54 protein-coding genes and 1 tRNA gene (1 of these 55 running past the window's edge) are annotated in these 57,671 nt (G+C 54.7%); 32 read left to right on the top strand and 23 right to left on the bottom strand.

The annotated features are described in order from the left end of the window. The 5 genes from gyrA to WHS88_08870 all read left to right on the top strand — a co-directional run. Positions 1–503: the end of a DNA gyrase subunit A gene (gyrA, locus tag WHS88_08890; GenBank protein ID MEJ5260290.1), read on the top strand. 2,089 nt of this gene lie to the left of the window's left edge; the window shows 503 of its 2,592 coding nt (coding positions 2,090–2,592); its start codon lies beyond the left edge, outside the window; its stop codon occupies positions 501–503. Then, positions 500–1,492 (top strand): DNA polymerase III subunit delta, encoded by a 993-nt coding sequence (holA, locus tag WHS88_08885; protein ID MEJ5260289.1) that lies wholly within the window; start codon positions 500–502, stop codon positions 1,490–1,492. The genes gyrA and holA overlap by 4 nt, the downstream gene beginning before the upstream one ends. Positions 1,493–1,614: 122 nt before the next feature. Continuing rightward, positions 1,615–2,472 carry a sulfide/dihydroorotate dehydrogenase-like FAD/NAD-binding protein gene (locus WHS88_08880; protein ID MEJ5260288.1) on the top strand — a complete coding sequence of 286 codons (858 nt, stop codon included), beginning with the start codon at positions 1,615–1,617 and terminating at the stop codon, positions 2,470–2,472. A gap of 311 nt (positions 2,473–2,783) precedes the next feature. After that, positions 2,784–4,259, top strand: a complete 1,476-nt coding sequence (gene gltA / locus WHS88_08875; GenBank protein ID MEJ5260287.1) for an NADPH-dependent glutamate synthase — start codon at positions 2,784–2,786, stop codon at positions 4,257–4,259. 95 nt (positions 4,260–4,354) lie between these two features. Continuing rightward, positions 4,355–4,428: transfer RNA gene (locus WHS88_08870), tRNA-Arg, on the top strand. A 253-nt stretch (positions 4,429–4,681) separates the two neighbouring features. Here the strand turns inward: WHS88_08870 and WHS88_08865 are convergent. The 4 genes from WHS88_08865 to WHS88_08850 form a co-directional block, all read right to left on the bottom strand. Next, entirely contained in the window at positions 4,682–5,284 is a 603-nt protein-coding gene (locus tag WHS88_08865; protein ID MEJ5260286.1) for a hypothetical protein, read from the bottom strand. A 239-nt stretch (positions 5,285–5,523) separates the two neighbouring features. After that, the gene (locus tag WHS88_08860; protein MEJ5260285.1) at positions 5,524–6,522 is read right to left on the bottom strand and encodes a DUF6569 family protein; all 999 of its coding nucleotides are present in this window, start codon (positions 6,520–6,522) and stop codon (positions 5,524–5,526) included. 219 nt (positions 6,523–6,741) lie between these two features. Beyond that, the gene (locus WHS88_08855; protein MEJ5260284.1) at positions 6,742–7,743 is read right to left on the bottom strand and encodes a transcriptional regulator; all 1,002 of its coding nucleotides are present in this window, start codon (positions 7,741–7,743) and stop codon (positions 6,742–6,744) included. A 466-nt stretch (positions 7,744–8,209) separates the two neighbouring features. Then, on the bottom strand, positions 8,210–9,067 hold the full coding sequence (locus tag WHS88_08850; GenBank protein ID MEJ5260283.1) for an aminotransferase class IV: 858 nt from the start codon (positions 9,065–9,067) through the stop codon (positions 8,210–8,212). Positions 9,068–9,309: 242 nt separating this feature from the next. Here WHS88_08850 and rplU point away from each other — a divergent pair, with 242 nt between their 5' ends. Next, positions 9,310–9,651, top strand: coding sequence for a 50S ribosomal protein L21 (gene rplU, locus WHS88_08845; protein MEJ5260282.1), 342 nt, complete (start codon positions 9,310–9,312; stop codon positions 9,649–9,651). A 161-nt stretch (positions 9,652–9,812) separates the two neighbouring features. Further along, positions 9,813–10,403: a MarC family protein gene (locus WHS88_08840; GenBank protein ID MEJ5260281.1), complete on the top strand. Its 591-nt coding sequence runs from the start codon at positions 9,813–9,815 to the stop codon at positions 10,401–10,403. On the opposite strand, the gene WHS88_08835 is transcribed toward WHS88_08840, so the two are convergent. The 12 genes from WHS88_08835 to WHS88_08780 form a co-directional block, all read right to left on the bottom strand. Continuing rightward, entirely contained in the window at positions 10,400–11,527 is a 1,128-nt protein-coding gene (locus WHS88_08835; GenBank protein ID MEJ5260280.1) for a dihydrolipoamide acetyltransferase family protein, read from the bottom strand. The genes WHS88_08840 and WHS88_08835 overlap by 4 nt on opposite strands. A 92-nt stretch (positions 11,528–11,619) precedes the next feature. Then, positions 11,620–12,669, bottom strand: a complete 1,050-nt coding sequence (locus WHS88_08830; protein ID MEJ5260279.1) for a chemotaxis response regulator protein-glutamate methylesterase — start codon at positions 12,667–12,669, stop codon at positions 11,620–11,622. Between the two features lie 13 nt (positions 12,670–12,682). Further along, entirely contained in the window at positions 12,683–13,183 is a 501-nt protein-coding gene (locus WHS88_08825) for a chemotaxis protein CheD (GenBank protein ID MEJ5260278.1), read from the bottom strand. Continuing rightward, on the bottom strand, positions 13,180–14,037 hold the full coding sequence (locus tag WHS88_08820; GenBank protein MEJ5260277.1) for a protein-glutamate O-methyltransferase CheR: 858 nt from the start codon (positions 14,035–14,037) through the stop codon (positions 13,180–13,182). The genes WHS88_08825 and WHS88_08820 overlap by 4 nt, the downstream gene beginning before the upstream one ends. A 9-nt stretch (positions 14,038–14,046) precedes the next feature. Continuing rightward, positions 14,047–16,128 carry a chemotaxis protein CheA gene (locus WHS88_08815; GenBank protein MEJ5260276.1) on the bottom strand — a complete coding sequence of 694 codons (2,082 nt, stop codon included), beginning with the start codon at positions 16,126–16,128 and terminating at the stop codon, positions 14,047–14,049. Between the two features lie 7 nt (positions 16,129–16,135). After that, the gene (locus WHS88_08810; GenBank protein MEJ5260275.1) at positions 16,136–17,464 is read right to left on the bottom strand and encodes a CBS domain-containing protein; all 1,329 of its coding nucleotides are present in this window, start codon (positions 17,462–17,464) and stop codon (positions 16,136–16,138) included. 31 nt (positions 17,465–17,495) lie between these two features. Continuing rightward, positions 17,496–17,969 (bottom strand): chemotaxis protein CheX, encoded by a 474-nt coding sequence (locus WHS88_08805; protein ID MEJ5260274.1) that lies wholly within the window; start codon positions 17,967–17,969, stop codon positions 17,496–17,498. A gap of 31 nt (positions 17,970–18,000) precedes the next feature. Continuing rightward, positions 18,001–18,375, bottom strand: coding sequence for a response regulator (locus tag WHS88_08800; protein ID MEJ5260273.1), 375 nt, complete (start codon positions 18,373–18,375; stop codon positions 18,001–18,003). An 11-nt stretch (positions 18,376–18,386) separates the two neighbouring features. Continuing rightward, positions 18,387–20,477, bottom strand: a complete 2,091-nt coding sequence (locus WHS88_08795) for a methyl-accepting chemotaxis protein (GenBank protein MEJ5260272.1) — start codon at positions 20,475–20,477, stop codon at positions 18,387–18,389. A 78-nt stretch (positions 20,478–20,555) separates the two neighbouring features. Continuing rightward, a complete protein-coding gene (locus WHS88_08790) occupies positions 20,556–21,068 on the bottom strand; it encodes a chemotaxis protein CheW (GenBank protein ID MEJ5260271.1) in 513 nt (170 codons plus the stop codon). 306 nt (positions 21,069–21,374) lie between these two features. Then, a complete protein-coding gene (locus WHS88_08785) occupies positions 21,375–21,719 on the bottom strand; it encodes a hypothetical protein (GenBank protein ID MEJ5260270.1) in 345 nt (114 codons plus the stop codon). Positions 21,720–21,828: 109 nt separating this feature from the next. Beyond that, positions 21,829–23,037: an ROK family transcriptional regulator gene (locus WHS88_08780; protein MEJ5260269.1), complete on the bottom strand. Its 1,209-nt coding sequence runs from the start codon at positions 23,035–23,037 to the stop codon at positions 21,829–21,831. 379 nt (positions 23,038–23,416) lie between these two features. Between WHS88_08780 and WHS88_08775 the strand changes: the two genes are divergently transcribed. The 7 genes from WHS88_08775 to WHS88_08745 all read left to right on the top strand — a co-directional run bounded on the left by WHS88_08775 (position 23,417) and on the right by WHS88_08745 (position 31,484). Then, a complete protein-coding gene (locus WHS88_08775; protein ID MEJ5260268.1) occupies positions 23,417–24,235 on the top strand; it encodes an SDR family oxidoreductase in 819 nt (272 codons plus the stop codon). 14 nt (positions 24,236–24,249) lie between these two features. After that, positions 24,250–25,515 (top strand): lactate racemase domain-containing protein, encoded by a 1,266-nt coding sequence (locus WHS88_08770; protein ID MEJ5260267.1) that lies wholly within the window; start codon positions 24,250–24,252, stop codon positions 25,513–25,515. Positions 25,516–25,547: 32 nt separating this feature from the next. After that, positions 25,548–26,999, top strand: a complete 1,452-nt coding sequence (gene gnd, locus WHS88_08765) for a decarboxylating NADP(+)-dependent phosphogluconate dehydrogenase (GenBank protein ID MEJ5260266.1) — start codon at positions 25,548–25,550, stop codon at positions 26,997–26,999. A gap of 242 nt (positions 27,000–27,241) precedes the next feature. Further along, positions 27,242–28,663, top strand: coding sequence for a glucuronate isomerase (uxaC, locus tag WHS88_08760; protein MEJ5260265.1), 1,422 nt, complete (start codon positions 27,242–27,244; stop codon positions 28,661–28,663). Positions 28,664–28,669: 6 nt separating this feature from the next. Beyond that, the gene (locus WHS88_08755) at positions 28,670–29,659 is read left to right on the top strand and encodes a TRAP transporter substrate-binding protein (protein MEJ5260264.1); all 990 of its coding nucleotides are present in this window, start codon (positions 28,670–28,672) and stop codon (positions 29,657–29,659) included. Next, positions 29,659–30,183 (top strand): TRAP transporter small permease, encoded by a 525-nt coding sequence (locus WHS88_08750; GenBank protein MEJ5260263.1) that lies wholly within the window; start codon positions 29,659–29,661, stop codon positions 30,181–30,183. The genes WHS88_08755 and WHS88_08750 overlap by 1 nt, the downstream gene beginning before the upstream one ends. Then, positions 30,183–31,484 carry a TRAP transporter large permease gene (locus tag WHS88_08745; GenBank protein MEJ5260262.1) on the top strand — a complete coding sequence of 434 codons (1,302 nt, stop codon included), beginning with the start codon at positions 30,183–30,185 and terminating at the stop codon, positions 31,482–31,484. Before WHS88_08750 ends, WHS88_08745 begins: the two co-directional genes overlap by 1 nt. 27 nt (positions 31,485–31,511) lie before the next feature. On the opposite strand, the gene hypD is transcribed toward WHS88_08745, so the two are convergent. Together hypD and WHS88_08735 are read right to left on the bottom strand one after the other, a co-directional pair. After that, positions 31,512–33,872: a trans-4-hydroxy-L-proline dehydratase gene (hypD, locus tag WHS88_08740; GenBank protein ID MEJ5260261.1), complete on the bottom strand. Its 2,361-nt coding sequence runs from the start codon at positions 33,870–33,872 to the stop codon at positions 31,512–31,514. A gap of 5 nt (positions 33,873–33,877) precedes the next feature. Continuing rightward, the gene (locus WHS88_08735) at positions 33,878–34,726 is read right to left on the bottom strand and encodes a glycyl-radical enzyme activating protein (GenBank protein MEJ5260260.1); all 849 of its coding nucleotides are present in this window, start codon (positions 34,724–34,726) and stop codon (positions 33,878–33,880) included. Here WHS88_08735 and WHS88_08730 point away from each other — a divergent pair. Together WHS88_08730 and WHS88_08725 are read left to right on the top strand one after the other, a co-directional pair. Next, positions 34,634–34,876, top strand: coding sequence for a hypothetical protein (locus WHS88_08730; protein MEJ5260259.1), 243 nt, complete (start codon positions 34,634–34,636; stop codon positions 34,874–34,876). The two genes, WHS88_08735 and WHS88_08730, sit on opposite strands and share 93 nt — an antisense overlap. Positions 34,877–34,975: 99 nt before the next feature. Next, a complete protein-coding gene (locus WHS88_08725; GenBank protein MEJ5260258.1) occupies positions 34,976–36,112 on the top strand; it encodes an acetoin utilization protein AcuC in 1,137 nt (378 codons plus the stop codon). A gap of 51 nt (positions 36,113–36,163) precedes the next feature. On the opposite strand, the gene WHS88_08720 is transcribed toward WHS88_08725, so the two are convergent. The 3 genes from WHS88_08720 to WHS88_08710 form a co-directional block, all read right to left on the bottom strand. Continuing rightward, positions 36,164–37,543, bottom strand: coding sequence for an OFA family MFS transporter (locus tag WHS88_08720; protein ID MEJ5260257.1), 1,380 nt, complete (start codon positions 37,541–37,543; stop codon positions 36,164–36,166). 78 nt (positions 37,544–37,621) lie between these two features. Beyond that, positions 37,622–39,604, bottom strand: a complete 1,983-nt coding sequence (gene acs / locus WHS88_08715; protein MEJ5260256.1) for an acetate--CoA ligase — start codon at positions 39,602–39,604, stop codon at positions 37,622–37,624. A 196-nt stretch (positions 39,605–39,800) separates the two neighbouring features. Then, positions 39,801–40,610: a hypothetical protein gene (locus tag WHS88_08710; protein MEJ5260255.1), complete on the bottom strand. Its 810-nt coding sequence runs from the start codon at positions 40,608–40,610 to the stop codon at positions 39,801–39,803. Between the two features lie 176 nt (positions 40,611–40,786). Between WHS88_08710 and trpS the strand changes: the two genes are divergently transcribed. From trpS to WHS88_08635, 15 genes are all read left to right on the top strand, one after another. Beyond that, entirely contained in the window at positions 40,787–41,758 is a 972-nt protein-coding gene (gene trpS, locus WHS88_08705) for a tryptophan--tRNA ligase (GenBank protein ID MEJ5260254.1), read from the top strand. Then, on the top strand, positions 41,755–42,030 hold the full coding sequence (locus WHS88_08700; protein ID MEJ5260253.1) for a DUF2007 domain-containing protein: 276 nt from the start codon (positions 41,755–41,757) through the stop codon (positions 42,028–42,030). The genes trpS and WHS88_08700 overlap by 4 nt, the downstream gene beginning before the upstream one ends. After that, complete coding sequence (locus WHS88_08695) at positions 42,027–43,073, top strand: segregation/condensation protein A (GenBank protein MEJ5260252.1); 1,047 nt, start codon at positions 42,027–42,029, stop codon at positions 43,071–43,073. The genes WHS88_08700 and WHS88_08695 overlap by 4 nt, the downstream gene beginning before the upstream one ends. A gap of 88 nt (positions 43,074–43,161) precedes the next feature. Beyond that, positions 43,162–43,488, top strand: coding sequence for a thioredoxin (gene trxA / locus WHS88_08690; protein MEJ5260251.1), 327 nt, complete (start codon positions 43,162–43,164; stop codon positions 43,486–43,488). A 121-nt stretch (positions 43,489–43,609) separates the two neighbouring features. Then, complete coding sequence (gene rfbA, locus WHS88_08685) at positions 43,610–44,491, top strand: glucose-1-phosphate thymidylyltransferase RfbA (protein MEJ5260250.1); 882 nt, start codon at positions 43,610–43,612, stop codon at positions 44,489–44,491. Then, on the top strand, positions 44,491–45,048 hold the full coding sequence (rfbC, locus tag WHS88_08680) for a dTDP-4-dehydrorhamnose 3,5-epimerase (GenBank protein MEJ5260249.1): 558 nt from the start codon (positions 44,491–44,493) through the stop codon (positions 45,046–45,048). Before rfbA ends, rfbC begins: the two co-directional genes overlap by 1 nt. Positions 45,049–45,051: 3 nt before the next feature. After that, positions 45,052–45,903: a dTDP-4-dehydrorhamnose reductase gene (gene rfbD, locus WHS88_08675; protein MEJ5260248.1), complete on the top strand. Its 852-nt coding sequence runs from the start codon at positions 45,052–45,054 to the stop codon at positions 45,901–45,903. Then, positions 45,900–46,913, top strand: a complete 1,014-nt coding sequence (rfbB, locus tag WHS88_08670; protein MEJ5260247.1) for a dTDP-glucose 4,6-dehydratase — start codon at positions 45,900–45,902, stop codon at positions 46,911–46,913. The genes rfbD and rfbB overlap by 4 nt, the downstream gene beginning before the upstream one ends. 73 nt (positions 46,914–46,986) lie before the next feature. After that, on the top strand, positions 46,987–49,161 hold the full coding sequence (locus WHS88_08665) for an ABC transporter ATP-binding protein (GenBank protein ID MEJ5260246.1): 2,175 nt from the start codon (positions 46,987–46,989) through the stop codon (positions 49,159–49,161). Further along, complete coding sequence (locus tag WHS88_08660; GenBank protein MEJ5260245.1) at positions 49,158–49,973, top strand: glycosyltransferase; 816 nt, start codon at positions 49,158–49,160, stop codon at positions 49,971–49,973. Before WHS88_08665 ends, WHS88_08660 begins: the two co-directional genes overlap by 4 nt. Positions 49,974–50,141: 168 nt before the next feature. Further along, complete coding sequence (locus tag WHS88_08655) at positions 50,142–50,804, top strand: FkbM family methyltransferase (protein ID MEJ5260244.1); 663 nt, start codon at positions 50,142–50,144, stop codon at positions 50,802–50,804. A gap of 312 nt (positions 50,805–51,116) precedes the next feature. After that, on the top strand, positions 51,117–51,857 hold the full coding sequence (locus WHS88_08650; protein ID MEJ5260243.1) for a glycosyltransferase: 741 nt from the start codon (positions 51,117–51,119) through the stop codon (positions 51,855–51,857). Between the two features lie 621 nt (positions 51,858–52,478). Further along, on the top strand, positions 52,479–52,919 hold the full coding sequence (locus WHS88_08645) for a glycosyltransferase (GenBank protein MEJ5260242.1): 441 nt from the start codon (positions 52,479–52,481) through the stop codon (positions 52,917–52,919). Positions 52,920–52,991: 72 nt separating this feature from the next. Continuing rightward, the gene (locus WHS88_08640; protein ID MEJ5260241.1) at positions 52,992–53,891 is read left to right on the top strand and encodes a hypothetical protein; all 900 of its coding nucleotides are present in this window, start codon (positions 52,992–52,994) and stop codon (positions 53,889–53,891) included. Between the two features lie 31 nt (positions 53,892–53,922). After that, a complete protein-coding gene (locus tag WHS88_08635) occupies positions 53,923–54,909 on the top strand; it encodes a glycosyltransferase (GenBank protein MEJ5260240.1) in 987 nt (328 codons plus the stop codon). On the opposite strand, the gene WHS88_08630 is transcribed toward WHS88_08635, so the two are convergent. Next, the gene (locus WHS88_08630) at positions 54,890–56,266 is read right to left on the bottom strand and encodes a lipopolysaccharide kinase InaA family protein (GenBank protein MEJ5260239.1); all 1,377 of its coding nucleotides are present in this window, start codon (positions 56,264–56,266) and stop codon (positions 54,890–54,892) included. The two genes, WHS88_08635 and WHS88_08630, sit on opposite strands and share 20 nt — an antisense overlap. Before the next feature lie 73 nt (positions 56,267–56,339). Between WHS88_08630 and WHS88_08625 the strand changes: the two genes are divergently transcribed. Next, a complete protein-coding gene (locus WHS88_08625; GenBank protein ID MEJ5260238.1) occupies positions 56,340–57,236 on the top strand; it encodes a glycosyltransferase family A protein in 897 nt (298 codons plus the stop codon). Here WHS88_08625 and WHS88_08620 read toward each other — a convergent pair. Beyond that, a partial coding sequence (locus WHS88_08620; protein MEJ5260237.1) for a hypothetical protein occupies positions 57,233–57,671 on the bottom strand: 439 nt, incomplete at its 5' end. The two genes, WHS88_08625 and WHS88_08620, sit on opposite strands and share 4 nt — an antisense overlap.

The raw sequence follows: 57,671 nt of genomic DNA, 5'->3' as shown, positions 1-57,671 counted from the left end.
GGATGGCGATTCGATTCTCGGAAACGCAGGTCCGCTCGATGGGGCGGGTCAGCCGCGGGGTGCAGGGGATTCGGCTCCGTCCGGGGGATGAGGTGGTGGATTTGGTGATTGCCGAGCCGAACAGTTCGCTGCTGACGGTCTGTGAGAACGGTTACGGCAAGCGGACGCCGATTGAGGAATATCGGCCGCAGAATCGCGGCGGGCTGGGTCTGATTAACATCAAGACCACGGAGCGCAACGGGAAGGTTGTGGCCCTCAAGACCGTGCATGATGAGGATGAGCTGATGCTGATTACCGCCAACGGAATGATGATTCGCACGGGGCTGGAGCAGATTCGTGAAATCGGCAGAAATACGGCCGGCGTCCGAATGATTACGCTCAAAGAGGGCGATAAGCTGGTGGCGGCGGCGCGGATTGTGCCGGAGGACAAAGAACCGCCGACATCGTCGGAACCGAAGAGCCAGACGAAGGAATCCGGGGAGGCGTCTGAGGAGAATTCATGAACGCCAAGCGAGCTGCATCTGTGCCTGCCGTCAGTCCGCTGTATCTGATTGCCGGACCTGATTCCTTCTTAAATGCCCGCCAGGCCCGCCGGTTGACGGAGCAGTTCCTGACGGAGGAGGAAAGGCAGCTGGCACTTTGGCAACCGACGGGGGAAGAACCTCCTGAAATTGCAGAAGTTCTGGATGAGCTGCGGACGGTGCCTTTTCTGGCGAGCCGTCGGGTGGTACTGATTCAGAATGCGGACGAGTTTTTTTCCCGGAATCGGGCGCGGCTCGAAGAGTATCTGGAACATCCGAGCCCGACTGGGATTCTGATTTTAACGGTCAGCAAGGCGGATACGCGGACCCGGCTGGTGAAACGTTTGGCTCAGCTGGGCGGGCTGATTGAGACGGAAGTCAAAGCGTGGGAACTGCCGCGATTTGCGTGTGAGTATTGCCGGAGTCATTTTGGAAAGACGCTGACGCTGCCGGCGGCTCAGCTGCTCGTGGAGCTGGCGGGAGATGAGCCGGGGGCGATTTGCGGTGAAGTGGAGAAACTGGCGGTTTTTGTCGGTGAGCAGAAGACCATAACGCCGGAGCAGGTTCAGCGACTGGTCGGGCAGAACCGCACGTTTGGCGCCTTTGATGTGATTGATGTGCTGATGAAAAGGAATACGGCCGAAGCACTGCGGCGGCTTCGGGTGATGTTTGAGTCGGACAAGTCGGCGGAGTTCACTGTGGTGGGGGCGTTTGCCTACCATTTTCGGCGGCTTTTTACGGCCAAATGTCTGCTGGAAAAGGGGGTGTCGGAAGCGGCGGCTGCCAAAGAGGTCGGAGTTTGGGAAAAAATCCAGAAATCTTTTTTTGAGCAGCTCAGGCCGTTTTCTGTGCGGCAGTTGGCCTGGATTCTTGCTCAGCTCGGAGAAGCGGATTATCAGATTAAGACAGGCAAAACCTCGGCCCCGGCTGTTATGGAACGCCTCCTGATGGAGATAGGAGGCCGTGTGTAGGTTTTTTTCTTTTTCAAGCCAAAAATGTCTTGAAAAGAACGGGGTTGTCTATTATAAGGATAACCCTGTTTTATTATAAGTGATTGTTATTTATGGTGCCGGGGATAAGAAAAGGTTAGAGTGTGTATAACATCCTGTCTAAAAAGCAGTTGTCAGAACATGTCTTTCAAATGGAGGTGGAAGCGCCGTATGTAGCCCGAGCCCGGAAACCGGGGCAGTTTGTGATTGTCTCGGTGGATGAGGAGGGCGGGGAGCGGATTCCGCTGACGATTGCCGGAGCGGATGAGACGAAGGGGACGATTCGGCTGATTTTTCAGCGGGTGGGCAAGGCGACGGCTCAGATGGCGGATTTGAAGGAGGGAGACAGTCTGGGGTATGTAGCGGGACCGCTGGGCAAGCCGACGCATATTGACCAGTTCGGGGTCTGTGTCTGTGTGGGCGGGGGGATTGGGATTGCGCCGCTTCTGCCGATAGCTGAGGCGCTCAAAAAAGCGGGAAACCGGGTTGTGAGCATTCTGGGGGCGCGAACGAAAGGGCTGCTGATTCTGGAGGAAGAATTCAGGCAGTTCAGCGATGAGTTGATTGTGGTGACCGATGACGGTTCGTACGGGCGCAAGGCGCTGGTGACAGAGCCGCTGGGAGAGGTCTGCCGGCGGGAGCCCAAGCCCGATTTTGTGATTGCCATCGGTCCGACGATTATGATGAAGTTCTGCTGCGAGACGACGCGCCCCTTCGGGATTCCCACGCAGGTTTCGCTGAATACGATTATGGTGGATGGGACGGGGATGTGCGGCGGATGCCGGGTGGAAGTGGGCGGCAAGACGCAGTTTGTCTGTGTGGACGGACCGGAGTTTGACGGCCATCAGGTCAATTTTGATTTGATGATGAAGCGCATGGCCGCCTACAAGGACCTGGAACAGCGGGCGTATGAAGAGTACCGGCAGCATCGGTGCAAAATCGGGCTGGAGCCGCGGGGATAGAGCCGACGCAAGCGGAGAATGCCTTTTACCTTCTTCCTTGACCTGGAGCCACGGAGGACAAGATGCGGGAAAGACCGGATTCCCGCCATCCTCCTTCGCGGAAGCTTTGAAGGACAAGTCGCAAGAAGGATATGGCTGGATTCCCGCCTACGCGGGAATGACAAAATTTTACGCGGGAATGACAAATTTTTACGCGGAAATGACAAAAACTTTCTCGGGAGAGAAAAAGGCCTTTGTGTGAGAGAAAAAGGCCGAGGGAATGAGATTGTTTTTGACAGAAAGAATAATCAAAATTAGTTGAAGAGATTGCGGTGAGCGAACTGTCTAAAAAACTTCAGGAACTGCTGGAAAAGCAGCGAAGCGGGCAATTGAAGACAAAAGAGCGATTTGAGATTCCTCCGCAGGAGATGCCGCAGCAGGACCCTGTGGTTCGGCGGTCGAATATGAATGAAGTGGCGCTGGGCTATACGGAGGAGCAGGCGCGGCTGGAGGCACTGCGGTGTCTTCAGTGTCCGACGGCTCCGTGTGTGGAGGGCTGTCCGGTTCGGATTCCGATTCCTGCTTTTATTGCACAGATTGCGGCGGGCAACTATGCCAAGGCGCTGGAGATAATCAAGGAGTATTCGCTTTTGCCGGCGGTCTGCGGTCGGGTGTGTCCGCAGGAGGTGCAGTGCCAGGAAAAATGCACCGTAGGGCTGAAATTCAAGGACGTGATGAAGAGTGTATCGATCGGCCGGCTGGAGCGGTTTGCAGCGGATTGGGGGGCGGACAGGGCCGAGACACCTCGGGTGGCCGCACCGACAGGGCAGAAGGTGGCGATTATCGGGTCCGGTCCCGGCGGGATTGTGGCGGCGTCGGATACGCGGCGGGCGGGGCATTCGGTGACGATTTTTGAGGCGTTTCACAAGCCGGGGGGGGTGATGGTGTACGGAATTCCGGAGTTTCGTCTGCCGAAGGCGATTGTGCACAAGGAGATTGAGACGCTGCGGAAGATGGGGGTGGAGATTGTCTGCAATTTTATCGTGGGGCGGACGCGGACAATCGAGCAGCTGATGAAAGAGGACGGCTTTGATGCGGTGTATATCGGAGTGGGGGCGGGGCTGCCGAAGTTTATGGGCATTGAGGGAGAACAGCTGGTCGGGGTGTACAGCGCCAACGAATACCTGACGCGGGCGAATCTGATGAAGGCCTATCAGTTCGGCCGGGGGGCGGACACGCCGATTGCCCGCAGCCGTCGGGTGGCGGTTTTCGGCGGCGGCAATGTGGCGATGGACGCGGCGCGAATGGCCGTGCGGCTGGGGGCGGAAAAGGTGTATCTGGTGTATCGGCGGAGCGAAAAAGAAATGCCCGCGCGGGTGGAAGAGGTGCATCACGCCAAAGAGGAAGGGGTGGAATTCTGTCTGCTGCAGAATCCCAAGCGGATATTGGGCAATGAGCAGGGTCAGGTGGTCGGTGTGGAGTGCCTGCGGTATGAGCTGGGCGAGCCGGATGAGTCGGGGCGTCGGCGTCCGGTGCCGATTGCGGGCAGCGAGTTTGTGCTGGATGTCGATACGGTGATTGTGGCGATCGGCAACGGGGCCAATCCGCTTCTGCAGCAGACGACGCCGGGGCTGAAATTCAACAAATGGGGCAATATTGAGGTGGATGAGAACTGCCGCACGTCCCTGGAGGGGGTGTATGCGGGCGGGGATATTGTGCTGGGGGCGGCGACGGTGATTTTGGCGATGGGGCAGGGGCGGATTGCGGCGGCGGCCATCAATGAGTATCTGGCGGGCAAACGGCGCTGAGGGTTGACCGGCTGTGCCGGCGGGGTTTATAATGGGTTTAGTCGGCGAGTTTTCCCCTGCGGGGTTTGAGGCGGGGAAAGTGCCGTTTCAATCCGGCGCCTGTAGCTCAGCTGGATAGAGCAGCGGATTTCTAATCCGCAGGTCGGGGGTTCGAATCCCTCCGGGCGCGATGGGAGACGGGGGCGGGGAGATAAGAATTCAAGAATACAGGAATACAGGGATGCAGGTGGACGGGGGAGGGGTGGGGGGATTTTCGAGTTTCCATTTCCAATTTTCTATTTCCGATTTCCAATTTTCGACTTTCCAGCGGGGATTGTCTGAAGGCAGGGCGGCAAAGAAGGCATAGAAGGTTAGAGTCCGGTTTGCGGCGGCCGGCGGCAAGCGGAAACGAGCTATTTTCCGCCTGCCGCCCGAAGGTGCTGTTAGGTTTTGTCTTTTTCTGCGGATTGAGGTTTTAGTGCATTCAGGGCGTTGTCTGCCTCAACAACCGAATACGCCGGCTTTTCGGATTTGGACGGAGGAAGGGGATTTGGAAACCCCAGCTGTTTCCGCAGCCGTTCGATGCTCCGCCGATGCGAGTTTTCCAGACAAAGCTTCCAGACTTCCTGGAAGGATTTCCACGGATAGAGCCGGTCATTGAAGTCTTTGTGCCATTTTTCAGGGTCTCGCTTGAATGCCTCATACATTTCATCCATGCCCAATCGGCGCATCCATTCCTGCTCTTCCATCTGGCGTTCGAGCTGCCGCTGCAGTTCCTCCTGTTCCTCCGGGTCCAGGTCATCCTCAAACTCCTGCCGAGTTGCCAGCCAGGCCTCCAGCGACAGAAACCGGTCGGCTTCCGCCTCGTTGGCGACGGTGTCGGTGTATTCTTTGAGCCACTTGAGCCAATGGAAGATTTTGTACAGTTCGCTGTTAATGTGACGGACTTCCTGAGGTCCTTCCTGAAGCCATTCCAGTTCCCTGGGGCTCAGCAGCCATTTCAGCAGCCGCTGTTTCCATCGGGGACGCGTTTGTTTTGCCGTCATAATTCCGCTCCTTTGCTGAAGTTCTATTGCTGTTTCAATCCGTAAGAAAATCCATTTGTTGCATTGTACCTGATTCAAACGGTCAACGGCGGCAAGGCGGAGGACGCCTCGGCTTTCCGCCGAGTGTCCTCCGCTGTGCAGAGAGCCGGGGCTTTCCTACCAAGCCCTTCTGCCGCTATTCTCCCCTCGCCGCGAGCATTCTCTGCACCCCGCCTATCTCCAAGGAGAACGCTGACGCCTTAGTACATGTACCGGGACCGCCGGAAGGCTGGCGGCATCATTCGGCTTTGCCCGTGTTCGCGTCCGTCATTGGGAAATAAGGCCAGATGGATGACGGACTGTTCAAACCATAAGGCCTGTCCGAAGAGCTCATCGGACTGGAAGCGAAGTTCCTCTCCGAGCCCGACGGCCCTGAACAGATGGGTTTGGCATCGTTTCAGGCCGTCGAGAAAGAATCGGGCGTTTTTTTCATCGAACGGTTTTTCGGGTTCCTTTCTTTGCTGGAGCGCCTCGAGGGCATAGGCGGCGGTGAGGCGCGGCCAGATTTTTTTCAGGGTGTCGGGCTTATCGAAAACATCCAGTATCAGCACACGTCCGCAGATGGCTGCGGCCACTCCGCAGGCTCCTTCCGGGTAAGGGAGGGCTTTTGTAAAATCCTCCCAGCTGTCTTTTTGACGGTCGTACACATCTTTCATCGCTTTGGTTGGAGAATGGAGCTCAAATGCCTGGAGCGCATGGTCCACTTCGTCCCAGATTTCGCCCTGATCGGCCAAGGGTTGTCCGATGGAGCAGAGCGACTCGGTAACCCGGCGGGTTTTTGAGGCCCGCAATTTGGGGAACGAGAGGCCGCCGGAGGCAAAATCGGGCCGACAGTGATGCCAGCGACCCTGCTCCACACAGGAGACGGGAATATCCTGAACGGTTTGGGCCTCCAAAAGGATTGTGGTGTTCAGAATACGGTTTTGTTTGGCTCCGACGAGTTCTTCGCCGTCGAGCAGAAGGATGCGATGCGGACTTTTGTTTTCGACACGCAGGGAATTAACTTGTCCTGCTGTGCTGACTTCCCGGACTGTCAGCAGCCCCTGCTCGATGGCTTCGGAGGCCAGCAGATAAGAGACCGAGCCGTTCAGTCCGGCCAGCGGAACCAGCGTCAAATTCCGATAGGTTAACGGCGGTCTGGTTTGAAGTTTTTCGGATAAATCGGCAAGAATTTGGACTCCCCTGACTTCTTCGTTCATTTAGGTTTCTCCTGTTTCATTCGATTCTGCATTCGAAATACTGAGAGACAGCACGGCCTTCCTTTAAGATAATATGGGGATGGTCTGACAGGGCTGGTCAGGGGATTTTGTTTTGGGGGAGGCGGAGGGGGATGACAGGGCTGGTCAGACCTACGATTTTTGGGGCTTTGGATTCGGAAAACAATCTATGAATAGGGGTTTGACGGGGAGAAAAAATTTTTAATTTTTTTGGGTCGCTGTGTATTGCTCCAGCATCCGCTGCAGTTCATTTTCGAGCTGCCGGATGAGGGAACGCGGTGTCAGGACTTGTGCGTGGGAGCCGAAGCTTAAAATCCAGCGAATCAGCTCGGCACTGGGGGCGATTTCAAACTGGGCCAGCAGCCGGTCTCCTTGGTCTTCGAGGATGGTTTGGGAGGGGTGTCGGCGTGTTTCGCGGACGTTGGCGGCGGCCCAGCCGTTAAAACGGATGCGGATTTTGCACGGTGCAGCGGGTTCGGAGAAGATGCCGAAGCTGTCCTGAACGTGTCGGACGAGGGAGAAGTCGGCCGGTCGGCGGAAGGATTGGCCGGTGGATTCGGCGCTCTGAATGCGGCTGACTTTGAGGGTGCGAATTTCTTCGTATCGCTGCATCCAGCCGATGCAGTACAGGTCACCGTCGAAGAAAATCAGACCGTAGGGCTGATAGAGGGTTTCGTAGGGCTCGGGATGCCGGGTGGATTGATAGCGGAGGCGGACGGTCTGGGAGTCCTGGACGGCGCGGGTGAGGATGCGGATGACTTTGTCGTGGGCGGCGTAGGTGTTCAGGGCGGAGGTTTTGACCAGAAGGTGTTCTTCGAGTCTGGAGAAGTATTCGAGGGTGCGGGGGGAGAGCATGGCCTTGATTTTCTCCAGAAGCGAGGCCAGTCCTTCGCCGAATTGGGTGCCGGACAGCGGAGAGAGGAGTTTTTGGCTTAGGTAGATGCTGATGAGTTCTGTGGGGGTAAAGACAAGCCGGTCGCTTTCGATGAAATGGCGGCTCAATTTCCAGAAACGCTTTCCGAAATCCCGCTCTTCGTAGGTGATGGGAAAGCCCAGTTCGCGGAGGATATTCAGGTCCCGCAGGACCTGCCGCTGGCTGCATTCGAGGCGCTGGGCCAGTTCCTGGCTGTCAATGCCGAAATAGACGGATTGGAGGGCTTTCAAGAGGTTCCACTGGCGCATCAGCGACTGGCCGCGAGACATGAGGGCTCCTTTCCATCTGCATCCTTCTTTATTTCCTTCAAAAGAAACACTTTAAAGAAAAGTCGGGTCTTCAGCAAGGTTTTTTTGCCCTTTCCTGATTGGATGTTTCCCTGGGTTTGGAAGGGCGGGGAGGAACGAGCGTTAAAAAGGCTCGAAAAGGGTGGATTCCCGCCTTCCTCCTTCGCTGAAGCTTCGGAGGACAGGTCGCGGGAAAGGTCTGGATTCCCGCCTTCCTCCTTCGCTGAAGCTTCGAAGGACAGGTCGCGGGAATGAGAGGGGGGAAGCGGGAAGGACAAGGAAGACGTCAGTCGTCGTCATCAGTTATCAGTCATCAGTCATCAGTTATCAGTTATCAGTCATCAGTTATCAGTTATCAGTTGTCAGTGGTCAGTCATCCGTTGTCAGGGAGCAGGGATTGGCCGAATCGGGTCTGTGAGCCTGAGCAGATAGAACAGCGACCCTGTTCTTAAGGACGCTGGGCGTAGGCGGCGACGTATTCCTGGAACTTTTTGACAAGGGCGGCGGTGCAGGGGCCGGGTCGGCCTGTTCCGACGGGGTTTCCGTCAAACTGCGTAATCGGCAGGATGTCTTTGGTGGTTACGGCCAGGAACAGCTCGTCCATGTGGGCGGCCTGCTGCGGCGTGACGGCCTGCTCGACAGGTGTCAGCCCGGCATCGCGGGCGATTCGAAGGACCACGGCTCGGGTGATAGAAGGCAGGATTTGAGGGCCGAGGGGATGGGTATAAAGAGTTTTTTCTTTGCCGTTGACGGCAAAGAAGGCCGAACCCGCCCCCTCCGTAATCACCCCCTGGTCATTGACCAGAACGGCTTCGGTGCATCCTTTTCGGTCGGCCTCCATGCGGGCCAGGACATTCGGGAGCAGATTAAGAGACTTGATGTCGCATCGCTTCCATCGCAGGTCCGGATGGGTGCAGACGCGGATGCCGTGCTCCTTTTTTTTCGGGTCGTCGTGGAGCTCCTGAACGGTCAGAAAGAAGGAGGGTTTGAGATTCGGGCCGGGCAGGTGTTCGCGGAGTTCGCAGCCGCGGGTGAGGTGAAAATAGATTTTGGCGGTCCGGAAGCTGGCTTTTTCGAAGGCCTCGAGGATACGCGAGCGGATTTGGGCGATGTCGAAACCGCCCAGCTGGATTTCGACAGCGCTTCGTTCAAAGCGGGCCAGATGCTCTTCGAGGGCAAAGATGCGTCCGTGGTAGCTGCGGAGCACTTCATAGACGCCGTCTCCGAAGAACAGCCCGCGGTCCATTTTGTCCAGCGGGACTTCGGTGAGCGGCAGCAGGTTTTCATTCAGAACAGCCAGTTCCATATCCGATTCTCCGGTCGATTTTTGTAAAAGGGGTATCATAGAATATCGGCGGTTCTTTGGCAATGGATAAGATTTCCAATCAGCCGGCAGACGAAGCGGAAGAGGCGTTGTGCGGCAACGTCTTTTTGGACAAGGGGTTACGTTTTTTAAAATTGCCGGCAAAAAAGACTTTACAAGAAGATTAAAAAAATCTACAATACCTGACTCTTATAGGTTTGGGATTGGACAAAGTTTTTTAAGAGATGAGGAAGACAATGTACGCGATTATCGAACAAGGCGGCAAGCAATATAAGGTCGTTCAGGGAGATATGCTTCGGATTGAGCTGACGGATGCACCGGCGGACGCTCAGACGATTCAGCTGGACAAGGTGCTGCTGGTGCGGGATGGGGATTCGATTCGAATCGGCGAACCGTATGTGAAGGGGGCTAAAGTGACGGCCCGTTTCCAGGGGACAGCCGAAGAGTCGGTGGTCAAAGGGCCCAAGCTGTATCCGATGTATTTCCGCCGCCGCAAGAACTCCAAGAAGAAAATCGGACATCGGCAGAAATATCAGCAGGTTGTGATTGAGCGGATTGAGGCGTAAACGGGCCTGGTGAAACGGGGTTGAGGATTCCAACCTGCCTGCGGAAAAGCGGGCAGGTTTTTTTATACTCAAACGGCCCGAAGCCGGTTTGGAAGGCGAAAACCAAAGGGCCGCGGAAACTGGGATAAGCTCAGGGAGCAGGGAATCGCGAAAGGGAGTGTATGCGTGATTTCTGGATGGTCTTTGTTCCGCTGTTTGTCGCGGTCGATGCGATGGGGATATTGCCGATTTATATGGGGCTTGTTGAAGGGGTTTCGCCTGCGGAACGCCGTCGGGTTGTTAAACATTCCTTTTTTACAGCGCTGTCGGTGGCGGTGGGATTCATCTTTTTGGGCAAAGGTATTTTTCGTTTTTTGGGCATCAGCGTTTCTGATTTTATGGTGGCCGGCGGGGCGCTGCTGTTTATTATAGCGACCCTGGATTTGACTTCGGGGACCAAGTTTGCCCGTCGGGTGGATACGCTGGGGGCTGTTCCGCTGGGGGTGCCGCTGATTGTGGGGCCGGCGGTACTGACGACCAGTCTGATGCTGGTGGATGTGCACGGGCTGGCGGCAACGCTGGCGGCGGTGCTGCTGAATCTGGTGCTGGCGGTCGGGATTTTGCTGACGGCGGAGTTCTGGAATCGGCTGCTGGGGTCAACGGGCTCGCAGGCACTTTCCAAAGTGGCCAGTCTGATTCTGGCGGCGATTGCCGTGATGATGATTCGCCGGGGTCTGCTGGGGATTTTCCCGGGCTGGGGCGGGGGTGTTTAAGGGTTGTCGAGCAGTTCCTGGGGGTGTTCGAGCAGTTTTTTGATATGGTCAAGAAACTGGGCGGCTTCTGCACCGTTGACGATGCGGTGATCTACCGAGAGGGTGAGGGTCATTCGTTTTCGGATTTGGATTTGGTTCCCGTCGGGGACGCATTGTTCGCGGATTCGTCCGACGCCCAAAATGGACGTCTGACCGGGGATAACGATTGGGATAAAGGAGTCGATACCGTAGCCGCCCAGATTGCTGACGGTCATCGAACCGCCGTCGAGGTCTTCAGGGCGCAGGGCGTTTCGGCGTGCTCGGGTGACCAGATCTTCAACGGCGGCGGAAATCTGGGGCAAAGACAGGGTATCCACCGCCCGCAGGACCGGTGCGACAACCCCCTGTTCGGAGGCAACAGCCAGTCCGATATCGATTTGGGGGGCCAGCTCAATGGTATCTGTCCCCAGACGACCTGTTAAAATGGGGTATCGCCGCAGGGAAACGGCGGCGGCTTTGAGGAGAAAGTCGTTATAAGACAGGTTGTTGCCCTTTTGCTTGAGGGTATCCCGCAATTGAGCCAATTCTGTCACGTCGACCTGCAGATTCAGGTAAAAGCAGGGGATTTGACGTTTGGAAAGGAGCATTCTTTGGGCTACGACGGCCTGCCAGCGTGTAAAAGGGACTTTTTTGCCGGGTTTGAACTGGGCAGGCGCAACGGCACCGGAAGTCTGAAAGGCCTTCACGGCTTCCTGGGGTCTGATGAGGGAGGGGGCTTCCGGAATCCGCAGGAGGTCTGCAGGAGAAACGGAATGGGCAAGGGGAGCAGCGGGTTCGAGGACCCTTTCGCGGGCGGTTTGGACCTGCTGTTTGAGTTTTTCCAGCCGTTCAGGGTCGATGGGTCGTCCGTCTTCGGTGAGCACAAAGAGAGGGGTATCCACCGGCAGAGTAACCGGCGGTTCGACGAGAACGGCGCGTATGGTTCCATCGGCGGGGGATTCAATCTGCATGGCCGCCTTGTCCGTTTCGATATCGGCCAGGACCTGGCCTTTGCTGACTTTTTGTCCAACCTGGACATGGACGGCCACAATGACGGCCTGTTCCATTGTCCGACCTAAACGAGGCAAAAGAATTTCAATCGCCATCAGCAGATTCCTGTTTTTTCGACTTGTTCTATCTCGAAACAGGAATTGTATATACCGGCCGAGAAGGGGGGCTGCAAGTTTTTTTTTCTGTCTTAATTTTGCGCGTACTGAATCAATGCAGAGGCGATTTTGTCGAGCGGCAAAACGACCTCGGCGGCATCCAGTTTGATGGCTTCCTTAGGCATTCCAAAGACGATGCAGGTGGCCTCATCCTGTGCGATGGTGTGGGCGCCGGCCTGTCTCATGGCCAACAGTCCCTTGGCGCCGTCATTGCCCATGCCGGTGAGGATGGCGCCGACGGCGTTGGGGCCGGCATATTTGGCGACGGAGTTGAAGAGGACTTCGACGCTGGGCTTCTGATGACAGACGGCGGGTCCGTCTTTGATGGAGACGTAGTAATTGGCACCGGAACGCTGGAGAACCATGTGATAGCCGCCGGGGGCGATGAGGACTCTGCCGGGGATGACGGAGTCGCCGTCCGCGGCTTCTTTGACCTGGACTTTGCATTCGCTGTTGAGCCGCTCCGCGAAGGAACGGGTGAATTGGGCGGGCATATGCTGAACGACGACGGTTCCCGGACAATCCGGCGGGAGAGCGGACAGGACGCAGGTGAGGGCCTGTACCCCGCCTGTGGAGGCGCCGATGGCCAGGATTTTGTTTGTAGTCTCGAGCATCGAGGCGGATTCGAGAGGTTTTACCGGCTCGGCCTGTGTCGCAACGGGTTTGGGATAACGGCCTTTGGGAATGGCCAGAATGGTTTCGCAAAGATGTTTACAGGCATCGCCGACGGAATAGGACGGCCCCGGTTTTGCCAGGACTTCAACGGCACCCGAGGCGAGGGCTTCGATGGCGGTTTTGCTGCCCTGCGGCGTCAAAGAACTGAAAATAATGACCGGCATCGGATGATGCTTCATCAGTTTCTTCAGGAAGGTGACGCCGTCCATTCGGGGCATTTCGACGTCCAGAATCAGCACATCGGGGTTGAGCTGGACGATTTTGTCGCGGGCGATATAGGGGTCGGGAGCGGTGGCAATCACTTCAATCGACGGATGGGCTCCCAGCTGGGTGCTGAGGATTTTTCGGACAATCGCGGAATCATCGACAATCAAAACCTTGGTCGTTTCCGTAGCAGCCGGAGGCATTTTTAAGCTCCTTTTACAAGATTTTTTCAATTCCGCCGGTTTTGACAATGACGGTGCCGTCATCCAGATGCAGGTAAAAGTTGCGGGGCTGATCGCCGCCGACATCCTGACCTTTCAGCAGCAGGCTGTATTTCCAGAGGGCTTTTCGCAAAGCCAGAAAATTGCGTTTTCCGATATCAAACCCCTGCGGACCGGTTTTCATGGCCGCTCCTCCGGCGGCCTTGACAATCAAACGGCGTTTGTCGGCGCCGTATCGGAGCAGATTCTGGATGAGAACATCCATCCCGGTATCGCAGAACATGAACGGTTCGAGCTGGGCTCGGGCGGCGTCCATAGAGGATTCCGGCAGCTGATAATGAATCATGCCGCCGATTGGGACGGCGGGGTCATAGAGGGTGACGGCGACGCAGGAACCGAGCGAGTAGGTCACGAGGACCGAATCCAAGTCGGCAGAGATGCGGGCGTCCGAGACTTGCACGACGATGTTTTTCTTTTTCACAGCTGTGAGCATCATTGTTTCCTATAGATAGTCGGCTGTACGTAAGAGAAGGAATGGCGGATTCCGGTCAGGGACTCGGAATGGCCGGTGAAGAAATGCCCGTCGACATCGAGGATATCCCAGAAACGGTTGACGAGTTTTTCTTGGGTAGGTTTGTCAAAGTAAATCATTACATTTCGGCAGAAGATGAAATCAAAAGGGCCTCGAAACGGCCAGGGGTCCATCAGGTTCAGGTACTTGAACGTAAGAATGTTTCGGGCAGCAGAGGCGACTTCGTAGTACATCTCTCCGTTTCTTTCTTTTCGCGGGATTAAGTAGCGTCGTTTGAGGTCGGCGGAGACGGCAGCGACACGCTGGGCTTCGTAGAGCCCCTGCTGAGCCGTCTGAAGGACGCGTGTAGAGATATCCGTGGCCAGAATCCGCACATCCCAGGTCTGATTTTTGGGGAGGGATTCGAGCAGGGTGATGGCCATCGAATAAGGTTCTTCGCCGGAGGAACATCCAGCGCTCCAGGCGCGGATTCGGAGGCGGCCGATTTTCTGCTTTTTGGCAATCAGTTCCGGCAGAAACTTCTGTGTGAGGTATTCAAAGTGTTTGGGTTCGCGGAAAAAACTGGTCAGGTTGGTGCTGATTTGGTCGATCATTTCGTAGAACGTTTTTCCGCCGACATCCTGCAGGACGAAATCGATGTATTCGTCGTAGGATTTCATATGGTATTTTCGAAGCATTTTGGCCAGGCGGGCGCGGACGAGCTCCTTTTTGCCCTCGTGGAGATTGATGCCGCAGTGCTCATAAACCATTCGGCAAATCCGTGCAAACTGCTCATCCGTCAGAACCAATTCGTCCAAGATAGGCTGGATTAAAGTCATAGGCTCACCTCACAGATTTGCATCGGGGTCCTGGGCCAATTCGAGGAGCCCCGGTACGTCGAGAATCAAGCTGATTTGGCCGTCGCCCATAATGGCACCGCCGGAAACGCCTTTGATTTTGCCCAATCCGCGAAGGGATTTAATAACGACCTGCTGCTGGCCGAGCAGGTCATCGACCTGCAGGCAGCATCGTCGGCTGCCTTCTCCGACGACTACCAGAAGGGCTTGTTCGGGTTCTTCCACCGCACCAGAGATGCGGAAGAGCTTGTAGAGCGGAATGAGCGGGTGAAGCTGTCCACGAATCATCACGACTTTGGAGCGGTTTCGAATCGTGGAAATCTGGTCCGGGGTCGGCCGCAGGCTCTGAATGACCGAATTGATCGGGATGATATACCGCTGGGAGCCGATGGTGACGATTTGTCCGTCGATAATGGCCAGCGTTAAAGGAAGCCGGAGCGAAAAGATTGTTCCTTTGTCCGGCGCGGTTTTCATTTCGATTTTTCCGTTGAGGGCGTCGATGTTTTTCTTGACCACATCCATTCCGACGCCTCGGCCGGAGATTTCGGTGACCTTGTCGGCGGTGGAAAAGCCGGGTTTGAAAATCAGATTCAGCAGCTCTTCTTCCGTCAGTTCCTGATGTTCGGAAATCAGCCCTTTTTCGAGGGCTTTTTTGCGGATTTTTTCGGCGTTCAACCCGCGGCCGTCATCCTCGATTTCGATGACAATGCTGCCGGCCTGATGGTAGGCCGACAGTCGCAGCAGCCCCTGAGGGGATTTGCCTTTTTTGACTCGCTCCTCCGGCGGTTCGATGCCGTGGTCGATGGAGTTTCGCACCATATGAATCAGCGGGTCGGTAATCTTGTCCACGATGGTGCGGTCCAGCTCGGTTTCTTCGCCGGAGGTCTGGAAATTGATGGGTTTTCCGGCCTTTTGGGACAGGTCGCGGACCAGGCGGGCCATTTTCTGAAAGGCGCCCTGCATCGGAATCATCCGCATGGACATCGACAATTCCTGCAGGTCGCGGACGATTTTGGACTGGCTGGCGACTTTTCGGTAGAGGTCGCTGTCGGTGTGGCAGGTTTTGCTGACCTCTTCAGAAATCATCAGCTGAGCGACGGCCAGTTCCCCGGTCATGTTGATCAGGTCGTCCAGCCGTTTGGTGCTGACTTTGATGGTTTCGCGAGCGGCGGAGGAGACTGCGGCGGATGAGGAGACGGCGGTTTGGGTCTGGGATTCGGGCTGAAGAATGGGTTCGAGCTGTCTGTCCTGAGCGACATCGGCCGGGACGGGTGCCGGCTCCGCCTGGAGTCTGCCTTCGACACAGTCCTGGATTTTCTGAATCAGGGCCGGCAGGTCATTGGGAGCGGGGATCGGCTGATTTTGAGCCAGGCCCGCTTCGAGGTCTTTGAGCATGGTTTTGAGCATGTCGATGGAGCCGAAGGCCAGGTTGCTGGCGGCTCCGGACATCGTGAGGGTGCCTTTGCGGGCGCGGTCGAGCAGATTTTCGGATACGTGAGCCAGCCGATTAATGGCCGTCAGGTTCAGGAAGCCGGCCATGCCTTTGATGGTATGGAAGCCGCGGAAGATCTGATTGAGCGTTTCCGTGTTGGTTGGGTCGGCTTCGAGACTCAAAAGCGCTGTTTCCGCGGATTCGAGATGTTCGCGGGATTCGTTGAGGAAATCCTGAACGAGCGGGGCATCGTCGGGGGCGATGACAGTCGGTGGGAACTCCGATGTTTCCGTCGGAGCGGCCGTGGACGTCGGAGCGGCTGCAGCACCGGATGCAGAAGAAAGGGACTGTGTCAGAGTCTGCAGCTGACTGACGGCCTTTGTGAGCTCCTGAAGAACCTGCTCGGAGGACTGGATTTCCTGTCGGAGCAGTTTTTCAATCTGTTCGGCTCCCAGATGGGCCAGGGATTGCACCTGAAGCCGGGAGGACTCCTCCCAGCCGCTGAGGGCTTTGACGGCTTCTTCGATTTGTTTGAAGACGCCGGCGATTTCCTCGATGTCGCGGGTATCCTGCGGGTCCAGCAGGGGGAGCTTGCCGGCGGCCTGTTCAATCAGTTCTGTGATATTCACTGTCTTTTCCATAAGCATTTCAATCCGTTTTTGTACAGTCCTTTGTGGCTTCCGGCTGAGCGGCGGGAGAGCCGCCGGACAGCGTTTTGAGCAGGGTTTGAAAGATTTCCATGACGGTTACCAGACCGGTAACGGTCCCGCCGGCGTCCTGAATGGGGACGGCGCGGATTTGATGACGGCACATGAGATCCATTATTTTCCACATCGGTGTATCCGGTGAGGCCGTATGGACGGGCCGGCTCATGAACCATCGGATGCGTATCTGCAAAGAGGCCTCATCGAGGGGGCGTCGATACTCCTCAAAAGGAGAGCGGAGGTACGGGCTGAGGGCCGCATTGACATCCCCCTGAGACAGGATGCCGACGAGTTGGTCCTTTTCTTCAATCAGAGCGTACCGGGTATTGTTTTGCTGCATCCGCTGGCGGGCGGTTTCGACGGAGTCGTTTGGAGACAGCCAGAGGGGTTTTGGATTCATAAAGAGCCGGGCCGGGCAGTTCAGAACAGCGGCGTCCAGCGGGGCGGCGGACCTTCCATCCGGGGCAGACTGGACCATCTGCTGAATGGCATTCCAGACCGGATGGGGTTCGGTTGATTCCTGAGTTTGCGGACAGACCGGTGCGGCTGCGGCGGGTTCGGGGGTTTGCGGCGGCTGGCTTGCAGCCGGCTCGGGCTGTGCAGGGGCGGCCGCAGGAGCTGCGGCGGATTCCGCCGGGGTTTGTGCGGGGGCTTCCGCCGGAGCCGGTTCCTCTTTGGGCGGCTCAAAAAGAGCAGCCGGGAAGACGGCGGCTCCATGGAAGGGCGGATAGTCGCCGACGGTCATTTCCCACACGACCAGCAGACAGGGCGTGTCTTCTTTGAATCCGAAGACTTCGGCGGGTTTGTCCCAGGGATTGAGAATCTGGGTGTTGGTCTGGAGCAGGTGTTTGTGTCCGGGAAGATGTTCACGGAAGATTCGGTCCCAGGCGCCGACGGTCAGATTGCCGATTTCCTTAATGGTGTCGCTGAGTTTGAGGGCCTGCTCGAGGGTGCCCTGTTTGCACTGCTCTTTGATTTTGGCCTCCGGCAGCATGACAATGGTTCCGGACAGCAGGAACAGGGCATTTTTATCGAGGAGCAGGTCAAAGCGTCCGCTCAGTGTCCCCTGCGCTTTGATGGAATAGACGGCGGCGAATTTGGGGAAGAAGGGTTTGAGTCTGTCGAGGGTTCCCGGGGCGGCCTGACAGAGCGCGCAGCTGATGGAGATGCCGAGCATTCCGTCCATGTCTTCGCAGAATGTCTGCATAGACAGAGTGCTGACCTGCGGCAGAATCGTTTCAAGCGGGACGGATTGGACGGTTGGTTCTGTCATGGCCGATGAGTCCTTTCCAGTTTCGGCTGATTTATTTTCTTCGATACAAAAGAATAAATACAGCCGTAAACTCTTCATTCAGGCAGACGGGCACGGCTACTTTTTCTGCGCCTTCGCCGAGGTTGCTGTTCAATTCTCTGCCGGTGACTACGGTCGGAATGGAGACGGCGATATCCGGATACATATCCTGCAGGCGGCTTTTGATGCTTCCCATGACCATATTGGCCACTTCGCCGACGGCATCGCAGACTTCCTGCTGAGAGACCTCTGCATCCGGCTCGAGGGCCAGCATGTTGCGGGCGATGGTTTGTCCGCAGGGCCAGGACAGGTTGATGCCCATGCATCCTTCGATGTCGCCTTTGAAGGTGATGGTTCCAAGCAGAGACAGGGCGGATTCATCGATAGACGCCTGAGCGGACGGCTCGATTTCCATAAAAATCATCGTTTCAAATACTTCTTTGGCGGCATCGAGTACAATTTCGTGGTAGGTTTTCTGTTCGATCATGATTGGGTCCTTTCTGCATCTTGCCCTGCGTTCAGCTCATGAACGGAGCCAGCTGTTCCTGAAACTTTTCCGGTGTAAAGGGTTTGGTGATGTAGCCGTTGGCGCCGCTGGCCAGGACACTGTTAATCAAATCCTGAGCACTTTCCGTAGAAACCATAATAATTTTGGTGTTCTGACAGTTGGGCAGCTGGCGGGCCTGTTTGACCATCTCTGTGCCGGGCATTTCCGGCATGTTGATGTCGCACAGGACGATGTCCACCGGTGAGGCCTTCAGTTTTTCAATCGCCTCGGCTCCGTTTCCGGCTTCTTCGGTCCGGTCGAATTCGAGGCCGGACATTCGGACGGTGCGCATGATGATTTTCCGCATCGTGGCCGAATCATCGACTATCATCAGTGACTTTGGCATAGACAAACTCCTTATTTATGGTTTGTAAAACGAGAGAAATTCCTGCTTGTCGGAGGGGTATTTGAGCCCTCTGCAATCTGATGAAAGATTTGGTTGGACAAAGACAGCTGTCCGGCTGCGGCCTGTTGGGGGGTTGCTTCCGACCCGCCGCGGACGAGGGTTTGGAGCTGCCAGACCGTCTGTTTCATCGATTCAGCCTGTGAGGCCAGTTCCTCAGCGGCACTGGCGGCTTCTTCCGCTCCGGCGGCGTTCTGCTGAGTGACCTTGTCCATCTGGGAAACCGCCGAGTTAATCTGTTCGATTCCCTGGGCCTGTTCTTTGCAGGCGGCGGCGATTTCATTGACCAGAGCCGACGTTTTTCCGATGCCGCTGACAATCTGGTCGAGAGCGGTTTTGACTTCGTTGGAGATTTGAACACCGTTTTTGGCGTTTTTGACAGACTGTTCAATCAGCTCTGCGGTTTTTTCCGCCGCTTCTGAGGACCGAATCGCCAGGTTGCGGACTTCTTCAGCGACGACGGCAAAACCCTTTCCGGCTTCTCCGGCTCGTGCGGCTTCCACGGCGGCATTTAAGGCCAGCAGATTGGTCTGGAAGGCGATTTCATCGATGACTTTGATAATCTTGGCCGTTTCGTCGGAACTTTTCTGGATTTCCTCAATAGCCGTCAGCATTTTCTGCATGGCCTTGGCGCCGTTGTCGGCGGCCTGCTGTGCACCGGAGGCCAGGGTAGCGGCCTGAGCGGCGTTGTCGGCATTCTGTTTGGTCATGGCGGCCATCTCTTCGAGCGAGGAAGATGTTTCCTCCAGGCCGGCGGCCTGTTCAGTCGTTCCCTGTGCGAGGGTCTGGGAGGCCGATGCCACCTGTCCGGAAGCGTCGGAGACCTGCCGGACGCCCGTGAGGATTTGTTCGGCGACTTCGGTCAGCCGGTTTGTAAGCTTATGCGAAACGAAGAACCAAATCAGAAGGCAGAGGGCTGAAGAAACAGCTGCCAGGATACCGATTTGAATCATGGAAGCACGGCCGATTGAACGAAGCCGGGCACTGGATTCATAGAACTCATCCAGATAGGAACTGACGCCGATAACCCAGTCCCAGGGCTGGAAATACACGATGCGGGCGATTTTTTCCCGCGGGGCGGGTTCATCCGGGTTTTGCCAGGGATAGCGCTGTTCGGTGATTTCGCCGGGTTTGGAGGCAAGGGCTTTTTTGCAGATTTCCTGGATGAAAAGCACGCCGTTGGCATCCTTGGCATTCGCGATGTTTTCCCCGTCACGTTTGCCGTCTTTGGAAATGATGTAGCTGCCTTTGGAGTCCAGCACAAAGACGTAGCCGGTCTTGCCGACAACGGTTTTCAGAATTGCCTGCCGGATATTCGTGCAGCGTTCCTGGGGGATTCCGACATACAGGGCCCCGATAACCTTTTTCTGTGCGTCATAGAGGGGTTCATAGGCCGTGATGTACCATCGGTCCACGACAAAGGCCCTTCCTTCATATCGGCGGCCCTCGAGCAGGGCAGCGACGACGGGGTTGGGGGTTCCGTCCGGCTGGATTCTGGGGATGAAGGTGCCGATGGCGCGGGTGCCGTCAGCCTTTTCGACATTGGTGCAGACCCGCAGCATGTCGCCCTGTTCATTCATCCGCTGGAAGATGGTGCAGGTGACGCCCATGAGGTCTTTGACCTTATCAACAATCGGAGAGGGAACCTGGCGGCTGGTGTTCTGGCCCAGCCAGGTGTCGCCGACCATCAATTTGGGCAGGGTGACGGTCTGGGTGTTCTGGCTGAACTGATTGACGGCCTGCCAGGTGACGGTCGACTCATCCAGCCGTATGGCGCCTGTCTGATGGAAGATATCCCGGGCGACCCGAAGGGCCTGGTTAATATTTTCCTGGATGGACATCTGCTCGACCTGGAGCATGTTGTAGATGTGCTGAGCCAGGTGGTCCAGGTCGTTATAGGCCATTTTTGTACTTTCTTCATCGGCCACGTTTGTCATCCGCCGGTTCTGGATGCTCACAATGGCCAGAATGACCAAAATCGGCCCAAGCGTTAAAATCAGTCCGCAGGTGAGCAGTCTGGCCTTTAAGGTCAGATTTTTCAGCATACTCATCTCCTTTGTTCAGATTGGAGTTGGACTTCAATGCTGTTCATACATTTTTATTTTTAATCGTATCTGCATGGTTTACTCGGAAGCGGTTTCGGCGGATTCGCTGAGGCGGACGCTGCCGAGGACCTGGTCGATGTCCAGCAGAATCTTGATGGAGGAGCCGACCTTTCCGATGCCCAGAATAAAATCGGTCTGGACGGCGGTCCCCAGATGTGAGGATTCCTCGATGTCTTCGGCGGCGATGTCGAGCACTTCCTGGACGCGGTCCACAATCAGGCCGGCGTTGAAGGTTTTGCCGTTCTGGTTGATTTCCGCCACGATGATGCAGGTCTGGTCGGTGACTTCGGCGGCGTCCATCCCGAACCGCAGACGCAGGTCAATGACCGGAATAACCTGTCCGCGCAGGTTGATGACGCCTTTGACGAATTCCGGTGTGCGGGGGACGGCGGTAATGTTCATATAGCCGATGATTTCCCGCACTTTCAGGATTTCCAGCCCGTATTCTTCTTTTCCGAGAGCGAAGGTCAGGTACTTGCCTTCCTGAGCACCGTTTTTTCTTGCGGTTGTTTCCTGTACGGCCGTTGTCATAGTTTGACTCCTAACTGGCTTTAGGTTATCGGTCTTTGTTTGCAAAAGGGATTTAGACCTTTGGCATTCAATTCGGATAAAGAGAAAGAGGGCTTAAGCAGGAGTTGTGCAAAAAGAACAACTTGTGTGAGGATGGGGCGAAAAACTGCGGGGGTTAACGGAAAAAGGACGAAGAGAATCCAGGACTTTTCCGGAACGACGTGTCCGGGATTTCACGAGGTCTGATAAAATCAAACCATACTGGATAAAAAAAGGCCGGTCATCCTGCGGATGAGCGGCCCTGAGAAACATCGGATGCTGTCGGGACTATGGATTGGCCGTTCCGGCGGTCTCCGACAGTTTTTTCTGGAGTTCGGCGAGCTGTTTCTGAAGTTCCTGAATTTGTTTGTCTTTTTGAAGGGATTCGTTTTTGAACTGGGTGGATTTTTCCATCAAGGTCCGAGTAATTTCGAGGGCCTGCTGGTTGACCTCTTCGTACTGTTTCTGCATCCTGGCGATTTTTTCATTCTGCTGTTCGATGGTTTTGCGGGCTTCAGTCAGTTCCTGCTGGAGAGTTTGGTTTTCGTTTTGGCAGGTTACGAGCTTAGGGTTGGCTTTGCATCCGGACAGAACAGCGGCGGTCAGCCCCAACACAGCGATGATTTTTTTCATACACAATCCCTTTCGTTTGACGGTCTTTGTTTTCAATCCCTGTAATTGAGCATCTTACCGGAATGATTGGCCCAACGCAAGGGATTTGGCATGAATCCTTAACGGGCGTTCAGGCGGGGGCAATCGCATTTTGAAAGAGGGCGGCGGCAGCCCCCTGAATGAGGGCTTCTTTGCCGGCGCGGGCGGGGATGATTTCGATGGTTCTGGATGCAAAATCATAGACGTGTTCGACAAAGTAGTCCTGAAGGCGTTGTGTGAAATAAGGGAGAAAGGGCTGGCTGACATAGCCGGCGAGAATCAGCACATCCGGGTCGAAGAGGTTGACGGCGGCGGCCGCGGCGTAACAGAGGCGGTCGGCGATAAAATCCCGAACCGACAGGGCATAAGGGTCCTGTTTTTCAGCGGCCCAGGCCAGCTCTTCAACGGCCTGCTCCGGAGAGCGGAGAGCGGGGAGCCGCTGGTGCAGAAGAGAGGAGCCTCCTTCGGCGAGTTCCTGCCGCATTTTTCGCAGGACGGCGGGTCCGGAAATCAGGGCCTCCAGGCAGCCCTTGTGTCCGCAGCCGCACAAAGGGCCGTCGGGCATTACCGTGATGTGCCCGATTTCTCCGCTTCGCCGGGTGGCTCCGTACAGGAGTTTGCCGTCTATTAAGAGGGTGGATCCGACGCCGTCGGCGATATTGAAATAGATAATGTTTTTGGACTGGAGCGAGGGCTGAAGGCGGATTTCCGCCAAAAGCCGCACTTTGGTGGAGTAGATTTCCACCGGCCAGTCAAAACGGCTTTGGAGGAGCCGCTGAAGAGGAACCGATTTCCATCCGAGAGGGCTGGACAGTTCGACGACCCCGGCGGGGGTAATGGAGCCGCTGAGGGTGACGGCGATGCCGAGGATTCTGTCGGGGCGGATGGCGGCTTTGCTGACCAGCCCTCGAATGTTGATTTCAAGCAGCCGCAGAACATTCTCTACAGAATGGTCTCCAGCAAGAGCGATGGCGATTTGTTCAGTCAGCTGACAGTGGAAGTCAAACAGACCGAGTCGAAGCGTGTGCGGATTGATTTCGGCGGCGATTAGATGTCCCCCCTGGGGATTGATGCGGATCAGGACAGGCTTGGCGCCGCGTTTTCCGCTGGGAAGAGGGGTTTCGTGAATCCACTCTTTGTCCCGAAGTCGGCTGACGATGGTGCTGACCGTGGAACTGCCCAAATGAGTCATTTCGCAGATTTGACTCTGGGACAGGGGGCCATGCCTGGCCAGAAGAGAGAGTACGACTTTCTCGTTTCGACGGCCGGCCGCCTTCGAATTGATTGCGGTTTTTTCCATAGAACAATTATAATATCTCAATTCTTGAGTATTTTCAAGGTTTCTGCGGTGTTTGTTTAGGTGGATTGTAAAATATTTTACGACAATAAGATATAAGAATAATAATAAAAAACTTGCAAATTTTGTCTGCCGTGACGTAAAATAATCTCAAGTTTTGAGGATAAAAAGTGTTGACAGAACTTATTTGGAAGGGTTTGGGTTCCCGCCTGCGCGGGAACGACAAAAAAAGGGCGGGAACGACAAAAAATAAGCAAAAACGAGAAAAATAAGCAAAAAACGACAAAAAATAGGCGAAAACGAGAAAAAATAGGCAAAAAACGAGAAAAAATAAGCGAAAACGAGAAAAAATAAGCAAAAAAAAGTGTAAGGAGTCCGGCCGATGGCGGATTGGTTTGATGTGAAGGGCAAATGTGTGGTCATTACCGGCGGGGCGGGGATTTTGTGCGGGGCGATTGCGGAGGATTTGGCGTCGGCCGGCGCAAAGGTCTGTATTGCGGATTATGATGAGTTCCGCGCAAAGGAGCTGGCCCAAAAGATTGAATCGCAAGGGCATTTTGCGATGCCGCTTCGCATCAATGTTCTGGACAAAAAAGAGATTCAGGAGGCGTTTTCCTGTGCCAAAGAGACGATGGGGCGGGTGGATGTGCTGATTAACGGGGCCGGCGGCAACAAAAAGGAAGCCACTACCTCGGAACAGATGCCGTTTTTTGACCTGCCGGAGGAGGCGCTTCGCTCCGTATTCGAGTTGAATTTTATGGGGACATTTCTGCCGTCTCAGGTTTTTGGGCGGTATTTTGCTCAGGAAAAGAGGGGGGTCATTCTGAATATTTCGAGCATGAGCGCATTTAGTCCGCTGACAAAAGTGGTGGGCTACTCGGCGGCCAAGGCGGCGGTGAGCAATTTTACCGAATGGCTGGCGGTGCATATGTGCCAGAATTACTCGCCGGAAATTCGCGTGAATGCGATTGCGCCGGGCTTTTTCCTGACGCAGCAGAACCGGTATTTGCTGACGGATGAGAAGACCGGGGCCCTGACGCCGCGGGGACAGACGATTATTGCTCATACCCCGATGGGACGGTTCGGCAGTCCGGAGGAACTGTGCGGGACCGTCCGCTGGCTGATCAGCGACGCCTCCCGTTTTGTGACCGGTGTGGTGGTGCCGATTGACGGCGGCTTTAATGCATTCAGCGGCGTTTAATGATTGGGTGAAATATGCTCTATTATGCTCGCGGCAATCCGCAGGAAGAATTGACGCCTGAACAGTTGCGGGAGGGACTTTTGGCGGCTTTGGAGCAGTTGGGCCCCCGGCGAAAAGTGCTGGCGGTGCCGCCGGATATCACCCGTCTGCATTCGCAGGCGGGTCTTCTGACCCAAATGGCCTGGGATTATTATGGGGCGTCTTTGACGGATGTGCTGCCGGCTATCGGGACACATCGGCCGATGACGCCGGAGGAAATCCGAAAGATGTATCCGGGGATGCCCCTGTCGATGTTCCGGGTTCACGACTGGCGAAACGGGATTGTGACGATGGGCAAGGTGCCGGCATCGTTCATTCGTCAGGTGAGCGAAGGAAAGGTCGATTACGACTGGCCGGCCCAGGTGGACCGACTGCTGCCGGAGGGCGGATATGACCTGATTCTTTCAATTGGCCAGGTGGTGCCTCACGAAGTCACGGGGATGGCCAATTACAATAAGAATATTTTGGTCGGCACCGGCGGCTCGGAGGGCATCAACAAAAGTCATTTCCTCGGGGCGGTTTATGGAATGGAGCGGATGATGGGCCGTGCGGATACGCCGGTTCGGCGGGTTCTGAATTATGCTTCGGAGCATTTTCTTAAGGACCTGCCGATTGTATATGTGCTGACGGTGGTGGACGGAGGAGGCGGCCGACCGAAAGTGCGGGGACTCTTTATTGGGGATGATACGGAGTGCTTCCTGCAGGCGGCCCGGCTGGCTCTGCAGGTCAATTTTACAATGCTCGAGCGGCCGCTGAAGAAAGCGGTTGTCTATCTGGACCCGGAGGAATACAAGAGTACCTGGCTGGGCAACAAGAGCATTTACCGGACACGAATGGCGATGGCCGACGGCGGGGAGCTGATTGTTCTGGCGCCGGGGCTTGTGGAATTTGGGGAGGATGCTCAGATTGACCGGCTGATTCGCAAGTACGGGTATGTCGGGACAGAGCGGGTCCTGGCCCTGACGGCGGAGAATGAGGATTTGCAGGCCAATCTGAGCGCAGCGGCCCATCTGATACACGGCTCGTCGGAGGGGCGTTTTCTGGTGCGGTACTGCCCGGGCAAACTGAGCCGCAAAGAAATCGAATCCGTGGGGTTTGCGTGGGGGGATTTGAATGAGATGATGAAGAAATACAAGCCCGCTGAGCGGACGGACGGATTTCACAGCATTGACGGGGAAGAGGTATTTTTCATTTCCAATCCGGGGCTGGGGCTTTGGGCGTATCGGGAACGATTTCAGTAAAAGAGAAACCTTAAAAAACGGGAGATGAACCTATGGCACAGGCGGATATCGGCTTAATCGGACTGGCGGTGATGGGGGAAAATCTGATTCTGAATATGGAAAGCAAGGGCTTTACGGTGGCCTGCTACAACCGGACGGTGGAAAAGGTGGACGCCTTTCTGGCCGGCCGGGCGAAGGGCAAGAATATCATCGGCTGCCATTCAATTGAGGAGCTGGTGAAGGTCTTGAAGAAGCCCCGCAAAATTATGATGATGGTCAAGGCGGGCAAGCCGGTGGATGAGTTCATCGAGCAGCTTCTGCCGCATCTGGAAGACGGGGACATCCTGATTGACGGCGGGAACAGCCACTTCCCGGATACGATTCGCCGAACGCAGTATGTCGAAAGCAAGGGCAAGCTGTACATCGGGACAGGTGTATCCGGCGGCGAGGAAGGGGCGCTGCGGGGTCCGTCGATTATGCCGGGCGGTTCGCCGGCAGCCTGGCCGCATGTCAAGCCGATTTTCCAGAAGATTGCCGCCAAGACGGACAAGGGCGAGCCGTGCTGCGACTGGGTGGGGGAAAACGGAGCCGGCCATTTCGTCAAGATGGTGCACAACGGCATCGAGTACGGCGATATGCAGATGATTTGCGAGACCTATCATCTGATGAAGGACGGCCTGGGAATGACCAACGAGGAAATGCATAAGGTCTTCGCTGAATGGTACGAGGGGGAGCTGAATTCCTATCTGATTGAAATTACCCGAGACATCCTGGCGTACAAGGACGAAGAGGGCAAGTATGTGCTGGATTTGATTCTGGATGCGGCGGGCCAGAAGGGAACGGGCAAATGGACGGTGATTGCGGCGCTGGATACCGGCCAGCCGCTGACGCTGATTGGAGAAGCGGTCTTTGCGCGGTGTCTGTCGGCCCTGAAGGAGGAGCGTGTAGCTGCTTCCAAGGTGCTCAAGGGGCCTCAGGCGGCCTTTACGGGCGATAAGAAACAGATGATTGATGATTTGCGCAAGGCCCTGTACGCCTCCAAGATTGTCAGTTATGCGCAGGGGTATCAGCTGATGCGGGCGGCGGCGGCGGAATACAAGTGGAATCTGAACTACGGCGGAATTGCCCTGATGTGGCGGGGCGGCTGCATCATTCGGTCGGTCTTTTTGGGCAAGATTAAGGAGGCGTTTGACCGCAATCCGAATCTGTCGAATCTGCTGCTGGACCCGTTCTTTGCGGATGCGGTCCAGAAAGGCCAGGCCAGCTGGCGACGGGTGGTTACAATGGCGGTCCAGATGGGGATTCCGGTTCCGGCGATGGGCAGCGCCCTGGCGTTCTATGACGGATACCGCAGCGAGCGTCTGCCGGCCAACCTGCTGCAGGCCCAGCGGGATTACTTCGGCGCGCACACGTACGAGCGGGTGGACCGTCCGCGCGGGCAGTACTTCCATACGAACTGGACGGGACGGGGCGGCGAAACTTCCGCTTCGACCTATGTGGTGTAGAAACTTTCGGCTGTGGTGAAGGGTCTGGATTCCCGCCTTCGCGGGAATGACAGCAAACAATTGACAGAAAACGGCCGACAGCAAAGAGCTGGCAGCAAGCGATTGACAACAAGCAATTGACGGCAAACGGCTGGCGCTGAAGCGACCAAGCCGGGCCTGACAAGAGACCTTTGGTAAAATGACTTAGCCGGGAAGGGCAGAGATTTGTTAGAGGCAGAGTAGAACTGGGAAAGGAAGCGGCGATGCGACCGTTTATTCACGAGGATTTTCTGCTGGAAACCAAGGCGGCGTCGCGGCTGTATCACGAATACGCCGAAAAGATGCCGATTTATGATTACCATTGCCATCTGCCGGTACGGCTGATTGCCGAGGATAGCTGCTTTGAGAATCTCACGCAGGCCTGGCTCAAAGGAGACCATTACAAATGGCGGGCGATGCGGACCAACGGCATTCCGGAAGAGCGGATTACCGGTTCGGCGTCGGATTGGGAGAAGTTTTCCGCCTGGGCGGCCACCGTGCCTTATACCCTCCGCAATCCCCTGTATCACTGGACGCATCTGGAGCTGAAGCGGTATTTCGGGATTGACCGGCTGCTGGGGCCGGAGACGGCCGAGCGGATTTATGAGGCCTGCAGCGACCTGCTCAAGATGCCGGAATTCAGCATCCGCAACCTGCTGCGGAAGATGAACGTTCAGGTGCTCTGTACGACGGAGGACCCGCTGGATTCTTTGGAGTGGCATCAGCGTATCCGACAGGACGGCTTTGAGATTTTTGTGCATACGGCCTGGCGGCCGGACAAGGCGCTGGCGGCGGAGAATCCCGGTTTTTTGAATCAGTGGCTGGACGGGCTGCAAAAGGTTTCCGGCATAGAGATTCGCACGTATTCAAATCTGCTGGAGGCCCTGCATAAGCGTCATGATGAATTCCACGCCAACGGATGCCGGCTGTCGGATTACGGGCTGGAAACGGTGTATGCAGCGCCCTACACGCGGCGGGAGGTCGAAACGGCCTTTTCAAAACTGCGGGCCGGACAGACGCTGAACGAAACCGAGCTGCTTCAGTACAAATCGGCCCTTTTGTATGATATGGCGGTGATGGATGCCCAGGCCGGCTGGGTGCTTCAGCTGCATCTGGGGGCTTTGCGCAACACCAACAGCAAGATTATGAAGCGGCTGGGAGCCGATACCGGCTGTGATTCCATCGGGGATTTTGAAATTGCCCGTCCGCTGGCGGCCTTTCTGGACCGTCTGAACCGCGAAGACCTGCTGCCCAAGACGATTCTGTACAATCTGAATCCGCGGGACAATGAACTGATGGCCACGATGATCGGCAATTTCCAGGATGGGTCCTGTCCGGGAAAACTTCAATACGGTTCGGCGTGGTGGTTTCTGGACCAGAAAGACGGGATTGAAAAGCAGATAGAGGCCCTCTCTAATATGGGACTTTTAAGCCGATTTGTTGGGATGTTAACCGATTCGAGGAGTTTTTTATCCTTTCCTCGACACGAGTATTTTCGTAGAATTCTGTGCAATATCCTCGGCTCGGATGTGGAAAAGGGACTGCTGCCGCCGGATTTCGACTGGCTGGGCCGGATTGTGGAGGATATTTGTTTTCAGAATGCGTGCCGGTACTTTGATATGGAATGCCGGCGCTGTGATTCGTGAGGGCCTATGCGAAAAGGACTTTTGATTTTTATCGGTCTGATGCTGGCCTGGCTGGCGATAGGGTATGCCGTATCGGTGCTGCGCGGGGAACAGGAGGTTCGAATTCTTCGGCTGGCACACAGTCTCAGCCCCCGCCATCCGGTTCATGTCACGATGGAGTATATGGCCAAACTGGTGGAGGAAAAGTCCGGCGGCCGGCTGATTGTGCAGATTTTCCCCAACGAACAGCTGGGTTCGGAAAAGGAGCAGATTGAGGCCCTGCAGATTGGGTATATGTCGATGACCAAAACATCGACGGCGCCGATGGAGGGGTTTGTGCCGAAGATGAAAATCTTCGGAATCCCCTATCTGTTCCGCGATTCGGAGCATTTCTGGAAGGTCGCGGAAGGACCGATTGGCAAAGAGCTGCTGAACGCCGGCATCGAGAAAGGGCTCAAAGGGCTTTGTTATTATGATGCCGGAGCTCGAAGCTTTTATTCCAAAAAGCCGATTTACACTCCGGAAGACCTCAAAGGACTGAAAGTGCGGGTGATGCAGAGCATTATGTCCATGCAGATGATTGAGACGATGGGGGGCTCTCCGACGCCGATTGCCTGGGGCGAACTGTACACGGCGCTGGACCAGGGCGTGGTGGATGCAGCGGAGAACAATCCGCCTTCGTTTGAGACCTCGCGGCATTTTGAAGTCTGCCGGTATTATACGCTGGATGAACATGTCCGTGTGCCGGATATTCTGGTCATCAGCACACGGGTTTGGGACAGTCTGACGCCGGAGGAGCAGCGGATTCTCCAGGAGGCGGCGGATGAGTCGGTTGTGTTTAATCGAAAACTCTGGGCGGAGGCGGAACAGGCCTCGCTGGAGGCCGTTAAGGCGGCCGGCGTAACCGTCATTGAGCCGGATAAGACCCTCTTTCAGCAGGCCGTCAGGCCGATGTGGGAGCGATATAAAGGCACGGAGCTGGGCGAACTGATTGAAAAGATTCAGGAGATTCGCTGATGGCCGAATGGTTGAAGAAAATCCTCGACCGAAGTCTGGAAATTCTGGTGATGACGGTTATGGGGGTGCTGGTGGTTGATGTACTCTGGCAGGTGTTCAGCCGGTATGTGCTTCGGGCCCCGAGCAAATGGACGGAGGAGCTGGCGATTTTTCTGCTGATTTGGGCGGCACTGCTGGGGGCGGCGGTGGCGACCGGTCGGGGGGCGCATCTGGGGATTGATTATTTTGTCCAGAAACTGCCGCCGCGAGACCGGCTGGGTGTGGAGATTTTTGGGTTTCTGTGCATAGTGCTCTTTGCCTTTTTTGTGATGATTGTCGGCGGGACGGAGCTGGTTCGAATCACGCTGCGCCTCCAGCAGAAATCGCCGGCGCTGGGGGTACAGATGGGGTATGTGTATCTGGCGGTTCCCATCAGCGGTTTCTTTATGCTTTTGTACAGCGGAATCGGCCTGTATGAACGGCTAGTTCGTTTCTTCAGACCGTCGGATGAGCAGGCAGACGAGGTTCAGGACAAGGAGCAGTGATGGACTTTCCGATTCACATTCTGGTAGTCAGTTTCGTGATTCTGCTGGTGCTGGGGGTTCCGGTGGCCTTTTCAATGGGGATCGCCTCGGTGCTGGGTATCCTGGCGATGGGCGATTTGCCGGCCTTCACAGCGGTCGCCCACAAAATGGCGACAGGCATTGATGAGTTTTCTCTGCTGGCCATTCCCTTCTTTATTCTGTCCGGTTTGTTTATGGGCCATGGAGGGATTGCCCGTCGTCTGATTGATTTTGCAAACGTTCTGGTGGGGCATTTCCGCGGCGGGCTGGCCCTGGTCAATATTCTGACGTGTATGCTGTTTGGGGCCATTTCCGGCTCGGCGGCGGCGGCGGTTTCGAGCGTAGGCGGCTTTATGATTCCCCTGATGAACAAACGCGGCTATGACCGGGATTTCAATGCCTCCGTAACGATTACGGCCGCCACGACGGGACTGCTGATTCCGCCGAGCAACGTGATGATTGTCTATTCGCTGGCGACCGGCGGGGCGGTTTCCATCGCCGCGATTTTTATGGCGGGAGTCATTCCGGGGATTCTGGTTGGTTTGGGACTGATGCTCGTCAGCAGCCTGATTTCCTGGAAGCGGAAATACGGCAAAGGCGAAACGCTGGAACCCAATGAGGCTTTGGAGCGGTTCTTTCAGGCGCAGCCGGCCTTGCTGCTGATTGTGATTGTGATGGGGGGGATTCTGTCAGGGGTTTTTACGGCGACGGAGGCCTCGGCCGTAGCGGTGCTGTATTCGTTTCTGCTGGCAGTGGTGTTTTACAAGGAGGTCAAGTGGTCGGAAATCCCGGGGATTCTGCTGCAGGCGGGGGTGATGACGTCGGTGGTGTTTCTGCTGATTGCGACGAGTATGGCGATGAGCTGGGTGCTGGCGGCCGAGCGCATTCCGCAGGACATCAGTGCCTCGCTGCTGGGGCTGACGCACAACCGAATCCTGGTCTTGCTGATGATTAACCTGATTCTGCTGGCGGTAGGGACCTTTATGGATATGACGCCGGCGGTTCTGATTTTTACGCCGATTTTTCTGCCGGTGGTAGCCACGTTCGGGGTCCATCCGCTTCATTTCGGCATCATTATGATTATGAATTTGTGCATCGGGCTGTGCACACCGCCGGTGGGGACATGTCTGTTTCTGGGCTGCGGAATCGCCGAAACGACGGTGACAAAAGTGATGAGGCAGATCGGCTATTTCTATGCGGCCATGATTGTGGTGCTGTTGATCTGCTCCTATGTTCCTGCTTTGTCCATGTGGCTGCCCAGGCAGCTGGGGCTGCTGAAATAGCCGTCCGCCGAAGCGGAATCGCCGGCGTTAAATGGATGTCTGTTCCGTACGGGCGATGATTTCGTTCTGCAGGCCTTCGCCGAGCTCCACGAAGTAGTCGCTGTATCCGGCCACGCGAACAATCAGGTGCCGATATTGCTGCGGGTTTTTCTGGGCTTCCAGCAGGGTCTGGCGGTTGACGACGTTGAACTGGATATGATGGCCGTCGAGCCGGAAGTAGCTGCGAATCAGATGAACCAGCTTGTCCAGCCCTTCCCCTTCAAGCACCTGCGGGATGAATTTCATATTGAGCAGGGTGCCGCCGGTTCGGGCGTGGTCGAGCTTGGCGGCGGATTTGAGCACGGCCGTCGGACCGTGTGTGTCCGCTCCCTGACTGGGGGAGATGCCGTCAGAGAGGGGCAGGCCGGCCTTGCGTCCGTTGGGCAGGGCGCCGGTGACCTGACCGAAATAGATGTGGACCGTGGTCGGCAGGAGGTTAATGCGGTATCTGCCGCCTTTGGTGTTGGGACGGCCGTTGATAGCGTCGTAATAAAGGTTGAATAAATCAACAGCGATGGAGTCGGCGTAATCGTCATCGTTGCCGTAGCAGGGGGCCTGCCGGAGCAGATTCTGAATGTCTTCCATTCCTTCGAAGTTGGCCTCGAGGGCTTTTAAGAGGGTCCGCATGGGAAGTGTTTTGCGGTCGAAGACGTGGAATTTGACGGCCGTGAGGGCATCGGTGAGCGTGCCGATGCCAACGCCCTGAATATAGGTTGTGTTGTAGCGAGGGCCGCCGTTGTGGTAGTCTTTGCCCCGCTTGATGCAGTCATCGACCAGCACGGACATAAAGACGGCAGGCATCCATTCCGCATACAGCCGTTCGATGATTTGGTTGCCGCGGATTTTGATGTTGATAAAGTGATTCAGCTGCTTTTTGTAGGCGTCGCGCAGCTGTTCATAGGTTGTAAAGGTTTCCGGGTCGCCGGTTTTGGGGCCGACCTGGACGCCGGTTCGAGGGTCGCGCCCGTTGTGAAGGGTGACCTCGAAGATTTTGGGCCAGTTGCAGTAGCCGGTGAGGATGCAGCTTTCTTTGCCGAAGGCGCTGACTTCCACGCAGCCGCTGGGGCCGCCGCTTCGGGCATCAAAGAGCGATTTGCCGTCGTGGAGCATTTCGCGAATGATGACATCCGTATTAAAGACGGACGGCTGGCCCAGACCGGTGCGGATGACCTGACAGGCCCGTTTGACGAATCGGTCGGGGTTTTTGGCGCTGATTTGGATGCAGCAGCTGGGCTGGACGAGCTGCATTTCCTCGACGACTTCGAGAATCAGATAGGAAACGTCGTTGACGGCGTCCTGCCCGGTTTGGGGGTCCACACCGCCGACATTGATGAGCGAAAAATCGGTATAGGTGCCGCTCTGTTCTTCCGTGATGCCGACCTTGGGCGGGGCGGGCTGGTTGTTGAACTTAATCCAGAAGCACTCCAGCAGCTCTTTGGCCTGCTCGCGGGTGAGCGTTCCGGCTTCCAGCTCTCGTTTGTAGAAGGGATACAGATGCTGGTCGAGGCGGCCCGGATTGAAGGAATCCCAGACGTTCAGGTCTGTAATGACGCCCAGATGGACGAACCAGTAGGCCTGCAGGGCCTCGCGGAAGGTTCGGGGCGGGTAGGCGGGAACGTGCCGGCAGACGGCGGCGATTTCCTCCAGCTCTTTTTTGCGGACGGGGTCGGATTCACTCTGGGACAGCTGCTGGGCTTTTTCAGCGTACCGGCGGGCCAGGGTCAGTACGGCATCGATCGCCAGTTTCATTCCTTTCAGTTCCTGGAGTTTTGCATGGGCCTCCGGGTCGCCGTAAAAGTCCAGACTGCGGATGGACTGGCTGATTTCATCCTGCAGGTCGAGCAGGCCTTTGCGGTAAATCTTGTCGTCGAGGATGGCATGTCCGGGCGCCCGCTGCTCCATAAACTCGGTGAAAATGCCTGCTTCAAAGGCCCGATGCCAGTCTTCGCTCATCGCAGCGAAGACCTTTTCCCGCATCGTTTTGCCCTTCCAGAACGGAATGATTTTTTCTTGGTAAACCTTTTTGACATCCTCGCTCACATCAAAGGAGGTTCGGGTGCGCCGTGCCATAATTTCGAAATCTTCGAGGGTATGGCAGCACAGTTCCGGATAGGTATAGGTGGCTTTGGGGGCCGGTCCCCGCTCGCCGACGATTAATTCACCATCGTTGATGCAGATGTGCTTGCGGCTCATGATGTAGTTCAGAGCCAGGCCGCGGACAATCGGGGGAGAAAACTCCATCGTGACGCCGCTCTGATAGAAATCGGTAATCAGTTCAGCCCGTTCGGCGCTGATGTAGGGTTTGGTGTTGACACTTTGCTCTCGCAGTTTGAAAACTCGTTCGTTCATAAGTTTTATCCGCCCATTGTTACTGTAAAGCCCATTTGCCGAAGCCGCTGGGCCAGTTCCTGCATCTGCTGCTCGGAAGGCCGGCTGGAGCGGAACATTTGTTCACTTTTTCCGAGCCGCTCGGCCTTGGCGAGTCCTCCACTATTATACGGCAGGAGGTCAATTTGTTTTATCTTTTTCAGGTTTTGAATGAATTGGCCGATGGCTTCAATTACTTTCGGGGAGGCATTGAAGCCCGGAATGATGGGAATACGAACAACAATTTGGCGTGCGTGCCGGCTTAACCAATGTATATTATCCAGAATCAGGGAATTGTCCACGCCTGTAAATTCCCGGTGTTTTTGTGAATCGAGATGTTTGATGTCGCACAAAAAGAGGTCTGTCAAATCCAGAATTGACTTTAATGTTTCCTGTTTTCCATAGCAGGATGTGTCCACGGCTGTATGGAAGCCCTTTTCTTTACAAGCGGTCAGCAAAGCACGCAGAAAATCAGGCTGGGCAAGGGGTTCCCCTCCTGAAAAAGTGACGCCCCCGCCGGACTGGTCATAAAAGATGGAATCTTTTTCTATTTCTTTTAAGACCTCGTTAACGGTGACCTTCCGGCCGACTTTTTCCATCGCCTGGGCCGGACAAGGCAGGATACAGGCGCCGCAGACGGTACATCGGCTTGGAATGCGATGTATTCTGCCGTTTATCTTCTCAATGGCTCTGTTTGGACAAACCTGGATACAGCGTCCGCACTGGATACAGCGGACAGAGCGGTGAATCATTTCGTCAGAAGATTCCCAGCTTTCCGGATTGTGACACCAGGAACATCGAAGCGGGCAGCCTTTAAAAAAGACGGTCGTGCGAATGCCGGGGCCGTCATGAATCGCATATTTTTTGATATCAAAAATTATACCGGTTATGCAGCTGTAATTCATGTTTCTTTGCGAACAACAGGAACCCTGAGCTTACCAGAGAAAGTCTTTTTTTTCAATGAATTTGAAAGAGCAAGTGATTGAAGCGGTTCAGTGTAGAAATTTTCCAAAGCAGGCTGGAAAGCCGGCGGGTTTTGGATATACTATCCCTTTCATAGTCCCGGTACATTGGAAGGGTCGCGTGTGAAAAAAGCGTTTATTCACGGCCCCCAGCTGGAGGCATACACCTATCCGGATACCTGTCCGTTTAAGACCTATCGTGCGTCTCTGCTTCGGCGCAAACTGGTTTCGATGGGGCTGCTGAGCGGTCCAGATGTCTTCGAAGTCAGTCCGAAAAAGGCCGACCGGTCTGTTTTGGAGCAGTTTCATTCGTCGGCTTATCTGGATGCACTGGAGCGGGCAAACAAGGGAGAGTTTGATTCTTCGATGCTTTGGATGGGCCTGGGGACGGGGGATTGTCCGGTTTTTGCCGGGGTTTATGATTATGCGGTCCTGGCGGCGGGGGCGACGATAACAGGGGCTCGTCTGATTTTAGAAGGGAAAGCCGGAATTGCCTTTAATCCGTCCGGGGGGTATCACCATGCCCATGCCGAACGAGCCGGCGGGTTTTGTTATTTGAATGATGTTGTTTTGGGATGTCTGGAATTTGTGAAGGCGGGCAAGCGGGTGCTGTTTCTTGATGTGGATGTGCATCACTGCGACGGGGTCCAGGCGGCCTTTTATGACCGGGCGGATGTGATGACGATATCGACGCATCAGGACGGCCGGACACTATTTCCCGGTACGGGATTTGTGGAGGAAATCGGAGAGGGCGATGGACGCGGGTACAGTGTGAATTTTCCGCTGCCTCCGGGGATGTATGATGAGGCTTATCTGAAGGTGTTTCGGGAGGGGGTTCTTCCGCTGATTGGGGCGTACAGGCCGGATGTGATTGTGCTGGAAATCGGAGCCGACACGCTGGCCGGAGACCCGCTGGCCGGCTTTTCGTTAACCAACAACGTGTATGTCGAGGTCGTCCAGTCTCTGCTGGACTTTGGCAAGCCATTGCTGGCGGTCGGCGGGGGCGGGTATCATGTGGAGAATACTGTGCGGGCCTGGGCCCTGGTTTGGGCGACGTTGTGCGGACGCCAGCAGACAGATGAAACCTGGGCGGGGCTGGGCGGCGTGATGCTGCAAAGCACGGACTGGAACGATGACAGGGGGTTGCGGGACCGGGTTTTGGTTCCCTCAAATTGGCAGAGAGAATCGGTGCTGCCGGCGGCGGAACAGGTGCTCGATACGGTGCGCCGCACCGTTTTCCCGCTGCACGGGCTTGCCTGAAAAAAAGAGCCCGCTTCTCTGCGGGCTCTTAGGGCTATCGGTCAAGTCCGACTAAGATTTTTTGGGCGGTTTAATCTGCGTCATAACAGCTGCCGCCACCAGACAGGCGATGCCGGCGACCCAAAAGGCGAGGCGGTAATTGCCGATGGTGAAGAGTTTTTCTACAACGGCCCCGCTGGAATCTCTGGACAGGTATGAAATGGTGTTTACTGTCTTCATCAGGGCGGCGGCCAGGTAGGGACCGACAATTCCGCCGGCACCGAATGCCGTGAACATAAAGCCGTAATTGACGCCGAAATGTTTGGTGCCGAAGAAATCCGCCGTCACGGCCGGGTACAGGGCCAGATAACCGCCGAAACATAAGCCGATTAGGGAAACGCCGACCAAATAGATGGGGTATTCCCGAAGCCGGTCCAGGAGAAGCATGGCAGCGCCGCAAAGGATAAACATCGTAATCAGCGTTCCTTTTCTCCCAAAGGCATCGGAAATTTTTCCCCAGAGAATCCGTCCGAGCGAATTAAAAATTGCCAGAACGGCGACGGCCGTAGCACCGGCGGCGGCAATCTGATTGAATGCTTCTTCCTGAATCGGAGCAGTCATCACGGCTGTTCGGAAGGACTGCCAAATGGGTGACGCCTTCATGATAATTTGAAGACCGGCGGTGCAGCCGGCAAAATAGGTAATCCAGAGCAGCCAAAAGGCGGGCATCCGCAGCATTTCGGAAGGAGTATAGTCGGCCTTCGGTGCAGCGGATTGAGCGGGTTGCGGGGGATTCCATCCTGCCGGCTTATAACCGGCGGGCGGATTGCGCAGCAGCTGGGCGCCGGTGACGACAGCGGTTAGGAAGATGATACCCAGTGTCAGAAAGGTATTAAAGACGCCGATTTTGGGCAGGGAGAACAAGGGCTGATTAAAGAGTTGATAAGCCCCGCCGGTAATCAGGGCCTTGGCCAGCGGCGCGAAAAAGAAGGCCCCGGCTCCGAAGCCGGCTACAGCCAGACCGGTGACAAGGCCTCGTTTGTCCGGAAACCATTTGACGCAGGTGGCAATCGGGCAGACGTACCCGGTTCCAATGCCGATGCCGCCCAGGACGGAGAAGGTCAGAATCAGCCACAGCAGGGACCAGGAAGGCTCAAAGTATTCGGTAAAGCGGGCCAGGATGAGTCCTGTGCCGAGGATGATGCCTCCGGCGGTGGCGACTTTGCGCGGGCCGATGCGGTCCTGGATACGCCCGCCGATAATGACCGCCAGAGCAAACATAGCCAGGACAATTTGAGCCGGCAGCGTGACGGCTGTTTCGGACCAGGTTGGGAAGAAGGTTTTCAGCGGTGTCTGAAAAACGCTCCAGATATAGACAGCGCCCAGACTGATTTGAATAATCAGAGCGCCGATGACAACCCACCATCGATTCATGTGCTTGGTTTCTGACATAAACTGTCCTTTCGAAAGATTGCTGAAAAAAAAGCCGGGCGTGATGAACACGTCCGGCTTTTTTTGAAGGATTCTTTTTTACCCTCGTCCGGCAATGAGTTTTTCGACGACGCTCGGGTCCGCCAGGGTAGAGATATCTCCGAGGTTGCTGGTGTCTTTCTCGGCGATTTTGCGGAGGATTCGCCGCATGATTTTGCCTGAACGGGTCTTTGGCAGTGCCGGAGCGAACTGGATAGCCTCCGGTGTGGCGATGGGGCCAATCTCCTTGCGGACGTGCTGAATGAGCTCTTTTTTGAGTTCTTCGCTTTCCTGCACGCCTTCTTTGAGCGTCACATAGGCATAGAGTCCCTGTCCCTTGATTTCGTGCGGGATGGGCGTGACGGCGGCTTCGGCCACCTTTGGATGGCTGACCAGCGCGCTTTCGACTTCGGCGGTTCCGATACGATGTCCGGAGACGTTGACGACGTCGTCAATGCGTCCCATCAGCCAGTAATCGCCGTCTTCATCGACTCGGCAGCCGTCGCCGGTGAAGTACATGTTTTCGAACATCGTAAAGTACGTGTCGATGAAGCGGTCGTGGTCGCCCCAGGTGGTCCGCATCATTCCGGGCCAGGGTTTTCGGATGCACAGTTTGCCGCCTTCGTTCGGGGCACACTGGGTGCCGTCATCCCGCAGCACGACCGGGTCCACACCAAAGAAAGGCCGCGAGGCGCTGCCGGGCTTGAGGGTCATGGCCCCCGGCAGAGGCGTAATCATAAAGCCGCCGGTTTCGGTCTGCCACCAGGTATCGACGATGGGGCAGCGTTTCCGCCCGACTTTTTCATAATACCAAATCCAGGCCTCGGGGTTGATGGGTTCGCCGACGCTGCCGAGGACGCGGAGGGTATCGAGTTTGTATTTCATGACCCATTCCTCGCCGAGCCGCATCAGCGAGCGGATGGCGGTCGGGGCGGTGTAGAAGACGGTCACACCGAATTTGTCGCAGATGTGCCAGAACCGTCCGGCGTCCGGATAGGTGGGGACGCCTTCGAACATCAGACTGGTGGTGCCGTTGGCCAGCGGACCATAGACAATGTAGCTGTGGCCGGTGACCCAGCCGATGTCGGCGGTGCACCAGTAAATATCATCATCGTGGATGTTGAAGACGATTTTGTGGGTGAGGGACACATGGAGCAGATAGCCGGCGGTCGTGTGAACCACGCCTTTGGGTTTTCCGGTGGAGCCGGAGGTGTAGAGAATAAACAGCGGTGTTTCGGCGTCCATCGGTTCGGCGGGACAGTTCGGGTCGGCTTTGGCCATCAGGTCGTGATACCAGAAATCCCGGCCGCTTTTCATGTTGCAGGGGTCCTCATTGACCTTGACGACGATGACGCTCTCGATGCTGGGGCATTTTTCGAGGGCCTCATCGGCAATGGATTTGAGAGGGATACGCTTGCCGGCGCGAAGAGACACATTGGATGTGATGAGCATTTTGCAGGTGGAGTCATTGACCCGGTCTTTGATGGCGTCGGCGCTGAATCCGCCGAAAATCACAGAATGAATGGCGCCAATCCGTGTGCAGGCAAGCATGACAATGGCCAATTCGGGCACCATCGGCATATAAATTGCCACGCGGTCTCCCTTGCGGATGCCTTTGGATTTCAGGACGTTGGCAAATTTGCAGACTTCCGCGTGGAGCTGTTTGTAGGTGATTTTTTTGACAGCGTTTTCTTCTTCGCCCTGCCAGAGGATGGCCACCTTGTTGGCAACCGGAGTGTTCAGATGTCTGTCCAGACAGTTGTAAGAGACGTTCAGTTGTCCATCCGCAAACCAGGTATGAGAAATTTTTCTGGCCTTTGTGTTCCAGGTGTATTCAAGGCCCTTTGTCGGTTTTTTGAACCAGGTGAGCGTTTCGGCCTGCTGGAGCCAGAATTTGTCGGGTTCCTTGATGGACTGCTCCCACATTTTCTGATACTGCTCCATGCTGCTGACCCAGGCGTTTGCCCGAATGGAAGCGGGCGGGGGAAATGTCCTGTTTTCGGTTAGCAATGATTTGAGTCCTTTGGATGCTGCGTCTGTCATACCACCTCTCCCTTTCATAAAGATTATGTTGCGGTTAATCGGGAAGCCCGATGGATATCGACTTTAGACAGATAAATTATGCATTGAAGATAAAATTTCAACAAAAAAAAGCGTTCTTGTGAAGAAAACTATGTTTGAGAGAACAAGAAGTGCGCACAATCGCACAATTGTGGAGAATAATTGGTTTTTTATGTCTTTATAGTTTTAGAAGCGAGAGGATGGTTTGGGTGAATTGATTGTTTTGTATAAGAGAAGGGATATGTAGGTTGTTAATTTGGGAAAGATGAGTATTCAGCAGGTTCTTGGCAGCGGTTAAATCGGACAGAAGGGCTCCATTTCTTGTAATTTCCTCCATAAGTTCGTTTAGATAATCGGCAAGCCCCTCAACGGCCCGGAGTGTTCCGTTAATTCGTTTTTTGTAATTGCGGATGAATTCTGCAAATGTGCGAAGGGCTTTGGCACAGAGGGGGTTTTCGATGTCGCCTTCTATGAAATCGATTTCTTCCAGCTGGATGCGAATCTGTCTGCCGGCTGCCGTGAAGAGATACGCTTGTTTTTGCTGATGCAGAGGAATTCCGTTGTATTCGGCTGTGCGAGCCGCTTGATTGATTTCCCCTGCTTTTTTGTCAAATTCTTCCTGAAGCGTTTGGATTTGCTCAGGAGTAAGTTCGCCGCTTTGGGCTTGTTTGATAATTTCGAGGAGGCGAGGAAGTTTCTCAACAATCGTCTGGAGGTTTGCATCAACAGTCTGAAGGAGAGAAACGGCTTCATGGAGTGTCAGAAATCCTTGCCTGACAGGGGCAAGCTCGGCACGCAAGGAAGGGATGTCCGAAACGGTGCTGAATTGATCGGACTTTTGCCGATTTTCAACGTTTTGCCCCAGCTGATTTCGATAGGCCTTTAAGACTTCTGTTAGTCCCTGACTTATTGTGGATATGGACGATGCAGAAATCATAGCGTCTATCCCCCATTTATGAAATTGTACATTTAAATTGTAAAAAAACACAAAGAAAATGCAAAGAATATGTTAAGAATATAAGATTTTTTTCGTTTTTAAGCGAAGAAATAGGTTGTTTATGGGACGTTTGTGAAAAAAATCTGAGGATGCAGGAGTCTTGACGGAGGGGGTTGGACTTGGTAGTGTACACTTTTTACGGACCGATTTAGAGGAGAATTTGCGTCGTGAGAATACTATCCGGGATTCAGCCGTCAGGAAAACTTCATATCGGCAATTATTTCGGGGCCATGAGGCAGAATCTGGCCCTCCAGCAGGAACACGAAGGGTTTTATTTTATTGCGGATTATCACGCCTTAACATCCAATCCGAATCCGGAGGCCCTCCGCCAGCGGACGCTGGAGGTGGCGATGGATTATCTGGCGCTGGGGCTGAATCCGGAAAAAACGGTCTTTTGGCGGCAGTCGGATGTGCCGGCGGTGACGGAGCTGCAATGGATTCTCTCGTGCATTACCCCGATGGGGCTGCTTCAGCGGTGCACGAGTTATAAGGATAAGGTGGCTCAGGGCATCAGCCCCAACCACGGGCTGTTTGCGTATCCGGTGCTTCAGGCGGCGGATATTCTGATTTTTGACAGCCAGCTGGTTCCCGTGGGGGCTGACCAGAAGCAGCATATTGAGGTAACCCGTGATATCGCTATCAAATTTAACAACACCTACGGGGAAACCTTTGTGATTCCGGAGGATTATATTGTTGAATCGGTGGCGGTTGTGCCGGGGCTGGACGGACGGAAGATGTCCAAAAGCTACAACAACACGATTGAAATCTTTGAGCCGGAGTCGAGTGTCCAGAAGAAGGTGATGCGGATTGTGACGGATTCGACGCCGGTGGAGGCGCCGAAGAATCCGGACACGTGCAATCTGTTTGCACTCCTGCGGCTGGCGGCTTCGACGGAGGAGCTGAAAGAATGGGAGGAGCGGTACAGGAAGGGCGGACTGGGCTACGGGACGGTCAAGAAGAGAATTGCAGAGCTGCTGATTGAATATTTCCGGCCATATCGGGCCAAGCGGGCCGAACTGGAACAGAATCCGGATTATGTGGAGAAGGTTCTGATGGACGGGGCGGCTCGGGCGGATGCGGTGGCCCGCAGAACGCTGGACCGGGTGCGTCGGGCGGTTGGATTGAAAGGGATTCTGTGAGCCGAGAGAGACTGGTTACGGTGGCCCAGTATGCCGAGCCGATGGAGGCCGATCTGGCCCGGATTGCGCTGGAGGAGGCGGGGATTCGCTGCGTGATTCTCGGAGAGCCGGTGGCGGGGGGGCTGTATCCGACGGATCTGTTTACGGTCTGCGTGCAGGTTTTGGAGTCGGATGCAGAACGGGCGGCCGCTGTCTTGAATGAACGGACACCGCTGGACGACGGGTCCGAGGACGGTGCGGACGGTCAGGACAATGCGGGGGATGTGTTGTGAGCGAATACCGTGTACAGCTGGATGTGTTTGCCGGCCCGCTGGACCTGCTGCTGTATCTGGTTCGCAAGGAAGAGCTGGACATCTATGATATTCCGATTGCCCGCATCACGGAGCAGTATCTTCATTATATTGAGATGCTTAAGGAGCTGGATATGGATGTGGCGGCGGAGTTTCTGGTAATGGCCGCCACGCTGCTGGAAATCAAATCGGCGATGCTGCTGCCCAAGAGTGAGACGGAAGAAGGGGCGGAAGAGGCGGCGGGAGACCCGCGCTCAACGCTCATTCGGCAGCTGCTGGAGTATAAGCGTTATAAGGATGCGGCGAATCTGCTTTCCGCCGCGGGTGAGCAGCGTTCCCTGCGTTTCACCCGTCCGGATTCTATTCTGTCTTCTTTGGAGAAATCGCAGGAGCCGCAGATTGACCTGGAACAGGTGAGCGTCTGGACACTCTTGGAGGCCTTTGACCGGATTTTGAAGGCCACCGGTCAGGTCGGCGATTTCAAGCGGATTCAGGACGATACCCCGATTGATTTGTATCAGATAGAGATTCTGCATCGTCTTCAGACGGAGGGCCCGAAACCGCTGGAGGCCCTTTTTGAAGGGCGCGGCAACCGCCTGGTGCTGATCGGGCTGTTCCTGGCGCTGCTGGAGCTGATTCGAAACCGCCTGGTCTGGGCGGAGCAGGCCGACAGCCGCAGCCCCATTCTGCTGAGCTCCTTGACCCAGGTTCCGGCGGAAGAGGCGGTTCGAGAGGCGATTTTGTCCGTGCGGCAGGCCGAAGAGTCTGCCGGACCGAAAGAACCGGCTCAGGAGCAGGACCCTCTGGAGAAACCGGAAGGAAGTTTTTCACAATCCGTTCAGGCGGAGCCGGAGGAAGAAGAGGACCTGGATATCGAGCTTCCGGAAATCGAGATGTCTTCCGGAGAGCGTCCGCGAATTCCCATTCAGGAGATTGAGCCGCCTTGCGATTTTTCGAGACCGTCGGAAACAGAGACATCCGGCGGCCGTGATTGGCAGAAGCGTCCGGATTCTTCCGCCTCTTGACGATTCCTGTTTGACAGGTTCATCCTCGGCCGGTAGAATCAGCGGCTGAAATGAGAAAAAACGATGTTTTGACCGAAAGGAACCGTCTATGGCGGGCAATGTGATTGAATTGACGGATGCGGAATTTGAATCCACGATTCAGGGGACGGATAAACCGGTTCTGGTGGATTTTTGGGCTCCGTGGTGCGGACCGTGCCGAATGCTGGCCCCTGTCATTGAAGAAATTGCGAACGAATATGCGGGTCGGGCTCTGATTTGCAAGGTGGATACGAACGAGCAGCGGCAGGCGGCCATCGATTACGGGATTACAGCCATTCCGACGCTGCTTTTGTTCAAGAACGGCAATCTGGAGAAAAAGTGGGTCGGCTTGACAAGCAAAAAGGCCATCACCGATGCTCTGGATGAACTGCTGTAGGTTTGACGGATTGAAACCCTGTTTGCGGGATACGGTTTGTATCCCGTTTTTTTTGGATGGTTATCGGGAGAACTCGAGCAAGAACCGGTTTTTTTGAGAGCCGCATTAGGGACAGGAAGGGATTATGAGACGAAAGGGGATTATTTTGGCCGGCGGAAGCGGGACGCGTCTGTATCCGATTACGCAGGCCATCAGCAAACAAATCCTGCCGGTGTATGACAAGCCGATGATTTACTATCCGCTGTCTACGCTGATGCTGGCGGGGATTCGGGAGATTCTGGTGATTTCGACGCCGTCGGATTTGCCTCTTTTCGAACGTCTTCTCGGAGACGGCCGGCAATGGGGTCTTCAGATTGAGTATGCCTGTCAGCCCCGTCCGGAAGGGCTGGCCCAGGCGTTTTTAATCGGTCGGGATTTTCTGGGGGACCATCCGGCGTGTCTGATTCTGGGGGACAACATTTTTTACGGACAGGGGCTTTCCCAGATGCTGCAGGAGGCGGCCCGGCAGGAAGAGGGCGCTTTGATTTTCGGGTATTGGGTCAAAGACCCGGAGCGGTACGGGGTGATCGAGTTTGACCGGAACGGCCGGGTGCTCGGGATTGAGGAAAAACCGCAGAAACCCAAATCGCACTATGCGGCGGTGGGACTGTATTTTTACGATTCGCAGGTGACGGAGCTGGCGGCGCAGATTCGGCCCTCAGCGCGGGGGGAACTGGAGATTACGGATTTGAACAATCTGTATCTGAAGCAGAATCGGCTTCAGGTGCGGCTGCTGGGGCGGGGGACGGCCTGGCTGGATACCGGTACGATGGAGGCGATGATTCAGGCGTCGGTATTTGTCCAGACGGTCCAGCAGCGGCAGGGGCTGATGATTTGCTGTCCGGAGGAAATCGCCTATCGGCAGGGGTGGATTGATGCCGAACAGGTGCTCCGGCTGGCGGAGCCGCTCAAGAAGAATCATTACGGCGATTATCTCAAGCAGATGATAGAGGAAATCGGCTGATGGAGATTCTGCCGACATCGATTCCGGAGGTGCTGCTGATTCGTCCGGCTGTATTCGGGGATGCCCGCGGCTGGTTTCTGGAGACCTGGCAGCAGAAACGGTATGCGGAACTCGGCCTGCCGTCGTTTGTTCAGGATAATGTTTCTTTTTCGCAGCGAGGGGTGCTTCGGGGGCTGCATTATCAGCACCCGCACGGACAGGGCAAACTGGTTCAGGTGCTGCAGGGCCGGGTGTTTGATGCGGCAGTGGATATTCGAGTCGGCTCGCCGACTTTCGGACGGTATGTCTGTGCGGAGCTGTCGTCGGACAATCACCTGCAGATGTATATCCCGCCGGGATTTGCCCACGGTTTTTGCGTATTGAGTGAGACGGCTTTGTTTTCGTATAAATGCACGGATTTTTATAGGCCGGACTGTGAAGGCGGGGTCTGCTGGAATGACCCGGAGATTGGGATTGCCTGGCCGATTGCGGAGCCGATTCTGTCCGCCAAGGACAGCCGATACGGGCCCCTGCGTCAGATTTCTCCCTCGCGTCTGCCTGTGTATGAAAGGGCTTAAGCGGTGAACGGGGCAGGGCCGATTGTGGTTTTGGGGGCTCGCGGGATGCTCGGGACGGACCTGACGGCCTGCTGTCTGAAGCATGGGCTGGAGGTGCGAGGGTATGACCTGCCGGAGCTGGATATCCGGAACGAAGAGGATTTGAAGGAGGCGATGAACGGCTGTCGGGCTGTGGTGAACTGTGCCGCTTATACCAATGTGGAACGGGCGGAGCAGGAGCCGGAGCTGGCGATGCAGATTAATGCCGAGGCGGTGGGGCTGCTGGGGCGTCTGGCGGCTTCGTGCGGTGTGCCGGTAATGCATATCAGCACGGATTTTGTCTTTGACGGGATGCTGGAGCGGCCTTATGTCGAGACGGACCCGCCCAATCCCCTCAGCGCCTACGGACGAAGCAAGTGGGAAGGGGAGAAGCAGCTGGCCTCTTCGGGGTGCCGGTTTTGCATTGTGCGGGTTCAGTGGACCTATGGGCGGGCGGGCACGAACTTTGTGGTCAAACTGCTGGAGGCCGCCAAGAGCCGTCCAGTCTTGCGGGTGGTAGAGGACCAGGTCGGGTCGCCGACGGCGACTTCGGAACTGGCTGAGGTGCTCGTTCAGATGCTGAAGCTGCCGGTCTTTCCGGAAGGGGTTTTTCATGCGGCGGCCTCCGGTTATACGTCCCGCTATGAGATGGCCCGTTTTATTTGTCAGGTCAAGGGACTTTCGAATTCGATAGAACCCTGCAGGACATCGGAATTTCCGTCGGCGGCCAAACGGCCTTTGAACAGCCGGTTTGACTGCCGCAAACTGCGGTCTGTACTGGGCAAAGATATGAGGCCCTGGCAGGATCCGCTCAAAGAATTTCTGGAGCAATTATGAGAACGATTTTGGTAACCGGCGGCGCCGGCTTTATCGGCAGCAATTTTGTACGAATGGTGCTGGAAGAGCATCCGGATACCCGGGTGGTGAATCTGGACAAGCTGACCTATGCGGGCAATCTGGAGAATCTGGAGGGCTATAGGGACCATCCGAATCATATCTTTGTCAAAGGGGACATTTGTGACGGGGCCCTGGTTGAGAGTCTGATATCAACCTATAAGATTGATGCTCTGATTAACTTTGCGGCGGAAAGCCATGTGGACCGTTCGCTGGAAGAGCCGGGAATTTTCATTGAAACAAATGTCAAGGGCACACTGACTCTCCTGAAGATTGCCCTCGAGAAAAAACTGGAGCGGTTTGTCCAGATTTCGACGGATGAGGTGTATGGTTCTTTGGGGCCGGAAGGGAAGTTTACGGAGACGACGCCGCTGAGTCCAAACTCTCCGTATTCGGCCAGCAAGGCCTCCGCGGACATGCTGGTTCAGGCGTTTGGGCACAGCTGGGGGCTTCGGTACAATATTACACGATGCTCCAACAATTACGGGCCGTATCAGTTCCCGGAAAAGATGATTCCGCTGATGATTCATAATGCGCTGAAGGATAAGCCGCTGCCGGTGTACGGGGACGGAATGCATATCCGGGATTGGCTGTATGTGTATGACCATTGTACGGCGGTTTGGAAAGTCTTGACGGAGGCCCAGCCGGGACGGGTTTACAATATCGGCGGCAACAACGAAAAGCATAATCTTGATGTAGTACGTCTGATTTTAAAGACACTCGGAAAGCCCGAATCGCTGATTACTTTTGTGAAAGACCGGCCGGGCCATGACCGGCGGTATGCGATTGATTCGAGTCGGATTACAGCGGAGCTGAATTGGAGGCCTTCGGTGTCGTTTGAAGAAGGGCTGTCTCGAACGATACGCTGGTATCTGGAGCATTCCGAGTGGCTCAATCATGTGGTTTCCGGTCAATATCAGGAGTACTATAAACGGATGTACTCGAACCGTTAAGTCTATTTTGAGTTCTTGACCAGCCCTCATCCCTGTGTTAATCTGCCTGCTTTGTTCGTTTCTGGAGAAATGAATGTCGGAGACAAAAGGATTATCTGCTTTTTGGCGTGTCTGGGAAGATGTCTGGCCGCAGTGGCCTCAGCTGATAAAGCTGGTCATTTGGTCTGTGATTCTTGCGTTGACCATCTCTGTTAGTTTTGCGACGGTGATTCCGCTTTTGAAGGTGATGATGGGCCAGGAGGGTCTTCACGGCTGGGTGGACCGAAAAATCTGCAACTGGCGGTACGGGCTGGATTTTTATGTCCCGGACCGAATGGATTTTCTGGCGGAGGATGGAGAATCCTTTCTTCATTATTTGCTGATAACTCATGTTCGGTCGAAATCATGGGCGAAAGAACACGGTCTGCATCCGCAGGACCGGATTGTCGGGGTCAGTCCTTATCTTTCTTCGGAGGGACAGCCGGTGTTTTCCGGCAAGATGCTCGAGGCACTGGCAACCTGTCCCGCCGGACAGCTGCTGACCCTGCAGGTGGTTTCGATTGCGGATTTGGTTCCTGTGGTCAAGACGGTGGAGGTTACGGCGCCGGAAAAGCCGCGTCTGGCGGATTGGGCGCAATGGCCTGTGAGTTTTCTGCCTCGTGAAGAAACCCGGGAAACGAAGCTGCAGGCCATCGGCGTGATTATTATCGGGATGATTGTGATTACGATTTTTCGATGTACGGCCCGCTTTTACCAGCATTTTCTGGCAGAGAAGGTTGTGCTGGTTGCCAATACACGGCTGCGGGAGCGTGTGTTTGCGCATGCGATGTATATGCCGGTCGGCTTTTTCAGCAGTCGGGGAACAAGCGATACGACCAGCCGGATTTTTAATGATGTTGCGCAGAGCTGCCGGGGCATCAAGGTGCTGCTGGGCAAGACCCTTCGGGAGCCGCTGACGGCGGCAGGCTGTATTGGAGCGGCGTTTTGGATTAATTGGAAACTGACGGCTATCTTTCTGACGGCGGCGCCGCTGGTTTTGGGGCTTTTTGTGGTACTCGGCCGCAAAATTAAAAAGGCCACGAAGAAATCGCTGGCCATTTCGGCTCAGCTGCTCGGACGGATTCAGGAAGCGATGCGGGGAGTGCGGGTGGTCAAGGTGTACAACCGCCAGGACCATGAGATTGGGCTCTATGAAAGAACCAACCAATCCCTGCTCAAACAGCTGATTCGGATTGCCCGGGTGGAGGCGATGACCAACCCGCTGATGGATGTCTTGGGGATGTTTGCCGGTTCGGCGGCTCTGCTGCTGGGGGCGGCCTGGACGGTTCAGCGGCGAGAGGGGCTCGATGAGCCGTCCTTTTTCGGTCTTCTTCTTTTTCTGGGGATGGCGGCGGAGTCGGTTCGCAAGGTCAGTGATGTCTGGAATGAGGTGCAGCGGGCGAATGCGGCGGCTGAGCGGGTCTTTGCGGTGCTGGATGAGCCGCTGGAAAAGGAAGAGCCCGATGCCTTTGATTTGGCGCCGTTGCGGGAGAAGATGGTTTTTGAAGATATTCGCTTTACCTATCCTGGGGCTGCACTGCCGGCGCTGAACGGGATTACGCTGGAGGTGCCGGCGGGGCAGACGGTGGCGATTGTGGGGCCCAACGGTTCGGGCAAATCGACGCTGGTGAATCTGATTGCCCGGTTTTACGACCCGGACAGCGGGCGGATTTTGATAGACGGCAAAGATATCCGCCGGGCGACGCTGCGGAGTCTGCGGGGCCAGATTGGGCTGGTGACGCAGGATATTGTGACGTTTCGGGATACGATTGCCAACAATATCGCCTACGGCAAACCGGGGGCAAGCCGCGAAGAGGTGATGGAGGCGGCGCGTCGGGCCTATGCGCATGAATTTATTGAGCCGCTGCCGGAGGGTTATGATACCATTATCGGCGAGCACAGCAGCGGGTTCAGCGGCGGGCAGATGCAGCGGATTGTGATTGCCCGGGCGATTTTGAAGAATCCGGCGATTCTGATTTTTGATGAGGCGATGAGCCAGATTGATGCCGACAGCGAAGCGAAGATTCACGCGGCCCTGCAGACGCTGCTGAAAGGCCGGACGTGTTTTCTGATTGCCCATCGGTTCAGCACGGTGATTTCCGCCGACCGGATTGTGGTGCTCGACAAAGGACGGATTGCGGGGCAGGGCCGGCACGAGGACTTGATTCGGACCTGCCAGGTTTATAAAAATCTGTATGAAACACAGCTGATTGTGCCGCAGGGACAATGAGCCGGACGAACGGAATCGCAACAATTTGTGTGGTCAACTACAAGACGCTCGATTTGACGCGTCTGTGTCTGCGGAGTATCCGCAGATATACCCGCGGTCCGTATGAGGTGGTCGTGGTGGATAACAATTCGCAGGATGAGTCGCTGGAGTATTTAAAGTCGCTTAAGTGGATTCGGCTGATGGAGCGAAAGGACCCGGCAAATGATGCCAGCGGCGGGTATGCTCATGCGGCGGCACTGGATTGGGCCCTGCAGGAGTGCCGGACGGAGTTTTTTGTGTCGCTGCATTCGGATACGGTGGTGCATCGGGAGGGGTGGCTGGAGATGCTGCTGGAGCCGTTTCGGGATGAGCCGAAGATGGCCTGTGTCGGCGGTGGGAAGGCGGAGCTGGAGGAGACCTGGCGAGTCTGGCTGAAGAAGGCGACCGATTACAAAACCTTCTTTCGAAAACTGTTTCGGGTGCCGGACCCGCTGGGGCGGTACCGCTATTACAATCGAACGGTCTGCTGTGCGTACCGGACGGAGATTTTGAAAAAAGAGGGACTGACATTTCTGATGGACCGGGACAAGGGACTGACAGTGGGGCAGAAGCTGTATTTTGAGCTGGAGGACCGTGGGTACAAGACAGTCCGCATCCCGGACCGGGTACTGAAGCAATACGTGTTCCATCTGGCCCACGCAACGCAGGTGCTGAATGCGGAGCAGTATCATCTCCGAAGGCGGACAATCAAAAAGATTCAAACGCGTATAAATGCAATCATGGGCTCTGAGCTGATTCGTTCTATTCTTTCAGAGGATTCTTTGGATTTTTGAGGAGTTTATGTTATGGAAGAGAACTGGAAACGGAAACATCCGCTTTTTTATTTTAAAAAGAAGTGGAGAAAATGGAGGGCCCAACACCTTTCGTATCCTGCTGAGACATTTCAGGGAACTGTCGGGAAGATTTGTTTCGAATTTCACAACACGCCTCGCTAACGAAAAATGTTTGATAGAACCTACGAGTTTCATATTCAGGAGTCGATTCGGAAATTTCTTCCTAAACAAGGAGTGTTTATCGATGTAGGGGCGAATTTCGGTTTCATATCTGCAGTGGCAGCGGATATTGTCGGTCCAGATGGGGCTGTTCATTGTTTTGAACCTGTTCCGCAGTATTTTGCCTTGTTGAAGAGACTGAAGGAGTTGAATCCTTCCTACCCCTTTTTTTTAAACGATACGGCTTTGGGGGATTCATTCGAAGAAGCCGTACCAATGTATGTTCATCGCTCTAACCCGGGAGGCTCTTCGATGCTGGCAGATTTTATCGATCCGGATAAGGTTGAAACCAGGATACAGGTGAAGAAGGAGCGGCTGGATTCTTATTTAAATAGGAACAAGAATTTCCCTTCGATGATTAAAATTGATACAGAAGGATATGAATGGGCTGTTCTAAGAGGGTGTTCGGAATATTTTGCGCAGAACAAGCATTCCCTGCCTCCGGTTCTGGCGGAGGTGTCGAGAAACGGGATGGCCCATTTTGGAATTACGCCGGCTGACTTTGAGGGATATATGGCATCCTTCGGCTATCAACCCTACTGTGTCTTTGGAACTCATCGTTTGGATCTGGCTGAAATTTCTTCGACGGAAGATGTATTATTTCTTGCATAAGGGGTAGAAAATTGAATGGCTTGGGCCAAACGAATTCTGATTATCGGTGATTTTAAGCTGCATTTGCCCGAATCTCTTCGGATAGAGAGGAGGCATTGGATTAAGGGTTTCGTACGGGCCGGCTGTGATGTTCAGAGTTTCAGTTATCGAAATATCATTCATCATTTTACTCCTTTTCATAAAAGAAAATATGCTCTTCTGTTTGGGAGAAGGAAAACAGAAGAATCTCTGATTCAGATTGCCGAATCCTATCGGCCCCAGATGGTGTTGATTCTCAATATGAGGGATATCAGCCCGGAGTGTTTGGATTTTTTGAGAAATGCGCTGAAACATACGGTCTTTCTTGGACGAGATAATGATTGGAATCCGGCACAAAATAAGGAACGAATGCGAATCGCCCGCAAAATGGATATTGTCCTTGCGACGAATGCAGGTTCGTGGCTTCAGGACTATAAAAAAGCCGGCGTGCCAGTCTGTGCCTTTATGCCGTGTCCCTGTGATCCCGATATTCAGCATCCTTATGAAACCGACCCGCATTTACAGACCGATATTCTTTTCATCGGCCGTTCGGAACATCCGATACATACCACGGATCCGGAACGAACCGCCATCTTGAAACGGTTGTCCCAGATGTCCTCTGCACGTGTGTATGGCGGCGGGCTGGGGCATGGACGCATAGAAGGTCTTGATGCTTTTCGGGTGATTTCGAACACCAAAATTGCCTTAAGCATCAATGCCGATAATACTCAGCGGCTTTATCACTCTGATCGTTTTACTAACTGTCTTGCCTGCGGGGCTTTTACGCTGGCCAAGTGGGTTCCTGATTCGAACCTGCTTTTTGAGGATCGGCGCGAAATGAGGTATTTTCATAGCGCGGATGAGTTTTTTGATTTAGCGGCCTGGTACCTTCAGCATGAAAGCGAACGACGCGCTATCTCGCAGGCAGGTATGGAGAAGGCCCATAGTCAGATGAATTGCACGTTGATGGCCCAGCGGGTGCTCGATTTGGTTGAGACAGGCAGTTATTCTGCTCCCTGGAAATATGTTCTTTAAAGGGAAATCAGGATGTTGAATGACAGCAAACGGATTTTCTTAGTTGCAGATTTTAAAAATGATTCTCCCAAGTCCATTCGGCTCGAACGGCGTCGATGGGTTAAGGGACTGCTCCGTCTCGGACACGATGTCCAGCCGTTTAGCTTCTGGGATATTGCAGAACAGAAGTGTATGTGGCCGATACCTATTCTGAAACAACGATCAGAAAAAGCGAAGGCCTTTGAGGTTATGCTGGAGCAGATTCGACGATATCATCCGGATATCCTGATCCTGTGTGTCATGAAATACTTTAATATAGAGATGATTCATGAGATTCGAAAGGCAGCTCCCTACGCTTTTTTAGTTGGACGGGATACAGACATTTATCCTTCTGATTCCCCACCGAGATGGTTTGAAATCCTCAAAATGCTGGACCTGGCAATTGTAACAAATGCCGGTTTGTGGATGCAAAGATTTAAAAAGGAAGGTGTTCCGCGATGTGCTTTTCTTCCTTGTCCCTGCGATCCCGATATCCAGAGGCCCTATCCCAATGTAGAGGAGAAATGGAAGTCTGATATTATTTTTACAGGTTCAGAAGGCCACAACCGGTTTTTGGCCGAAACGGATAAGGAAAGACAGCTTTTGCTGGAACGTCTGAGAAACAGGAAAGGGGTTCGTTTGTACGGGTGCTTTGGGTTTCCTACCCTGGATGGCATTGAGGTCTTCCAGGCTGTTAGTGCTGCCAAGGTTGCCCTGAGTATTAATGTTGTTGATGATATACCTCTCTATCATTCGGACCGGCTGGTAAATTGCATTTCCTGCGGGACGTTCACGCTGGCCAAACGAGTGCCGGATTCCGACCTTCTTTTTCAGGATGGAAAACATCTGCGGTATTTTGATACGGCGGAGGAGTTCTTTGAGCTGGCGGAGTGGTATTTGGCTCATGAAGAGGAGCGGGAGCGGATTGCGCGTGCAGGAATGGAACACGCTCACCGGGAATTCAACTGTACCAGGATGGCCCAGCATTTGATGGACTTGATCAGGACGGGCGATTACAATGCTCCCTGGAAAGTCATTCTTTGAGCGAATAGAATGTTTTCCAGCCTGAGCAGATTTGTTTAGGCCTTTGAAAAAAACAAGGAGCTAAAAAAGCGAATGACGGTTCAAAGACAGATTGTTTATATCTTGTCTACCAACTATGCGGGCTCGCATCTTCTGGCTTTGCAGCTGGGGTCTCACAGCCGATGCAGGTCTGTTGGAGAGCTGCATCATTTTCGTCGGAAAGATACAAGGCATCGAGTGTGTTCCATGTGTGCTTCGGAGGAACTCTGTCCGGTACTTGCAGGGATTCGAGGCCGCCCGGCCGAAAAATTTTATGACATCATTTTTGACAATCTGTCCCGTTCCTATCCTTTGGTTTCCACGGTGGTTGATAATTCCAAAAAGGTTCAGTGGGCGAGTCGGTTTTCGGGGATGCCCGGATATACGATGAAGTATATTCATTTGATTCGGGACCCGCGGGCTCTGGTTCGCCGATGGAAGCTCAGTTTTGAACCGGGGGACAAATTCCGACGTCGGCTGAAAACAGCACGGCGATGCTGGAGGCATGCCTGGGAGATATTGACCGGAGGAGAAAGCCGGGCCTGCTTTTGGCATTGGCTTTATCAAAATCAGCAGATTACGGACTTTCTTGAACGAAACCGGCTGGATTTCCGGCTTGTTACCTATCATGATTTGGTAATGAAAGCGGATGAAGTGCTGGGAGAGTTGATGGGATGGCTGGGATATGAACATGAGCCGTTGCAGAAGGAGTACTGGAATTTTTCTCATCACGGCAGTGTAAAGAAAGACTATCTGAAGCCGCCGCAGGACGGCGAGCTGTATTTTGACCAGAGATGGAAGAAAGAGCTCGATGAGAAGACTCAAAGGGAGATTTATAATCATCCTTCTGTTGCGGATTATTTGAACAAAATAGGTGTCTTTTTTGATTATGAGCGAGGATTAACAATCTTCAAGAACGAGCCGGTTGACGGCAACCCGGTATCTATTGGATAATCACACTTCCTGTGAGGACAGAGTATTGAATGTGAAGCTTCTCGTTCTATCGAACAATCCGGAGCGGGCCAGTTATCGGGAGCGGATTGGGGTGTATCTGGAGCGGCTGGCTGGCTGCGGCGTGACTTGTCGGGTTGAGCGGATTCCTGCATCCTATCGGCAGCGTTGGCGGCTGTTTCGGGAGGCCGGGCGGTTTGATGCAGTCCTGATTCATAAAAAGACGCTTAATATGCTCGATGCTCGGATTCTGCGAAAGACCGCGCGGTGCATTCTATATGATTTTGATGATGCGGTAATGTATAATCCTGGACAACCCGACAGGAATTGGACCAGCCATTTTCGTCGATTTCGGCGAACGGTGAAGATGGCGGACTGTGTGATTGCCGGCAATTCTTATCTGGCGGAGCATGCAAGATCTTTTTGCAAAAATGTTCATATTCTCCCTACCGGTCTGGATGGGAGGGCTTATGCGTCGCAAATTAAGAAACCGCAAGATGGAAAAATCCGCCTGGTCTGGATCGGCAGCCGCAGCACGCTTCACTATTTGGAAGAGATAAAACCGGCTCTGGAGACAATTGGGCAGGGAAACCCTTCTGCCGTTCTGAGAATTATTGCAGACCGGTTTTTGGGCTTACAGCATTTGCCGGTAGAATGGGTTGTGTGGACTTTGGATACGCAGACCCAACGGCTTCAGGAGTGTGACATCGGGCTGGCTCCGCTGCCGGATAATCGTTTCACGCGGGGGAAATGCGGTTTTAAGATTCTTCAGTATTTTGCGGCTGGGCTGCCTGTGATTGCTTCGCCGGTAGGAGTTAATCGTGACTTCATTGAGGAAAGCGGGGCCGGATTTTCCGCTTCGACTCTCGAACAGTGGTGTCAATACGTTCATCAACTGATTCATGACGAGCAGCTTCGGAAGGATTTAGGGCGAAAGGCAAAGGATTATGTGAAGCAATATGATCAGCATGTTATTGGTGAACGCTTCTGCCGCATTGTTTTCAATGCGCTGCGTGGATGAATTGTTCCAGTCGTTTGCCAAAGGCCGCTTCCATTTTTTTTTGGATGCTGCCTTTCTTCCGCCAAAGCAGTTGCGGGCGAAGTGCATCCAGATCAATCAGAACCGGCTGACCATTGGAGATGCGAATATTGCTCAGTTTCAGATCATAATGGGCCAGACTGTTGTCAGCCAAAGAGAAAATAATCTTTTTTGTCCGATTTAGAATTTTTTCTTTTTCTTGGGAAGCGGCCGAGGATTTGAGGAATTCATCCAGATTGCTGCCTGAAAGAAACTCTGATAGAAAATAAGATTGCAGGAGCAATCCCTTTTGTCTTTGTATGATACAAGCCAAAGGGCGCGGGGTGGGGATGCCGCAGTGCAGCAGTTGGTGAGCGGCCAGCCAGCATTTTCGGGCGCGGGAGCCCTTGAGGGTATGCCGCAGCGAGTGCCAGAAGCCCTTGTAGTTGTAGCGTTTGACGGCAATGTCCAGCGAGCCGAACTGCACACGGCTGACAAAGCAGGTATTGCCGCGTTTGAGAATCTGCCCGGCCTCCATTAGCGAGTCGATTTGTCGGATGAACTGCCGGGCGGTTTCCTCCGTCCAATCCTGACGGGTAAACATGCCCCGGACCGAGCCTTCCTGCAGGGAGAAATACCGTTTGCTGTTGCGCAAAGTTTTTTTAAGGGTTTGGCGAAGGAGCCGCCGCTGTCGCTGAGCGATGTACTTTTCGAACCGGGCGAGCATTTCGTCCGTCGGTTTCCAACCCCGGATTCGGCCATAGTGTTCCAGCAGCGGCTGGGGATTTTCCCGGACAGCAGGGGGGATTGTGCAGAGCATGCCGGCCAGCTGTCGAAGGCCCTGCTCAGCGGAGATAGGAGAGCGGCGGAAACGGATTGTGCCGGGGTCCAGGGCATAAAGGCGGCTGCCGTCCCAGAGAAAGTTGCCCGGATGGAGGTCTTTTTGAAGGACACCTTTTTGATGCATTAAGGCGATAAAATCGAGCCATTTCAGGCAGAGCTCGGCTTTCTGCTGCGGGTCCTCTGTTTTTTCGAGCAGGTTGGCCAAATCCTTCGCCGGTGTGATTTTCTCGAGAACCAGGGTCCATCGGCCGGCGGGGTCTTTTCCGGAATGCAGCAGAGCGGGGCTGGGGATGCCGCGTTCGGCCAGCCGAGAGAGTCCTTGTGTTTCGCGTCGGAAATGAAGGAAACCTCGCAGGGGGCTGGTAAAGATTTTGACAATGACCGGCCGAGTCTCCCAGAAACCTTCATACGTATAGCGCACACCGCTCAAGCGGCGCAAAAGGGCCGTGCACCGGACGACGGCTGTATGCCCGGTTTTCGGGTCTGTAATCGCAATTTCCAACGGCGTATTCGTCATGTTCGTGTACTTAACTGTTGTTTCTTCCAAATCTTAAATATATCATAGAATTGTTTGGGAGGATATCGAAAAAATGCCGAAGGTTAGTGTTATCATTCCTGCGTATAACCGCAGAATGCTCCTGCGGGAGGCCGTTGAGAGTGTCTGTCGTCAAACTTTCCGGGACTTTGAAATTCTGGTGATTGATGACGGCTCGACAGATGGAACGGCCCAGGAGATTTCTTCTATAAAGGACGGTCGAATACGCTATTTTTGGAAGGAAAACGGCGGCGTTTCTTCGGCAAGGAATCTGGGCTTACGAAAGGCAGAGGGGGAATATATTGCTTTTCTGGATTCGGATGATTTGTACATGCCGGACTATCTGGAAACGATGGTTTCGTCGCTGGAAAGGGCACGGGAATATGGAGTTGGATATGCTTCCGTGACGATGGAGCATCCGGACGGCAGCCGTCAGGAGCGAATGAATGACAAATATGCCTGTACCGGCTGGATTGTGGGGCCTTTGTTTTCCCGTTTTTTTGTGTATTGCCAGGCCAGTCTAATTCGCCGGGAACTGCTGGATGGGTTCTTTTTTGATGAGACGCTGGAGCTGGCGGAGGACCAGGACTTTTTCCTGCGGTTATCCACTCGAACCCCGTTTTTGTTTGTCCCGCAAACATTTGTGATTCGGCGCATACAGACAGAGAGTTTGAGCCGACAAGACGGGAAAGGGAAGGTTCATCTGGACAATCTGAAGGTGCCGGAGCGGTTTTATTTTGAATACGGTGGGGCTGACTGGATTCCCCGCAGGCAGGCCATGCGGATTTTATCAAAGAAGTATCGAAAGACCGGCTTTAAGCTCCTGCAGGAGGGCAGGGAAGCGGAAGGACGCCGATGTTTGCAAAAGGCGCTTCAGTATAACAAATGGTCTTTTTTGTCTGTTATGCTGGGACGTCTTCGATTTAGCCGTTTTCTGGCTGGTCTTTTTTAGAGGGTTTCCGGCTGTACAAGCAGATTTACGGCGATGATTGTCGATACCTGTTTTTCTTCTTGTGGCAGTCGATTTTTCAAGGATTCATATTCTCGCCAGACATTCCTGCCTGCCTGCATGGCTTGAAGCAGTTGCGGATAGATTTCCTTGCTGTGCCGCAGGCCTTTGAAGTGGAAAATTTTTCCAGTTTTTAAGTGATAATCGTTGTAGATTTCTACCGGCAGCAGTCGAACGGAGAACCCGTGCCAAACCTGAATTTGCCGAGGTTTTCTCCAGTTAATGGTTTCGGAAAGAATCTCTGCCAGAGCGCTTTGGTCGGTATGGCCGCCGGCTGCACATTTCTGCATCCATCGGCCCAGAAGCAGCTTCGGATAACGGCGGAAGAAAAGGACGCCGGAATTGAGAATTCCATTGAAGTAATTCTGTGTATCTAGT

The organism is Anaerohalosphaeraceae bacterium (assembly GCA_037479115.1).
In the GTDB taxonomy this organism is placed as follows: Bacteria; Planctomycetota; Phycisphaerae; order Sedimentisphaerales; family Anaerohalosphaeraceae; genus JAHDQI01.
Note: the sequence above shows the minus strand (reverse complement) of the source record. Positions and strands in the feature narration are given on the sequence as shown.

Bases quoted from the DNA above. Each gene is read 5' to 3' on its own strand.
- WHS88_08665 (MEJ5260246.1), top strand. From the start codon at position 46,987: ATGTCGGAGACAAAAGGATTATCTGCTTTTTGGCGTGTCTGGGAAGAT.
- WHS88_08810 (MEJ5260275.1), bottom strand. From the start codon at position 17,464: ATGACAGAACCAACCGTCCAATCCGTCCCGCTTGAAACGATTCTGCCG.
- WHS88_08790 (MEJ5260271.1), bottom strand. From the start codon at position 21,068: ATGACAACGGCCGTACAGGAAACAACCGCAAGAAAAAACGGTGCTCAG.
- WHS88_08805 (MEJ5260274.1), bottom strand. From the start codon at position 17,969: ATGATCGAACAGAAAACCTACCACGAAATTGTACTCGATGCCGCCAAA.
- WHS88_08840 (MEJ5260281.1), top strand. From the start codon at position 9,813: ATGCGTGATTTCTGGATGGTCTTTGTTCCGCTGTTTGTCGCGGTCGAT.
- rfbC (MEJ5260249.1), top strand. From the start codon at position 44,491: ATGGAGATTCTGCCGACATCGATTCCGGAGGTGCTGCTGATTCGTCCG.
- trxA (MEJ5260251.1), top strand. From the start codon at position 43,162: ATGGCGGGCAATGTGATTGAATTGACGGATGCGGAATTTGAATCCACG.
- WHS88_08850 (MEJ5260283.1), bottom strand. From the start codon at position 9,067: ATGGAACTGGCTGTTCTGAATGAAAACCTGCTGCCGCTCACCGAAGTC.
- WHS88_08640 (MEJ5260241.1), top strand. From the start codon at position 52,992: ATGACGGTTCAAAGACAGATTGTTTATATCTTGTCTACCAACTATGCG.
- holA (MEJ5260289.1), top strand. From the start codon at position 500: ATGAACGCCAAGCGAGCTGCATCTGTGCCTGCCGTCAGTCCGCTGTAT.
- WHS88_08785 (MEJ5260270.1), bottom strand. From the start codon at position 21,719: ATGAAAAAAATCATCGCTGTGTTGGGGCTGACCGCCGCTGTTCTGTCC.
- WHS88_08835 (MEJ5260280.1), bottom strand. From the start codon at position 11,527: ATGGCGATTGAAATTCTTTTGCCTCGTTTAGGTCGGACAATGGAACAG.
- WHS88_08830 (MEJ5260279.1), bottom strand. From the start codon at position 12,669: ATGCCTCCGGCTGCTACGGAAACGACCAAGGTTTTGATTGTCGATGAT.
- WHS88_08755 (MEJ5260264.1), top strand. From the start codon at position 28,670: ATGCGAAAAGGACTTTTGATTTTTATCGGTCTGATGCTGGCCTGGCTG.
- WHS88_08855 (MEJ5260284.1), bottom strand. From the start codon at position 7,743: ATGTCTCGCGGCCAGTCGCTGATGCGCCAGTGGAACCTCTTGAAAGCC.
- rfbB (MEJ5260247.1), top strand. From the start codon at position 45,900: ATGAGAACGATTTTGGTAACCGGCGGCGCCGGCTTTATCGGCAGCAAT.
- WHS88_08745 (MEJ5260262.1), top strand. From the start codon at position 30,183: ATGGACTTTCCGATTCACATTCTGGTAGTCAGTTTCGTGATTCTGCTG.
- gnd (MEJ5260266.1), top strand. From the start codon at position 25,548: ATGGCACAGGCGGATATCGGCTTAATCGGACTGGCGGTGATGGGGGAA.
- WHS88_08630 (MEJ5260239.1), bottom strand. From the start codon at position 56,266: ATGACGAATACGCCGTTGGAAATTGCGATTACAGACCCGAAAACCGGG.
- acs (MEJ5260256.1), bottom strand. From the start codon at position 39,604: ATGACAGACGCAGCATCCAAAGGACTCAAATCATTGCTAACCGAAAAC.
- WHS88_08825 (MEJ5260278.1), bottom strand. From the start codon at position 13,183: ATGATGCTCACAGCTGTGAAAAAGAAAAACATCGTCGTGCAAGTCTCG.
- WHS88_08660 (MEJ5260245.1), top strand. From the start codon at position 49,158: ATGAGCCGGACGAACGGAATCGCAACAATTTGTGTGGTCAACTACAAG.
- WHS88_08775 (MEJ5260268.1), top strand. From the start codon at position 23,417: ATGGCGGATTGGTTTGATGTGAAGGGCAAATGTGTGGTCATTACCGGC.
- WHS88_08750 (MEJ5260263.1), top strand. From the start codon at position 29,659: ATGGCCGAATGGTTGAAGAAAATCCTCGACCGAAGTCTGGAAATTCTG.
- uxaC (MEJ5260265.1), top strand. From the start codon at position 27,242: ATGCGACCGTTTATTCACGAGGATTTTCTGCTGGAAACCAAGGCGGCG.
- WHS88_08860 (MEJ5260285.1), bottom strand. From the start codon at position 6,522: ATGAACGAAGAAGTCAGGGGAGTCCAAATTCTTGCCGATTTATCCGAA.
- WHS88_08820 (MEJ5260277.1), bottom strand. From the start codon at position 14,037: ATGACTTTAATCCAGCCTATCTTGGACGAATTGGTTCTGACGGATGAG.
- hypD (MEJ5260261.1), bottom strand. From the start codon at position 33,872: ATGAACGAACGAGTTTTCAAACTGCGAGAGCAAAGTGTCAACACCAAA.
- WHS88_08865 (MEJ5260286.1), bottom strand. From the start codon at position 5,284: ATGACGGCAAAACAAACGCGTCCCCGATGGAAACAGCGGCTGCTGAAA.
- WHS88_08655 (MEJ5260244.1), top strand. From the start codon at position 50,142: ATGTTTGATAGAACCTACGAGTTTCATATTCAGGAGTCGATTCGGAAA.
- WHS88_08720 (MEJ5260257.1), bottom strand. From the start codon at position 37,543: ATGTCAGAAACCAAGCACATGAATCGATGGTGGGTTGTCATCGGCGCT.
- rplU (MEJ5260282.1), top strand. From the start codon at position 9,310: ATGAGGAAGACAATGTACGCGATTATCGAACAAGGCGGCAAGCAATAT.
- WHS88_08795 (MEJ5260272.1), bottom strand. From the start codon at position 20,477: ATGCTGAAAAATCTGACCTTAAAGGCCAGACTGCTCACCTGCGGACTG.
- WHS88_08815 (MEJ5260276.1), bottom strand. From the start codon at position 16,128: ATGGAAAAGACAGTGAATATCACAGAACTGATTGAACAGGCCGCCGGC.
- WHS88_08800 (MEJ5260273.1), bottom strand. From the start codon at position 18,375: ATGCCAAAGTCACTGATGATAGTCGATGATTCGGCCACGATGCGGAAA.
- WHS88_08770 (MEJ5260267.1), top strand. From the start codon at position 24,250: ATGCTCTATTATGCTCGCGGCAATCCGCAGGAAGAATTGACGCCTGAA.
- WHS88_08780 (MEJ5260269.1), bottom strand. From the start codon at position 23,037: ATGGAAAAAACCGCAATCAATTCGAAGGCGGCCGGCCGTCGAAACGAG.
- WHS88_08625 (MEJ5260238.1), top strand. From the start codon at position 56,340: ATGCCGAAGGTTAGTGTTATCATTCCTGCGTATAACCGCAGAATGCTC.